Genomic DNA, 46,810 nt, shown 5'->3' with positions numbered 1-46,810 from the left:
TACTGTACATTATTTTCAGTATAGTCCAGCATATCATTGACTAGAGTCATGCTCCGTCGAGATCGCTAAACTAGACTCAGTAGCGCAAAAAGCAAAGCCTTATGCCTTCCTCTTCTGTGGACGTACGTGAGCTACCCCTGTTTCCCCTGCCAGAGGTGGTGTTGTTTCCGGGCCGCCCCCTGCCGCTGCACATTTTCGAGTACCGCTATCGCATGATGATCAACACCATCCTGGAGACGGATCGCCGTTTCGGGGTGCTGATGTTCGATCCCCAGACGGGATCCCCGGTGCGGGTGGGCTGTTGTGCCGAGGTGTTGCAGGTACAGCGGTTGCCGGATGACCGCATGGACATTTTGACCTTGGGGCAGCAGCGCTTCCGGGTGTTGAACTACGTGCGGGAAAAGCCCTTCCGGGTGGGGCTGGTGGAGTGGATTGAGGATGAGCCGACCACTGCGGATTTGCAGGGCTTGGTGCAGCAGGTTTCCACCCTACTTCAGGATGTGGTGCGCCTCTCCGGCAAGCTAATGGAGCGGGAGACGGAGCTGCCGGAGCGACTGCCCACTACCCCGATAGAGTTATCCTACTGGGTTGCCAGCCACTTTCACGGGGCTCCCCGGGAGCAGCAAGCGCTGCTGGAAATGGTCAGCACCGAAAATCGCCTGCGGCGGGAAGCCGAGATCCTCGAGTCCACCCGCAAGCACTTGGCCGCCCGCACTGCCCTCAAGGATTTGTTCTCCGAAATCTCCTAAAATTTCTTGGGATCGCTTGAAAGACGCAGGCCACGGGGGAGTTGTCAGCCGTTCTGGCGCTCGCGTTGCCACCCGTCTCAACGGCGGCTGCAAAAGCCGGCTGAGGTTCAGTGATTGTCCAGGGATCCGATGTCCTACCCTCGCCGTTATCTGCGCTTTGCCTCCCGGGTTCTGGGCCGAGAAATGGAGATGCTCCACTTTGGGCATCGCGGCTACCCGCTCATCTGCCTGCCCACCAGCAATGGGCGTTTTTTCGATCTGGAAGATCGCGGCATTATCGCCAGCCTCGGCCATCACTTGGAGCAGGGCTATTTGCAGGCCTTTTGCGTGGAAACCCTCGATTGGGAGACCTTGTTCAACCGCGAGCTGGACGTGCCCCAGCGGCGGGATCGCTGGCTGTTGTTGGAGCAACACTGGGTAGAAGAGCTGATCCCCTACGCCAAAGCAGAAGCGCAAAATGACTTTCTGGTGGTGGCAGGCTTCTCTCTGGGGGCCACCCACGCCGTCAACCTCACCTGCCGGCACCCTGGCCTGGTGCGCCGTTGTCTGGCGCTGGGGGGGCCCTACGATGTGGCGGCCCTCGGATCCGTCACCGGCTGGGATCCCCAACAGGCGGAACAGGAGCTGTATTTTATCAACCCCTTGGCCTACCTGTCCAACATGAGCCGACAACTCTGGGATCAGCTGGGCGGGCGCAACACCGAGCTAAAACTGCTCACCGCCCACCGCGACCACTGCCTCAACGACAATCTGCGCCTGGCAGAAGTCCTCCGCCGCAACGACATCCCCCATCACCTGGAGGTATGGGAAGGGGATCACGACTGGCCCACCTGGCAAGCGCAAATCCGCGCCTTCGCCTAGGATCCCTTGCAGAGGAGTCAGAGAGCTTTTGATGAGAGAGCCTGGATGATCGAAGACTACTGGGTTGGCAGCCTGCACTTCAGCGAGCCTTTTGGGGACGACACCCTGGCCCGTCTCAACGCCCTTCCCCCCATTCAAGCCCGCAACGGCCAAGCCTACAAGATCCGGGCGGAACATGTCACCATTCACGAGGTGAACCTGGATTACCGCACCAAGTACCGCCTCATCCTAGACCGCTTCAGCTACCTTTACCCCCAGGCCATCGGCCTGTTCATGGGCTTTGCCTTCAGGGGGGTGTACATCATCAACAACCCCTTCAGCTTTTACTACTACCTGCGCAACAAAGATGCCGCCTACATGGTGGTCAAAGAGCTGGGGATCTCCATCCCCAAGACTTACATTCTGCCCCCCAAGGAGGCCCCAGCTTTGAAAGCCGAAGATTTTAAGTATCACAAGTTCTTCGATTGGCAGGGGATGGCAGAAGATCTCGGCTGGCCAATCGTGATCAAGCCGGCAGAGGGACGGGAGGCCATCGGAGTCGAAATCGCCTACAACATGGAGCAGCTTCTCTACTTTTACGACCGCTCCGGATCCCAGGTGATGATGCTCCAGGAGAAGGTTAAAAGTCCTTATCCCTGGCAGATTCGCGCTCTCTGTATTGGCCGAAAGATCATCCCAATTAAATACATCTTTCGCAAGTTCGATGCCAGCGAATATCTGTTCGATCCAGAGTTTCTCACGCCGGAGATGGGCAAAAAAGTTATCGACACCTGCCGGATCATCAATCGGGCGTTGGGCTATGAAATGAACTCGGTGGAGCTGTTTATCGACGAACAAGGGGAGCTACAGGCCATTGACTTTAACAATCCGGTGCCCGATGGCCGCCTCAAGGCTTTGGGAGAAATTTTTTACAACGATTACCAGCAGGCCCTTTGCGATTTGGTCGTAGATATTGTGCGGGAACAGCGTCCTTTCGACTTCTTGCCCCCAGACGTCAACCGCTTTGCCCAGATCGCCCGGCGAGCCGACCTCACCCGTGAGCAGAAGTTTCAGATGGCTCTCGAGCTGGCCAACCGCTACTACGAGCCCAGGGATCCCGAATAAAATAACTTAACAAAAGCACGGTCTAGCGCTGGGAAAGCTTTGGGCTGGGCAAAGAGCAGTTGCCTGGCTTTCGTCTATGGGACCCTTGAGGCGCAGGGATTCCATCCTAGGTTGAGCTTAGAGGGGGGATCCCCTCCCAGCCGCGGCAGGGCAAGTTGGTCTATCCGGACAGGCAAATGTCAACCGGTTTGAAATTGCGCTGGTGCCACGATATTCGCGGGATCCCAGCATCTGCCTGGCAAGCGCTGCAGACGGAGCGCACCTCTCCTTTTTTGGAGTACGAGTGGCTGCACAGCCTAGAAGCCTCCGGCTGTGCCAGCCGCAACACGGGGTGGTTGCCCTGTCACCTGTTGGTGGAGTCGGATGGGCAACTCATCGCCGCTGCCCCCTTGTATTTGAAAAGCCATAGCCAGGGCGAATTTGTCTTCGACCAAGAGTGGGCTGCGGTTGCCAACCAACTGGGAGAACGCTACTACCCCAAGCTGATCGGCATGGCCCCTTTTACGCCGGCCACCGGCTATCGCATTCTCGTCCATCCCGACTACTCGGAAGCAGAGGTGTGGCCGTCGATGCTGGCTGCTATCGATCGCTTCTGCCAGGACAATGATATTTCGCTGTTCAGCCTGCTCTATGTGGACTTAGACTGGCGGGCCCAACTGGAGGCCGATGGATTGACTCCCCGAATTACCCACAACTACCAGTGGCACAATCCCGGCTATCGCTCTTACGAAGACTTTTTGAGCCAGTTCAACGCCAACCAGCGGCGCAACATCAAGCGAGAGCGGGCCGCCATGGAAAAAAGCGGCATAGAACTCAAGATCTACACCGGAGAGGAGATCACGCCGCGCCTTCTCTCTCTCATGTACGACTTTTACAGCAACACCTGCGCCCAATTTTGGAACTGGAGCAAATATCTCAACCGCCGCTTTTTCGAATCTCTCTATCCCAACTACCGGCAGCGGCTGGTGCTGGTGGCCGGGGAACGAAATACAGAAATTGTGGGGATGTCTTTTTGCGTCCGCAAAGGGGATCGCCTCTTTGGGCGCTACTGGGGCTGCCGAGAAGAGGTGAAGTTCTTGCACTTTAATGTGTGCTACTACGAGCCGATTGCCCTAGCCATCCGCGAAGGGATCCGCAACTTTGATCCCGGAGCTGGAGGATCCCACAAGATTCGGCGGGGATTTCCAGCCACTCCCGTGTATAGCTACCACCGTTTCTACCGCCCCAGGCTAAAGCAGGTGCTAATCCCCTATCTGAATCGCGTCAACCCTCTCATGTTGGCTGAGCTGGAGAGGGTAAATCAAAACGAGGTTCCCTTTCGAGAAGATATTCTACCCTCTCTGTCTACTCTTACGCGAGGTTAAATGAACTACCACTGGATAAGCTTTTTCTGAACGGCTGCCATACACATGGCAACGCGAGCGTTGATCTCATCTTCAGAGCCAAAGATATCCAGTTTCTCTTTGAGCCTTTGAATACAGTTTTGTACGGTTTTTTTGCTCGTGTGAATGCGGTCGGCGATGGCCTGGTCGGTGAGGGCCTCTTTGCAGAGCAGGTTCAAGACCTCGATTTCCCGCTCCGTCAGCTTTGTTAAGCCGCGCAACTCTCGCGGCATGCGCAATTCCCCATTGAGGGCACTTTTGGCTCCTTCCAAGAAGACACTGCGCCGCTCCATTTTGTTGACGGCGGCAAATCCGCCCTGGTGCTTGCTGATTAGGCCCACCAGGGGAGTTAGCAGCAGCGGCTCGCTGGAATAAACCATCACGTTCAGGGTGGGGTAGTTCTCGAAAATATGGCGCAAGAACTCTAGGCCCGGCTCGGCAGACTGTTCGCCGCTGGTTTGGCCGTAGAGCAAGTCGGCTACTACCAAGTCCGGCTGTTCCCGCTGCAGGCGCAGGATGGCGTCCATCGGGTTGGAGACTGTGATGCACTGAGCATCGGCTGCAAGCCGTTGCAGCCATTCGCAATTGTTTTGGGCGACCTCGGGATGATCCTCGACAATCAAGAACTTGAGCGGGGCAGTTCGGCTCTCGACCTCAAACATCGATCCACTCCTCCAAATCCAGCGTCGGCTGCGGGGGGACGGCCAAAACCCCTTTGCAGTTTAGGGATCCCACCGACAAACTACCCTAGTGTAGCCCCAAGTTGGGCCTGAGAAGGCGCAGCAGGGTAGGCTAGAGGGTGATGTTAACCGGATCCCGACTGTGGTACCCCTGCAAGATCGCAACCCAACCACCCGCACTGCCTACGTTACCTATGCTTTGGTGCTTATCAACATCCTGGTTTTTGTGTATGAGCTTACCCTATCACCGCAAGAGCTGGCGGCTTTCTTCCGAGAGTGGGCAGTGGTGCCAGCGGAACTGACGGCCAGCTTTCGGGGGGAGGCCACCTCTTCGCTGCGCCCCGAATGGGTAACGCTATTTACCTCGCAATTTTTGCACGGGGGCTTTTTGCATCTTGGCGGCAACATGCTCTTTTTGTGGGTTTTCGGCAACAATGTTGAGGATCGCTTGGGGCATGTGCGCTACCTCATTTTTTACCTGACTTGTGGAGCCTTGGCCGCCCTAACCCAGTGGTTTTTCGATATGGAATCCACCATTCCTTCGCTGGGGGCAAGTGGGGCCATTGCCGGGGTGTTGGGAGCTTATATCTTGCGTTTCCCGCGAGCTGAGATCCTGACTTTGGTACCCCTGGGCATTTTTATCACAACCGTCTACGTTCCCGCCTGGGTGTTTTTGGGTTTTTGGTTTGTACAGCAGGCGTTTTACGGCATCGCCAGCCTGCAGACGCCCACCAACATCGGCATGCAGGGGGGAGGGATCGCCTACTGGGCCCACGCGGGCGGCTTTGTGTTTGGGGCCATCTTGGGGCCGCTGATGGGGTTATTTTCTGGCAAAAGCCCTTATGACCGCCAAGCCGCTTGGCGACAGCCCGACAGGGACCTGTTCTGATTGAACCTCAATCCTTTTTGTGTCAGAGACCAACTTGAGAGGAGGAAATCATGGTTCGTCTGTCTGCCAAGCCCCTAACCCTGGAAGAGTTTCTGCAGCAGCCAGAAGCTCAACCCGCCAGTGAATTCATCGAGGGAGAGATCATCCAGAAGCCCATGCCACAGGGAAAGCACAGCCTACTCCAGGGGGAGCTAACTTCTTTTATCAACGCAAACCTCAAACCCAAACGCCTCGGGTGGGCATTTCCAGAGTTGCGCTGCACTTTTGCCGGCTATGCGATTGTGCCCGATATTTCTGTGATCGCCTGGGATCGGATCCCTGTGGATGAAGATGGCACCATTCAAAATCTCATTCCCTTTTGCCCAGATTGGATGATCGAGATTCTCTCTCCCGATCAAAATCAAATGAAGCTGGTCAAGAAAATTTTGATCGGCTTGGCCCACGGCTGCCAGATGGGGTGGATCGTAGCTCCCGAAGAAAGGCTCGTTTTCGCCTACCCTGCCGGACAGCAGCCAACCGTGCATGAGGATCCGCAAGAGCTGATCCCCGTTCCCGCGTTTGCCCAAGGGATCCAACTGACGGTCGAAACGTTGTTTGGTTGGATGCGGGTTCGAGCTGACGAGAGCGGCAAGCACAGCGGAGATACACAGGCGGGGCACTCGCCTAACCCCAGCCCTTCCGGTGCCCAGTGAGAAAAAAGCCGAGACCGGCTGGACCAGTGGCACGCCTTGCTGACAAGCTGCCCCAGCCTCCCTCGCCTCCATTTCAGTCGGCGCTGTAGAGAGCAGGAGCTTGGGCAACCGTCGCTCCAATAGAGGAGAGTTCTTGGCGCAGCAGCGCCACCAGGGCATTGGTGGACTGGTCGTAGAGGCTAGTGACCAGCTTGGGATAGAGCCCAATGCCGATGATGGGGATCAGCAGGCAGGCGATGATGAACACCTCCCGCGGCTCGGCATCCACCAGTTCCTCGTGTTCGGTCAGCTCTTTGTTTTCCGGGCCAAAGAAGATCTGCCGCAACATCGACAGCAGGTAGATAGGAGTCAGGATCACCCCAACCGCCGCCAGAAAGACCACCACCAGCCGGAAGGGGAGGGAGTAGGCATCGGTGGTGGCCATGCCGATGAACACCATCAGCTCCGCCACAAAGCCGCTCATCCCCGGCAGAGCCAGAGAGGCCAGCGAGCAAGCGGTGAACATGGAGAAAATCTTGGGCATCTTCAGGCCGACGCCGCCCATTTCCTCCAGCTCCAGCGTGTGGGTGCGGTCGTAGGTGGCCCCCACCAAGAAGAACAGGCTGGCCCCGATCAGCCCGTGGGAGATCATCTGCAGCATGGCGCCGCTCATGCCGATTTCGGTCAGGGATCCGATCCCGATGAGGACAAAGCCCATGTGGCTGATGGAAGAGTAGGCGATCTTGCGCTTGAGGTTGCGCTGGGCAAAGGAGGTGAGGGCGGCAAAGATGATGTTCACCACCCCCAGCACGATCAGCACCGGCGCAAAGTAGAGGTGGGCATCCGGCAGCATGCCCACATTCATGCGCATCAGGGCATAGCCCCCCATCTTAAGCAAGATCCCGGCCAGCAACATGTGAACCGGCGCCGTGGCTTCGCCGTGGGCATCGGGCAGCCAGGTGTGCAAAGGGAAGACGGGCAGCTTCACCCCGTAGGCGATGAGGAAGGCCCCATACAGCAGCAATTGGAAGCTCAGCGGATAGGCCTTGTGGGCCAGATCCGTCATGTCAAAGCTGATGGGATCCCCGTAGAAGGCCATGGCCAGGCCCGCCACCAGGATAAACAGGGAGCTGAGGGCGGTGTAGAGAATGAACTTGGTGGCCGCATAGAGGCGGTTGTACCCCCCCCAAATGGAGAGGAGCAAATACACCGGGATCAGCTCCAGCTCCCACATCAGGAAGAAGAGCAACATGTCCTGCACGGCGAACACCCCGATCTGCCCGCCGTACATGGCCAACATCAGAAAATAAAACAGGCGCGGCTTGAGGGTGACCGGCCAGGCGGCCAAGATGGCAAGCGTGGTCACAAAAGCCGTGAGCAGGATCAGCGGCATGGAAAGGCCATCGGCCCCCACCGACCAGCTCAGCCCCACCTGCGGCACCCAGGTGTAGCGCTCCAGCAGTTGTAAGCTTGTCTGGCTGGGGTCATAGCCGACATAGAAGCCAGCCAGCAAAATGAGCAGGTCGGTAACCGCGATGAAGAGGGCAAACCAGCGAACCCGTTCTGCCAACTTTTGCGCGTAGACGCGGGTAGTGGGATCCCCAGCGGGCGCCGGGATCAAGGGGATGAAGAGGGCGGCCACCACCGGATAGACGATGACCGTGGTCAGCCAGGGAAACTCGTGCAAGCTGGGCAGCGCCATGAAGATAACCTCGTTACGCTAAGTTCATACCACACCCTTCCAGGGGGATTGCCGTCGGCTACAGCCAACAGCCTTTTACCAGAATCGCTCCTGAGTATCTCTGCTCAGCAAACCTCCAGAACTATCTTAAGGCTCTTTACCTAGTTTGCCGGGATCCCTGGCCGGGCTCGACCAGGACTCAAGCATTGACCTGGTCATCAAACCTGGCTATTAGAAACCTCATCACCTGGCCCCCGGCTAGCCGACCCTGCGCAATTGCGCCTGGACAGGACTGCCGCTGTTGGATAACAGTAGAAATAGTACTTAACAACCAAGCCAGGTCCGCCCTTGGCGGGCGGTGAGGGGAGCCTCTGGGGGAAGCTTTGAAGTATGGCACTGCATGCGGAGTTACACCGCCACCTAGGCGGTTCGGTCGTTCCTAGGATTTTGTGGCGCTACCTGCATCGCCAGGGATCCCCTCTGGCAGCACGCTTTCCTGACTACGCCGAGTTTGAGGAGTTCTACACCCGCCCGCGCAACACCCTTGAAGATTACTTGGAGCTGCACACGCTAGTGGAACAGGTGCAAACCCTGGAAAGCTTACCTTATTTCATCTACCGTCTGCTGCGGGGGGCCTATGTTTTTGAGGATTTGGCCTATCTAGAGATTCGCTACACCCCCTATCTGCGCACAGATCCCAGCTTGGACGAGGCGGATCGCCTCAAGCAGATGCGCCAAGTTATCGAAACGGTAGGGCAAGCCAGCCAGCAGCGGGAATATCCCATCGTCACCACCCAGATTGTGTGTTTGCACTCCCGCCTGCCCAGCCATATCAACCGCGCCATGGTGGAGGCCGCCGCCGAGTCCGAATACGTGTCTGCCATCGACCTGGCGGGGGGAGATAAGGCCTACGGCGAACGCATGGACGAGTGGATTGAGCTGTTCAAATATGCCCTGGCCCGTGGCCTCAAAACCACTGCCCATCTCTATGAGACTTTGGATGGCTGTTACCCAGAGCTGCTGCCCTATGTCTCGCGGATTGGCCACGGGATCCAGATCCCTCTCCACTACCCAGAGCTGCTGCCAGAGCTGGCGCGGCGCGGCCAATGCCTGGAGGTCTGTCCCACCACTTACCTGAAGACGGGGACGCTGCCCAGCTTGGAGCCCCTCAAAATCGTCTTCGACCGCTGCTTTGACGCGGGGGTAGATATCGCCATCTGCACCGACAACGCCGGCCTGCACAACGTGCGCCTGCCGTTTGAGTACGAAAACTTGCTCACGCACGACATTATCGATTTCGACCAGCTCAAGCGCTGTCAGGAGGCGGCTTTTCGTCACGCTTTTGCCTGGCCCTACAAGGAGCACCCCGCCTCGTTGCTGTCGGAGCTGCAGCAGTCAGCCTCGAAGTCCCTAGTTCCCCTCTGAGAGGGGCAAACAGGACTTTGCTTGACATTTCCGCCGCCAGACTTGGTCGCGCTTGCCCGGCGAGGGCTGGCGCAGGTCAAAACGACATCCCCCTGAGTCGGACAGCGGCCTCCTGTAGGCTGCTCTCGGAGAGGTCAGGCAGCTCAAGGCGAGCGCGGATACGGTTAAAGTGTTGCTGCAGGCCGTGGCGATAGGTGGGATCGTAGTGCTGCTGCAGTAGCTCCCGCACAAATTGCGGCCAGTCTTGGGCGTCGATGAGCTCAAACCAGCGCTGCAAACAGGCCTGGCCGTAGCGGGACTTCAAAGACAGCAATTTTTCCTTTAGCGCCTGGGGGTGGGCTATCCAGTGGGGATAGTGGGCGATCAACCCCTTCACCCGTTCTTCTAGAGGCAACTGCACCTCTACGCAGTCGGCTTGGGTGATGGCCTGCCAAAGAGCAGGGGGCAAATGAAGCTGGCCCACTTTGGCACTTTCCGACTCCACCCAGACCGGCTTGGCGGGATCCCACTGGAGAAAGGCCTGCACCAGTTGACTTTCAAAGCTCTTCTGAGTGGGCTGCGAGGTTCCCCACTCGGCCCCCAGCACCGATCCGCGGTGGCAGGCCAGCTTTTCCAGATCGAGGACTTGGGCTCCCCGCTGCTGCAGATGGCGCAGCAACTGGGTTTTGCCGCTCCCCGTTGGCCCGCAGAGGACGCGGTAGGTAAACTCCTGGGGCAAAGTCTGCAGTTGTCGGCGCACCCAGGCGCGGTAGGTTTTGTACCCCCCTTGCAAGACGGTTACCTGCCAGCCCACCTGGGACAACACCAGCGCCAGACTGGCCGAGCGCTGCCCGCCCCGCCAACAGTAGATGAGGGGGTGGTAGTCCCGGCCCTTGTCGGCAAAGTGGGTCTGCAAATGGCGGGCGATGTTCTGGGCCACCAGGCTGGCCCCCCGCTTGCGGGCTGTAAAGGGATCCACTTGCCTGTAGAGGGTGCCCACCTCTGCCCGTTCTGCATCGTCGAGCACGGGCAAGTTGATGGCCCCCGGCCAATGGTCTTCGGCAAACTCTGCCGGCGAGCGCACATCGATAATTTCGCTGTAGGTGTGCAGCCAGGGCTCTGCAGTGAAGTGAATCGGAGGAGACACAAACCTGTGGATGGAAATGGCAAGCTAGCGCAATCTTGAACAGTTTCTAGCTTAGCCAACGCTGCTGCTCAAGGAAGCCCAGGGCTAACCCTAGCCTATCCCCTCGCAGGTGGACTTCTCGCTTTTCCAGAAGTTTAGGCAAGGTCTCTGGAACATGCAGGATGCCATTTGCCGCTCTCAAAAAAGTTATAGAGGTTTTCAGGCTCTCCAGGTGCCACCTCAGATAGAAAGGTGAGCTCGGACTTTTTCTTCGTCCATTTGGTCAGTCGGCCCCTCCATGATAAGGGATCCATTTTCCATAAGATAAAAGTAATCGGCTAGGCTTTGGGCAAACTCAAAATACTGCTCCACCAGCAACACCGAAACGCCCCGCTCCTTTTGAATGCGGCTGATGGCTTCTTCGATCTCGATAATGATAGAGGGCTGGATCCCTTCTGTGGGCTCATCCAGGAGCAAAAGTTTGGGCTCCGCCACCAAAGCTCTGGCGATGGCCAGTTGCTGCTGCTGCCCACCGCTCAAATCCCCACCCAGCCGTTTAAGAAAAGAACGCAGAATTGGGAATAGGTCATAGACAAACTCAGGTATGATCCGTTCTCTGTCCGGTGCCGCTTCTAGCCCCACCAGCAGGTTTTCCTCAACCGTTAGGCGGGGAAATATCTCTCGACCTTGGGGTACATAGCCAATACCGGCGCGGGCTCGCCAATTGGGAGGGTAATGGTTGATAGGACGGCCCTCAAAAGCAATTTTGCCTGTGCAGTCTTTCAGAAGTCCCATCAGGGCTTTAAGTGTGGTGGTTTTGCCCATACCATTGCGGCCCAGAAGGCAAACCGCTTGGCCGGGAAAGATCTTAAAAGAGAGATCCTTCACAATTAAACTCTGACCATAGTAAACCCTCAAGTTGGAGACCTCCAGGAGAGGCCCGGATCCATCTCGGGATAAGTTTTGTGTTGCGGTCGCGTTTTCCGTATTCATAGGCCTGCGCATGAGTCGATTAGATACAGAACTATAGCCTCTTTGCTTAGTTTTTCCCCTTGTGGGATCCGAGATAGACCTCAATCACTCGCGGGTCGTTTTTCACATCCTCAAAGGTACCTTCGCACAGCACCGAGCCTTGGTGTAAAACGGTAACCTTGCGGGCAATTTGTCGGACAAACACCATGTCATGTTCGATCACCAAAATGGTGTGGCTTTGGGCTAAGGATTGAATTAACTCTCCTGTAGCTTCTGTTTCTTTGTCCGTCATCCCGGCCACGCATTCATCCAGCAGCAGCAAATCCGGATCTTGAGCAATCACCATGCCGATCTCCAGCCATTGCTTTTCTCCGTGGGAAAGCAGCCCTGCCGGAACCCGATCCTTACGGCTGAGGCCAATGGTTGCCAAAAGAGCATCCGTTTTTTCTCGCAGATGCTTTTTGCCCAATAGGGTGGAAAAAACCCTTTTGTCAGGGTTGAGGGATAGCTCCAAGTTTTCTCGCACGCTCAAGTTTTGATAGACCCGCGGCGTCTGAAACTTGCGCCCAACACCCAAAATCGAGATCTCGTGTTCCTTGAGCTTGGCCAGATCCTTTCCTTTGAACAGCACCCGTCCTCGGGTGGGCTTAACCTTGCCCGTCAGCACATCGAGAAACGTAGTCTTACCCGCCCCATTGGGACCGATGACCACCCGCAGCTCCCCTTCCTCCAGAGAGAAGTTCAACCCATCTAAAGCCTTAAAGCCGTCGAAGCTGACGGTGAGATCCTGAGTTTGTAAAATTTGTCGGGTGGCGGTGGGAGCTGCAGTAAGCATGGGGATCACATCCAAGAACGGAAAGGGCAGAGGGCGAACAGGGTTCTCAACCCATCAAATAAATAAGAGAGGACACTTGGCATCGCTGGCTTACCCATCAGATCTGGGATCCTTTTACTCTGAACTTGCACCTTGCGTATGATGCACATCGACAGAAAGCCAGATTTAAGCTGGGGAAGTATCTGCCAAACGCCTGCGCCAAAGCTGGACAGTGACCCAAAGCTGCCTGCCTTGGGTGCGCACCCAACCCACCAGTCCATCCGGCAACACCAGCACCACCAGCAGGAACAATCCCCCTTGGAAAAACAACCAAATTTCGGGAAAATTTTCGCTCAGCAAGCTCTTGGCAAAGTTAACCAACAGAGCCCCCAGCACCGCCCCCACCAAACTGGCCCGACCGCCCACCGCCACCCAGATTACCATCTCAATGGAAAAGGGAACGGCCATCGCATTGGGAGAGATGATCCCAGTTTGCAAGGTAAACAAAGCTCCGGCAACACCCGCCAGGGCAGCAGACACGGCAAACACCAGAACTTTAAAGCCGGTGGGATCGTAGCCGGAAAAACGAACCCGCGGCTCGTCATCTCGAATGGCTACCAGGATCCGACCGAATAGGCCGCTGGTCAGCCAACGACAGAGAAGGTAAGCCAAAACCACCGCCAGAACTGTAGTGACATAGACAGCAAAGCGCATTTCGGACGAGTTGACATCTAGGCCAAACAAAGTCTGGAAGTTGGTCAGGCCGTTGGTGCCGTTAATTAAGCGCTGTTGGCCGTTGAAGAAGTTAAAGAAAATGATCGTGGTGGCCTGAGTTAAAATGGAAAAATAAACCCCTCGGATGCGATTTCTCACCACCAAATACCCCAGGGCTGCCGCCACCAAAGCCGGGATCAAGACCACAGCAACAGCCGTAAACGGAAACGAATAAAAGGGATACCAAAACCAGGGCAATTCCGTTACCCCGTAGAGGCTGAAAAACTCTGGTATCTGACCTTCCGGCAATTGCAATTTCAGGTGCATCCCCAGAGCGTAGCCCCCCAAGGCGAAGAACACCCCATGCCCCAGGCTGAGCATGCCGGTATAGCCCCAGATGAGGTCGATCCCCAAAGCTACAATGCTGAGGGCCAGAAACCGCCCCAACAAGTTGAGCCGAAAGCCAGACAGCACAGTTGGGGCCACAAAGATCAAGGCCAGCACCAAAACGATGAGGATCCCGGCCTCCCACAGAAGCTTGCGAGAAGAATTGGGATCCCCACCCGCGGCGGGAGCAGCCACTTCATGATCAGCACGGGGGGAATGAACCAGTTTCATAGGCTTTGTGAGGGAGTAGAAGATGGAGAGTCTGGTCCTAGAGTTTTCGCCAAGCGAGATCATTCCCTAGGCATCCACCATACGACCTTTTTCGGGGAAAAGGCCCCGAGGTCGCACCTGCAAAAAGGCCACGATCAAAGCAAAGACCATCACCTTGGCCATGCTCGTGGTGGCAAAAAAGTTGAGGGTATCGGTCAGGATGGGCACGTTGGGAAAAATCAAAGCCAGCGTCCCTGAGCCGATGACAAAGTTGGCAATCCCGATCCCAAGCGCCGCCACAATACTGCCTAAGAGCTTACCAACACCCCCCACGACGACCACCATAAAGGTATCCACGATGTAGTTTTGGCCGGTGTTCGGCCCCACGGATCCCAGCAGGCTGACCGCCACGCCGGCTACTCCCGCCAGACCCGAGCCGACGGCAAAGGTAAGGGCATCCACCTTTTGCGTGGGGATCCCTACACAGGCGCTCATGGCCCGATTCTGGGTAACCGCCCGGATGCGCAGCCCCCAGCGGGTGCGTTGCAAGAAGAAGTACAGCCCTAGGATGCAGAAGACAGTGAGGGCGATGATAAACAGGCGGGTATTGGGCAAAAACAGGTTGCCCACCGGGATCCCACCCCCCAGCCACCGGGGAGCCGTCACGTCTTTGTTCTGGGCGCCGAACCAAGGCTGGGTAACCGCCAAAGCATAGGTTTGCGCCAGCACCCGCCCCCCCACCGATGCAATGGCCGTGGAGAGCACCAACAGCAGCGCCAGCGTCCACCCCTTGAGACGCGGCCAATCCGCCCGCCTGGACAAAAGCCACCAGCCGCCGAAAAAGAGCACCGCGAAGGCCCCCAAGCGGAAAGCCAGCACCCAATTGACGCTGCGCACAAACTGCTGCAGGATCAGGCTCACACCCCAAGTGGCCAGAAGGGTTTCCAGCGGTCGGCCATACAAAAAGCGGATCACCCCCCGCTCCAGGGCTAGTCCCACCAGAGCCGTGACGGCAAAGGCAGCTACCAAAGCTGGAAAGATGTACAGATCCCGCCAGGGATCCCCTAGGGGACGAAAGGCATTTTGAACCACAAAAGTGGTGTAGGCCCCCAACATCATCAGCTCCCCATGGGCCATGTTGATGACCCCCATGAGGCCGAAAACAATGGCCAAGCCCAAGGCGGCTATTAGCAAGACGGTGCCAATGCTAATGCCGTTGAACAAGCTGTCCAGGAGCAAGGTCATGGGCAGGGGATCCTCCTTCCAACTAAACTAGGGAGGCTAACCGAGCATCTAGGCGGGATCCCCGACCCTATCCAAACGGCAAGGGATCCCAGCCCTGGCCAGGACTAGCTGACTTTGTAGCGACCGCCCTTGGCCGGATCTGACCAATCGCAGGCAAAGCCCTTGGTCTCTGCCACAAACTGGTTCCAGGGCTGCGGCTCCACGGCATCCGTAGAAAAGATGACATCAAACAAACCGTCAGAGCGCACCTGGCCGATCCGCACATACTTGGTCAGGTGGTGATTGGTGTTCATGGTTACCAAGCCTTCTGGGGCATCAAAGGTCTGGCCATAGGCTGCCTGCCGCACGGCGTCGATTTCCACTGTTCCCGCTTTTTCCACTGCCTGCTTCCAGATGTAAACCATGATGTAGGCGGCTTCCATCGGGTCGTTGGTGACGCGGTTTTGGCCGTATTCTGCCTTGAAAGCCTCCACAAACTTCTTGTTGGCAGGCGTATCCACCGTCATAAAGTAGTTCCAGGCGGCAAAGTGCCCTTCCAAGAATTCGGGGCCGATGGCCTGTACCTCTTCTTCGGCAATGCTGACGGACATGGAAGGATAGCGATCTGGCCCCAGCCCTGCCCCTTCCAGTTGTTTGAAAAAGGCCACGTTGCTGTCGCCGTTCAAGCTGTTGTAGATCACACCGCCATTGGGAAGAGCGGCCCGGATCTTGCTGATGATGGGGGTAACTTCTGTGCTGCCCAAAGGCAGATAGTCTTCACCCACCACTTTGCCCCCCAGGGCTTCCAACTGGGCCTTGATGATGGTGTTGGCCGTGCGGGGGAACACGTAGTCGGATCCCACCAGGAAGAACTCTTTGCCCTTGTTCTTGAGCAGCCATTCCACCGAAGGCTCGATCTGCTGGTTGGGGGCAGCGCCGGTGTAGAAGATGTTTTTGGAGCACTCTTGTCCTTCGTACTGCACGGGATACCAGAGCAGGTGCTGCTTGGATTCAAACACCGGCAACACGGCTTTGCGACTGGCCGAAGTCCAGCATCCAAACACCGTTGCCACCTTGTCCACATCGATCAGTTTGGTGGCTTTCTCCGCAAAGGTTGGCCAATCGGAAGCCCCATCCTCGATAATCGGCTCGATCTGCTTGCCCAAAACCCCACCGGCGGCATTGATCTCTTTGATGGCCAGCTTTTCCGCATCCACCACGCTGGTTTCCGAAATGGCCATGGTGCCGCTAAGGGAGTGCAAAATGCCAACGCGGATGGTCTCTCCCTGGGCGTAGGCGGGCACGGATCGCTTCACCCAGATCTGCGGCCCTAGGGCAGCCCCGGCTCCGGCCAGAGCGCCCATTTTCAGCACTTGACGACGATTAAATGATAGAGCCATCGGTGATCTCCGAAACGAAGTGAGTGCAAAGGGTATTAAGAAGTCCAGTTGTTGCAGCAGCCCGGCCAACCGAGGGAAGCACTTAGCTCATCACCTCGCCCATGTGTTAAATTTGCCCAACTGCAGTCGGCTGAGGCTTTCACCGAATGCCTTCCCAACATCAACAGAGGAAAAGGCTAATCCTGCAGTCGAGAAAGCGTTGTGCATCCCTGTTGCCTTAACGTGTTCCATCAAACCCATTCAGCCCGGAGAGAATTGTATCGCGGGATACCTTTTCCCAGAATCCGAGCCTGTTCTCGGCTCCCTTTCCCCACAGGCTGTAGGCAAAGGCAGGGATCCCTTGCTGCCGGCATAATAGGGGTTCTGGGGTCGAGAATTAGTTGAGAGTTAACAGCTTATGGTGCAACAGGCTGGCTATGGATCTTGGCGATCCCCGATTACCGCTGACCTGGTGGTGACGGGATCCCTGCGCTTGGGACAGATGGTTTGGGATGGAGGGGATCTCTACTGGACGGAGGGCCGCCCGCAAGAAAAAGGGCGCAATGTGTTGATGCGGCGCTCTGCCGACGGGATCCTGGTGGAGCTGACACCGGCACCTTTCAATGTGCGGACACGAGTGCATGAGTATGGGGGTGGAGCTTATTGGGTGTCGGCAGGGGTAGTGTATTTTTGCAACTTCGCTGACCAACGGCTCTACCGCCTGCTGCCGGGTTCAGATCCCCAGCCCCTGACGGAAGCAGGCCCCTATCGCTATGCAGATGGGGTGGTGGATCGGGCGCGTGGACGCATCCTCTGTGTGCGGGAAGATCACAGCCGCCAGGGAGAGCCGGAAAACAGCCTTGTCTCGATTGACTTGGAAAGCGGATCCCAGCGCGTTTTGGCCTCTGGGCACAATTTCTATGCCAACCCTCGCCTCAGCCCCGATGGCCAGACCTTGGTATGGCTGACCTGGGATCACCCCCAAATGCCCTGGGACGGCACAGAGCTGTGGCGGTCTGAGGTGAACCCTGACGGCAGCTTGGGAGAACCTCAAAAGCTGGCCGGTGGCCCTGCCGAGTCGATCTTCCAGCCCCAGTGGTCACCGGAGGGGGATCTCTACTTTGTTTCCGATTGCAGCGGCTGGTGGAACCTCTATCGCTGGGATCCCCAGGGCCCCATTCCCCTCTGCCCTATGGAAGCGGAGTTTGGAGAGCCGCAGTGGGTGTTTGGCCTGAGCACCTACGGCTTTGCTGGGGATGGGCGCATTCTGGCCTGTTATGAACAAGACGGGCTGTCTCATCTGGCTTATCTGGATCCCCATTCAGGACAGTTGGCAGGGATCCCCTTGCCCTACACCCAGATCAGCGGTTTGCAGGTGAGTGGGGAAAAAGCCGCTTTCCTGGCCGGATCCCCGACGGAAGCCACTGCCTTGGTCTGCCTAGACTTACCCTCCAGCCAAGTGGAGGTGGTGGCCCGTTCCAGCAGCGTGGCGGTGGATCCCGACTATCTGTCGATCCCAGAGCCCATTGTTTTTCCCACCGGTGGCGGCAAGGAAGTGGCCTACGCCTTCTTCTATCCCCCCAAAAACCGCGACTTCGTGGCCCCTGCCGGCGAAAAACCGCCCCTGCTCGTGAAAAGCCACGGTGGGCCCACAGGGGCGACGGCAGCCGTGCTCGACCTGGGGATCCAATACTGGACCAGCCGCGGGATTGCCGTTTTGGATGTCAACTACCGCGGCAGCAGCGGCTATGGGCGGGCCTACCGGGAGGCCCTCAAGGGCCGCTGGGGCCTTGTGGACGTGGAAGATTGCATCGCTGGGGCCCAATTCTTGGCAGCCCAGGGCAAGGTGGACGGGGAGCGGCTGCTCATTCGCGGCGGCAGCGCCGGCGGCTACACCACCCTGGCGGCCCTGACGTTTCACACCGTCTTCAAGGCCGGCGCCAGCTACTACGGGGTGAGCGATCTAGAGGCCCTAGCCCAGGAGACCCACAAGTTTGAGTCCCACTACTTGGACAGCTTAATTGGCCCCTACCCGGAGCGGCGGGATCTCTACCGGGAGCGCTCTCCCATCCACCACCTGGAGGGTCTCAACTGCCCCGTTATCTTCTTTCAAGGCCTGGAGGACGCCATCGTCCCTCCCAACCAAGCAGAGAGGATGGTGGCTGCCCTGCAGGCCAAGGGGATCCCGGTGGCCTATGTCCCTTTTGCCGGTGAGCAGCACGGCTTTCGCCAGGCAGCCAACCTCAAACGGGCCCTGGAGGCAGAGCTTTATTTCTACGCCCAGATCCTAGGGTTTCCCTTGGGGGAGCTTATCGAGCCGGTTCCCATTGCCAACTGGCCTCCTCCTCGTTGAGGTTACTTGTCCTGGCTCAGCGCCTCCCCATTGGGTATCCTAGTCAAGGACGCTGGGGAAGGGAGGCATGCAGAGCAGAACAAGCCACCGGCAACTCTGGAGGCGATGGCTTGCCGCGACCTTAGCAGCAGGCGGAGTACTGGGCGGCGTCCTGTGGGGCTTTTACGCCTCCTCCTGGGCAGAACCTGTCGAGATGGCGGCGGCGCCTCCAGCACCCCTGAGCTCGACTTCTGGCGCCGCCTTTTTGCGCGCCTACAAAGCCCTGCAGGCCGGCCAAGCGCAAGCGGCCCTGGAGCACCTGCAGGGCTTGGAAGAAAAGCTGCCAGTTCTCACCGACGAGATCTGGAAGCTCAGGGCTCAGGCTTATGAAAAGCTGGGGGATCGAGAAACAGCCCGCCAGATCTGGTGGCCCAAGATCTTGCAGGAGTATCCCCACAGCCCGGTGGCCGCCTACGCCCTCTGGGGAATGGGCCAGGTGGATCAGTTGCGGCGGCAATTTCCCACCCACCCCCTGACGGCCCGCGCCCTCAAGCACCTGCTGGAGCTGGATCCTGACCGGTATGACCTGCTGCGGGATCTGGCCTTGCACCACCCGCAAACCCCTGGGTTAACGCCGCTGCTGGATCGCTGGCGGCAAGCCCAAGAGGGATCCCTCACGGCCTCCGATTGGCAGATCCTGGCCGATGCCTATTGGGAGCAGCGGGAGTACGGCAAAGCCGCCCGCGCCTACGGGCGTGCCCCCACCACCTCTCGCAATCTCTACCGCCAGGGGCGCAGCCACCAGATCTCGCGGGAGTTGCCCCAGGCGAGAGCGGCTTACCAAGCGCTGCTGGCTCAATTTCCCGACGCCGCCGAAGCCTCCCTCACCCGGCGCCGCCTGGCCGAGCTGAGCGACCTGCCGACGGCAATCGAGCTGCTTCGCCAGGTGGGATCCGGCTCGGATAGAGAAGCTCCAGAAGCGTTGCTCAGCCTCAGCCAACTGTATGACCGCAACGGCAGCCCGCAATCGGCCCAGGCGGTGCGGCAGACCCTTTGGGAGCGCTTCCCAGTCAGCGAAGCCGCGGCCACCGCCGCCTGGACGGTGGCTTGGCGCCAGGCGCAAACGGGCAATCTCAGCCAAGCCATTGCTCTAGCCCAGCAGATTGGCTTGGCCCAGCGGGATACGGAAATGGGGGCGCAACTGCTCTACTGGGCCGGCAAATGGCGGGAACGGCTGGGGAAGGTGGCTGCGGCGCGGCAAACCTATCAGCAGGTGCTGCGGCAGTTTCCCCACACCTACTACGCCTGGCGGGCGGCGGCGCAACTGGGCTGGCCAGTAGGAGATTTCTCCAGCGGCCGCCAAAGGGTTGAGGTGGATTTTCAGCCCGTTCGCCAACCTTTGCCCGCCGTTTCCGAGGCTACCCAGACCCTGCATCTCATTGGCGCTGGCCAACTGGCCTGGGAGCGCTGGCAGGGGGAAATGGCTCTGCTGCAACGGGATCCCGGCCAGATGAGCGTGGCCGAGCGCTTTGCCAGCGGCATTTTGCGCAACAACGCCGGCGAGCACCTGCGGGGCATCAACCAGGTGGCTGCCCTGCGCTTTAGCGCCGAGCCCGACCCGCTGCTGCCGACCCTGAGACAGCGCCAGGATTTCTGGCAGGCCATCTACCCGCTGCACTACTACGCCAGCCCAGAAAACACCTGGGAAAGGGATCCCTACGCCCAGCCCGGCCTGGCCCGCTGGTCGCGGCAATTTAACCTCAATCCCTTGATGGTGGCGGCCCTGATCCGCCAGGAATCCCGCTTTGAGCCAGAGATCGTCTCGGCCTCGGGAGCGCTGGGCCTGATGCAGGTGATGCCTGCCACCGGCCGCTGGATTGCCCAAAAAATCGGCCTAGCCCAGTACAGCCTCACCAACCCCGCCGACAATCTTCACCTGGGATCCTGGTACTTCGACTACACCCACCGCACCTACCAAGACAACACCCTCCTGGCCCTGGCCAGCTACAACGGCGGCCCCGGCAACGTGGCCAGGTGGCTGAGCCGCTTCGGCTTTGAGGATCCCGATGAATTTGTGGAGCAGATCCCCTTCGCCGAAACCCGTGGCTATGTCAAGTCTGTCTTTGGCAACTACTGGAACTACTGGCAGCTCTACACCCAAGAGGGGCGCACCTTGGTCAGCCAGCGCCTGCAACCGCACCTGTCAAATGATTGACGTTCTCCCCAGCCCCAAGGGGCGGGAATTCTTTCTTGCTCATCGCGAGCTACGCAGACGTACCGGTGAGATTGCCACCGCACGCCTCCTTCTTTCCCCCCCGTATACGGAGGGATGAAAGAGGGCGCGGGGCCTGCGCCGCCAAGGTTTTGGTCAAACTAGTGTCCAACCTGAGCGAGAGGCTGGAGGGTAGCCTCCGGCGCGATCTGTTGGCCAGCAGGCTCACAGCTCTTCTAGAGCTAGCGTCGGGAGGAGGTCAGCCTTTCCCCCAGCAACTGCACCGAGTAGGCCGCCAGCCCCAAGCCCACCATGAAAAACATGAAGGCGATCAGGGAAACGGATCCCACCAGCAGGTAGCGCACCAGAATGCTGATCCCCCGCGCCAGGGATCCGCTTTCCAGGTCGATGGGCGGCAACTTGGCCAGCATCGAGAGCAGCAATTGTAGGAACCCATAGCCCAAACTGGCAGCAAAGGCAGCCCCCAAGAGGGCGCTGAGGGGATGGGGGGAGGACGGCATGGGGCAGCACCGGAAAACTCACCCTTATTGTAGGCTCCAGGTACAATATGAGCGTTTGTCCTGAGAACGAAATGATGGGGAGCGGGTCTGAAGCAGTTTCCCACTACGAAGTGTTGGGGGTTTCGGTGCTGGCGACGGCAGCGGAGATCAAGTCTGCCTATCGCCGTTTGGTCAAGTACCACCATCCCGACAGCCTGCTGGCCAAAAAAGACGGGGCTGCTGCTGAACGCATTCGCCAGATCAACGCCGCCTACGCGGTGCTCAAGGATCCGCAAGCCCGCCGCGAGTACGACCGACAACTGCGCGCTAGCTGGGCCTCGCGCCACCCTCAGCCGACGGGCTCCCCCTCGGAGACGGTCAGCCAGGAGGCTATTGCCCGCGAAGCCTGGATTCGGCAGGTCTACACTCCTCTGAACCGAGTTTTGGGGCCTTTACTGTCTTCTCTCAAGCCGCAGTTAAATGCCTTAGCGGCAGATCCTTTTGATCCCGATTTGCTGGAGGCCTTTGGCCTGTATCTGGAGGAGTGTACGCAGAAACTGGCCCAAGCTCAGCAGATCTTTCGCCGCCTTCCCAATCCCAGCAGCCTAGGGGGGGTGGCTTCTCGCCTCTACTATGCCCTCAACCACTTGGAAGATGCCCTGGAGGAGCTGAGCTATTTCCCGCTGAACTTTGACGATCGCCACCTGCACACTGGGCAAGAGCTGTTTCGGCGGGCGGAAGGGTTGCGTCGAGAAGCCATAGACACCTACGCCCAGAGTTCGCCCTAGCGAGACCCGCCGCCGGGTGGAGAGGGGCGGGGATCATAGGGGATGGGGATGTACTGCACGGAAGGACGGCCCATGCTGGCCTGGGGGTACAAGTCCATCAGGGCGTAGATCTGGGGCGGCAACTCGGTGGAGATGGGCAGGCCCAGCTCCCGCGCTTCTTCAGCCGTAATCGGGTAGTCGTGGGTCACCCGCCCGCTGGTCAGGGCCTGGATGAGGGGCTCGATGCGTTCGGGGGCAATTTTGCGCTTGGGCACATCGTCCTTGAGCAGCTCCCGCACAAAGTTCTGCACCTGGTGCATCGCCTTGCGGGCCAGATCTGCCAGGATCAGAGTCTGGTCGTCGATCTCGGCAATGGGCTTTTCCGCCACCACCTGCAGAATACTGGCCGCAGCATAGCCGCCCAACTGGGGATCCACCGGCCCCAGCACCGCATTGGCATCCATGACAATTTCATCGGCGGCCAGGGCCAGCATCGTCCCCCCCGACATGGCGTAGTGGGGCACAAACACCGTCACCTTGGCCGGATGGCGGATCAAGGCGCGGGCAATTTGCTCCGTAGCCAGCACCAGGCCACCGGGGGTATGCAAAATCAAATCAATCGGGGTATTGGGTGGGGTAAGGCGAATCGCCCGCAATACCTGCTCGGAGTCCTCGATGCTGATGTAGCGGGAAACCGGGATCCCCAAAAAACTGATCGACTCCTGGCGGTGGATGAGCAAAATCACCCGGCTGCCCCGCTTCTGCTCCAACTCCCGGATCGCCAACAAACGGCGAAACTCCTGGGCGCGACGGTTCAACAGGGGTTGCAACGAGCTGAAGATCAAAAAAATCCAAAATAGGCTGCCCCAGTCCACTTTCGCGCCTCAAGCGGGATCCCTTTGCCTCCAGCATAGAGGATACGGAACCTCTGGTGATCTGCAGGCCTCACGCGTTGGGTTCAGACGCCGCAAAAAAGCGATCCAAGGCCCGCAGCAAATCCGGTACAGAAGTTTGGTTAATCCAGGAGCGAATGTAAGCCCGCTGCTCCGCCAAGTTTTCAAGACGGCCCAGCTTTTGCATGGCCAAAAGGCGGCTTTCTGCCTCGGCGCGGTTGATTTGTAAGTCCAGCCGCTGCTCCGGGGTGAGGAGATGCTCTGTCTGGGCCAACAGGTGATCGGCCACCATCAGGAACACCAGAGGCCCCGCCAGCTCCACCTGAGACTCGGCTTCCGGCTCAGAATCGGCCCCGGCGAGATCCTGGAGATCTTGAAAGAGATCCTGCCCCAGTTGCAGCAGCTCTTCTGCTGAGGCAGCCCGCAGCGCTGTCTCCGCAGCAGCCCGCAGCGGCTCTGGGGAAACCTTGTGGCGAGCGGCCAATTCTGCCAGGGCCTGTTCCCATTGATCCCGTTGGGCTTGCAACACAGCTTTCTCTTGCGGAGAAAAATCCAGCCGCTCCAGCAACACCTGCAAAGCCACAGCCCCCACCAACAGGGGCGGAAAGCGCAACAGGGTAGAGCCGGATCCCGCCTGCTCCAAAAAGGCTTCCAAATCAGGGCCGGATCCCCTGTCCAACAAATCCTGCAGGTAGGCCAGCACCTGCGGCGGCGAAGTCAGCCTCAGGATCCCTCGGGCCTGCGCCCGCAACTCTGCCGGGATCCCAAGGGTTTGCAATTGGGCTTCCGCCCGCGCTTGCGCTTCCGCAATCACCTCTGGCAAATCCGCCGTCGCCTGACCGGCCTGTAAGAGAACCTGGCTGGTGTCCTGCAGCAAGCTGGCCGCCTCCACAAACAGCAGCAACTGAGGGATCCGCAGCGTCGGCAAGACCATGTTAACTAAGCCTCAGATCCGCAGCGGATCCCGCAGATTCTGGATCGGCTGGCGCAGCGGAACGGGTTGGCCCGTTGGGCTTGTGCCAGTGCAGGCCAATCAGCGCGTCGTACAAAAAGCTCCAAAACTCCCCTCTCTCCCAGATCCCCAGCGTTTGCTGGCAGTTACGCGCGTCCAGCTCAGGTTTGGCCGCCCAGTAGGCCGCCTGATACTTGTACCAGGGAACCGAGGGCCAGAGATGGTGGATCAAGTGATAGTTTTGCCCCAGCAGCAGAATATTGGTCAGCCAGCCAGGGTAAACCCTGGCGTTGTACCACCGCTCTTGGGATTGAAAAGGGCGATGGGGCAGATAGTCGAAAAACAGGCCCAACAAGAAGCCCATAATAAAGGCGGGGGGCAGCCAATAGTTCATGATGTAGTCGGTGTAGCCAAAGTGAATGGCCAGCGCAAACGTTAGGATCACCACCAGCCGACTCAGCCCCCATTGCAGCAGATCCCAGCGACCTTTGCGCCAGAGCTGCCGCTTGAAGAAAAACACCTCATGGTAGAAAAAGCGCGGCGCAATTAGCCACAGCGGCCCGCCTGTAGACACATAGTGATCGGGATCGTCTTCGGGATGGTTGACGTGGGCATGGTGTTGCATGTGCACCCGCTTAAAGACCGGATAGACAAAGCCCTGTAACAGGGCAGAGCCATGGCCCAGCGCCTCGTTTAAAAAGCGGTTGCGGTGGGCCGAGCCGTGCGAGGCATCGTGGATCACTGTGCCCAGAACATACAGGGCGACAAAATTCAGCCAAAACACCAGCCAGCGGGGCCAATGCCAAAAGGCGTACCCGCCAAAGCAAGAGGCCGAAAGCGCCACCGCCGCCAAAAACATCAGCAGGGTGGGATTCCAAAATTCTGGCGGCGGCCCCAACAGCTCACGGGGTAACGCAAAAGGCTTGGGATCCGGTTGCGGAGTCGCAGCAGCAGTCATCGGCAGCCATCCTTGGGTGTGCACAGCGCAGACGGTGAGGATGGATTAAGGCAACAAAGCCAGGTCATCACCTCAAAAGCGGGGGAAGAGAACAATTTGTTAACTTTCGTTAGTATACGGCAGAGAGCTGCTCCCCTCGTTGGCCCAGGCCGGATTTTTCTTGCCAACTCCAGCCCGTCTCGACCGTTCCCGGCGAGGGGTAGATCGGCCATGAGGCCAGAAGAAGCCACAGTGTGAGGTTTTGTTGCGGCCTCTGTTGCAATTCATGTGGGGATCCCTTTGGGAGTTCCGGAATGGGGGTAATCTAGGGGGCGGTTAACCTGAGCTGAGGAGGAAAACCATGCTGCCCATTGTTGCGCCGTTGGCTATGACTGCCCAAACCAGCCCTTGGTCTCCCCTGAGCGCGGTGATTATCCTGCTCTGCACAGGGCTGGCCTACCTAAGCTTCAAGTCCTCTTCGGGTGTGGCTTCAGAAACCGGGCCTGTGTTGGGGATGACCTGGCCGGAAGTGCTGGGGGTCGCCAGCTTCGGCCATCTGCTGGGCGTGGGGGTGATCTTGGGCCTCTCCAATATGGGGGTTCTCTGAGGCATTTTCCGTTTACATTTCTTGACCTTAGCGGGAATCTCCGCCCGGCAATGTTAAACTCTCTATCAATCCTGAAAAAGAGCAGTTTCTCCAGCTCCACTTCCTTCTTGTCGAGGTTTGTTGTCATGCCTGCGATGATGCTCCTGGCGGCTTTGCCAGAAGGCTATGAGTTGTTCGATCCCCTGATCGACATTTTGCCGATTATCCCCGTTTTGTTTTTCCTGCTGGCTTTTGTTTGGCAGGCGGCGGTGGGCTTTAAGTGAAGCCCTCGGAATCTGCGATTGGCAACTACGGACTTTGGGACTGCTTTTGCTTACCCCTCTTGTTCTGGCGGGGGGGTAGTTTTAGTTGGGGCAGGTTTGGGGCAGGCCGCTGCGCCGCAGGCCTGATTCTCTGCCTTGCAAAGCTGAGACTGGCTGGCTGGGGTTCAGGGCTCGCGGTCGAGGGCGCCGGTAATCCAGAGCACCCCTGCCAAGCAGACGAAGTGGGCAAAGGTAACGTTGATATTGGCAGCCAGCAGCAGCACTCCTGCCGTCTGGGTGCTCAGCGTGCGGGTAAACAGCCGCACCAGCAGCTCTCCCACCTGCGCCTCCATAGCGATGAGGGCCAAGAAAGCGCCGGTCAGGCTGACATAGGTAACCCATTGCAACTGCTTGGGCAGATCCAACTGGCTTGGGGTAGCGGCGGATACTGAGCGGCGCTCCGCCTGGAGCAGGTAGCGCCAGTTAAAGAAGAGACCGGCTGCCAGGGTTAGAAGGGTAAACAGGGTAAACCAGAAGGCGATAAAGGCCCCCGTCGAGTCGTCGCGATAGAGGGTATTCTGGCCAACCAAAAATCCCAGCCAGAGCAGCAGAGCTGTTGCCCCCAGAACCGCCTGAAACCAGAACCCGAAGCGGCGCGTCAGGCGCAAGCGAGACTTCATGCGCTCGACAGCCACCCGTACTGACGGCGACATAGGCTCGTTCATCGCTCTCCCCCCGCTCTCTACGGACGAGCACTGACCTCCGCTTCCAGCCTACCGCTATCTTCCGTCCTCCGTCACATCCAGGCCAAAGCGCTGCAGGGGATCCAAGGGGGGTTAGAGTTTGGGGCTAGGGCTCACGCTGGGATCCCCGCTTTGCAGGCGCAGGATTTCGGCTTCGATGCGATGTCGGAGGGTTTTGCCTTCTTCGGAGCGAATCCACAAGGTAATGCGGTTGTATTCGGGCACGGTCATGCCGTGGCGGGTGATGATCTCGGTGGCGGTGCGAATGAACTCCCGCCGGATTTGATCTTTGCTGGCCGGATCCGCGGTGGCCTGGGAGCGCTGCTGGGCCTGTTGTCGGTGGGGCTCCATCTCCAGGACGATGTGGGCGTACTTGGCGACCTGTTCATCGGTCAAAACCAGAGAGGTGGCCGGGGTTTGGGCTACGGCAAGGGAAATGCCCAAGACAGGGATCCAAGTACAGGCCCAGATCAGGCCCACCAGCCCTTTTTGGGCCAAGTTGGGCATGGAGAATGCTGTCCACCGTCTCCGACTTGCTTGACCTGACACCGCTGCTATCTCCCCACCCGATAACTGGTCTTCAACAGGGTTGCTGGCGCTTTTGGGATCCTCCCTACTTTGGTGTAGCTCTCGCCTTTACCCAGCTTCAACCCACTCCGGGTATAGGCTCTGATGCTATCTGTTTTTCCCGGCAAAAGGCCAGGGATCCCAGAGCCTGCTTTTTATTTGACCGAAAAGCGGCCTTGAGGTTCCTGGTGCGGCCTTTCCATCTCTTTCCTGCCCATCTCGACGGCCCAGGGGGAGTGGCCTCTGGGATAATGGGGGTAGATGCTCGTTGTTGCCTCTATGAACTTGGAACGTCGCCCGGTTTTCCCGTTTACCGCCATTGTCGGCCAGGAGGAGATGAAGTTGGCCCTGCTCCTCAACGTCATCGATCCCCGCATCGGCGGGGTGCTGATCATGGGGGATCGCGGCACGGGCAAGTCCACCACCATCCGCGCCTTGGCCGATCTGCTGCCCCAGATCGAGGTTGTCAAGGGGGATCCGTTCAACAGCCACCCGCGGCAGCGGGATCTGATGAGCGACCAGGTGTGGGAGCGCCTGCAGGCGGGGGAAACCCTGGAAACCACCTGGATCCAGGTGCCGATGGTGGATCTGCCCCTGGGAGCCACGGAAGACCGGGTCTGCGGCACTCTCGACATCGAGCGCGCCTTGTCTCAGGGGGTGAAGGCTTTTGAGCCGGGGCTCTTGGCCAAGGCCAACCGCGGCATCCTCTACGTGGACGAGGTCAACCTCCTGGACGACCACCTGGTGGATGTCTTGCTGGATGCGGCGGCCTCTGGCTGGAACACGGTGGAGCGGGAAGGGATTTCCATTCGCCACCCGGCCCGCTTTGTCCTGGTGGGATCCGGCAACCCTGAAGAGGGAGAATTGCGGCCCCAACTCTTGGATCGCTTCGGCATGTTTGTCCGCATCGAGACGGTGCGGGATCCGGCCCTGCGAGTGCAGATCGTGGAGGAGCGCAGCCAGTTCGACGCCGACCCCCAGGCTTTTCTGGCCAAATACGCCGAGGCCCAGCAGCGCCTGCGGGAGCGCATTGAAAAGGCCCAGCACCTCTTGCCGACTGTGATGGTGGATCCTGAGTTGCGCCTGAAGATCTCCGGCGTGTGTGCGGCGCTGGAGGTGGATGGGCTGCGGGGCGATATCGTCACCAACCGGGCAGCCAAGGCGTTGGCAGCTCTGGAGGGGCGCAGCGAGGTCACCGTTGCCGATATTCGCCGGGTCATCAGCTTGTGTTTGCGCCACCGCCTGCGAAAGGATCCGCTGGAAACCATCGACTCCGGCTACAAGGTCGAGAAGGCCTTTAGCGAGGTGTTTCAGGTGAGCCTGGAGAGCGCCGCTTAGCTCTCACCCCCAGCCCCTCTCCCCCTGGGAGAGGGGAGCATGACTCTGGTCAATGATACGCTGGACTATACTGAAAATAATGTACAATATGTTCAGTATGGCTGCTTGGTATGGCTAGATATGTAAAACCGAGAGAAGCGGCGGATTATTTTGGGGTGTGTCTCCACACCTTGAGGCGATGGGAACAGAAGGGCTGGATCCATGCAGTACGTACACCATCCGGTAGGGCGAGAAGGTATGACCTCGACAGCTACATTGGCCTCCGGCCCGCTGACGCGAACAGAGCGCCCAAAAACGACAAACGAGTCGTTTTGTACGCCCGAGTCAGCAGTCGAGGGCAGAAACCAGACTTGGAGAGACAGATTGCAAGACTGGTTAACCTCTATCCTGGAGCCGAAGTGGTCGGAGAGGTTGGCGGCGGTCTCGACTTCAAAAGACCAAAGTTCCTTGCCTTATTGGAACGAGTCCGTGCGGGAGACGTCGGAACGATTGTGGTCGCTCACCGGGATCGACTCTGCCGGTTTGGATTTGAGTTCGTTGAGTGGTACTGCCGTCAATACGGGTGCGAAGTCTTGGTTCTCGATGACGATCACCTTTCTCCCCAACAGGAACTGGTTGAGGACATCCTCACCATCCTGCACTGCTTCAGCAGTCGGCTCTACGGACTCAGAAAATACCGGGCTGCAATCGAGAAAGATACGGATTTATCCGGAGCCAGCGCTGGCTAAAGTTTGGAAGCGGTGGCAAGCGGCGTGCCGGTACTGCTACAACCAAGCGATTGCCTATCAGCGTCAGCATGGTGCCCCAAAAACGGCCAGAAAGCTGCGGGACATCATCCTGCACTCCGACCTGCCCGGGTGGGTGAAGGACGCCCCTTGCCACATCAAGCAGAACGCGGTCGTCGAGGCGTGGTTGGCGTTTCGCCGAAGCAAAGACGCGAGGTTTCGCAGTGTGCGGGACAGGTCGCATACGCTGCAATTCAACGCCGGCAACTTTCGCAATGGGAAGTGGTATCCGAAACTCACCCGAGGTTTGGCGTTCCGTGCATCCGAGGAGATGCCCAGAGAATGGGCACGTGGAACTGAGCTAATGCGGGTGAAAGACAGATGGTATGCCATCTTTCCTGAGCCCGTGAACGAGCAGTGTTCGTTAGCAAAGGGGGTGATCGCACTTGATCCTGGAGTAAGAAGTTTCCTTACAGGGTTTGATGGGGCGGGCTTTGTAGATATCGCCAAGGGAGACTTTGGCAGGATCGTTCGGCTGTGCTACCACCTAGACGATCTGCAATCTAGGCTGAGCAAAGCGCCGAGACTCAAGCGTAGGCGAATGCGGCAAGCGGCGTTTCGTCTGCGGGAGAGAATCAGGAACTTGGTGGACGAGTGCCATCGCAAGGTAGCGGCGTTCCTAACGGATAACACGGATAACTACCGATTGATATTCCTCCCCACTTTCGAGTCAGCCAAGATGGTTGCCAAGGCAGGGAGGAAGTTTGGTAGCAAGACAGCAAGGGCGATGCTCACCTGGGCGCACTATCGGTTCAAGCAGTTCCTGAAGTTTCAAGCCAAGAAGAAAAACGTGGTTGTCGTGGAAGTATCGGAAGCGTACACCAGCAAAACCTGTACCAAGTGCGGGCACATCCACACTAAGTTGGGTGGCGCAAAGGTGTTTAGATGCCCAAAGTGCAACCATAGGCTACCACGAGATTGGCAAGGCGCTCTGGGTGTTATGCTCAGGGCTTTGCGGGATACCGCCTTTCTGTTTGGACTCCGTCCGAGTAGCGCGGTCGCGTCAGCGTCGCGTAGTGACAACGGAAACGGACAGAATGCTATCGCTTCACCGCTGAGCAGTAATGCTCAGCAGTGTTCAGCGTAAATGTATCAGCTAGGCAAATAGGGCTTCCAGTTTGTCGGCGATGGCGGCAACCCAGGCCCGCTCCTGGCGGCTGAAGCTGCGCGGCCTGTCGCTGCCCAAAATGAGGCATCCCCTCTGGCCGATGGGCTGGCAGAGAACTGCCTGGGATCCGGGGGGCAACAGGCCGTCGAACTCGGCGCGGGCGGGGAAAAATCTCAGATCCCCCAGGTAGAGGGGCTGACGTGTCTCCAATACCTGCTGCAGGGTGCCCTGAAGCTGCAGGGAGGGCAAGTGGCCGGGGCTGGCCAGGATCCCCCGCTGCAGCAGGGTGCGCCCCTCCACCCAGATCACCACGGTGCGGGCGGCGGTGGTGCTGAGCAGGGTGTGGGAAGCCCAGGCCAGCTCCAGTTTTTCCCTCTCGGACAGATCCGGGTGCCAGTCGCAACCTGGACTTCCCTGCAGGGGGGCAGCCTGGGGAGGACGCGGCTGGATCTGCTGCCACAGCAGGCCGGTCAAGATCAAAACAGCGCTGAGGAGGATCCCCAAGGCGTCGGAGCGGGACTGGCTGGCCAGCAACTCCGGCGTAAACAGCAGGCGATTGGCCAGCACAAGGACGCTGCCCAGAAAGCCGGTCACCAAAGGCAGCCGCCTCAGCCAGCGATTGGGATCCCGGGAAGCCGGAGTGGATTTAACCCTCAAAGCAGGCAGACGTCTCTCAGAGTGCCCAGTAAACCCAGTCTAGAGCTATCCAAGGCGTCAGAGGCGGCTCCAGATGCCGAGGCGCTCTTGGCGGGCTCTTTTTTGCAGGCCACCGAAGTAGCTGTCGTATTTGATGTTGTGGCTGTAGGGAGCGATGCGGGCCAGGCCGTTGCGCACCAGCATAGCGTTCATCTGCTGGCCCTCCAGCCAGACGTAGGCCTCCACCAAGCCGGTGGCATCCACATTGCGCAGCAGCTTATCCCCTTCCAGCTTGACGGTGCGGTGCAGGATGCGCTCCCGCATCAGCTCAATTGCTTGCTGGTAAAAGGGATCCTCCTCCGGGCTAAGACCTTGGATCCCGGCCAGGCGGATGAGGCGCAATTTCTGTTCCCCTTCGACCTGCACCACCAGCGTGTCACCGTTGACCACGCTCACCACCACTGCATCCGGGTAGCGATCAAAGTAGTGGTTGTCGAAGTAGAAGGGGGTATCGGGCACGACCCGCCGCTCCCCAAAGCCGTGGCCGGGCAGGGCCAAGAGCCATCCCAACACCGCAGAGCCAACAGCAATACGCCGGAACATGTCTTTCCCCCTTGCGGATAGCGGCTCCCCTCCCCCAGGGAGCGTTTGTCGGCAACACCTAAGGCGTAATGGTAGCGGCAACTGCCTGGAAGACAACCCCTTGCCAGGGATCCGATGGCCGGTTTGGGAGATGGGGATTCCTACTATGGGTGGGGGTTCTGGGCGAGAAACTCCCGATCCAAGGATAGGGGAGCAACCGGCTGGGTGAGCGTAAACTGACCGCTTACAATCCATTGTTTGAGGATCTCAGCAACTTGCATCGAGCGGCGCAGGCTGGCCAGGGGAGCGGTGCGCACCTTGCGGCCGTTGAGGGTGATGTGGCCGGATTTGAGCTGGGCATAGCTCACCAGGCCAAAGGTGGGGCGCACCCGCCGGGGGATGGAAAAGTCGATCACCGGCGCCACCAGCTCCTCATCCCGGATGGCGATGGGCTCCAGATCGGCGGGGGAAAGGATGGGGATGGGGATCCCAACCCCCAACATCAAGCTGGGGCCGTAGTTGCGGAAGTAGCAGCCCCGCACCCATTCGGCTTGCATCTGTTTGGCGTCGCCAATGAGGGCCAAGGTGGCGGCAGGGCCGATGGGGGTTTGGTTGGGCAGCCGTTTTTGCCGCGGGAAGTGTTGGGTGCCTTCCCAGGCGATGTAGCCGATGCCGCCCCCCAGAAAGATGCGGCTGCCGATCCCCACCCGGCGCAGGAGGGGGTCGTTGAGGAGGGGGGAGAGCTCACCTGGATTGGAATAGACGGCATTGCCCAGGTGCGGCTCCAGCAGGCCCAAATAGGTGTACAGGGGCCGATCCCCGCCGTTGACGCCGACAATGAAGTTTTGGTAGGCGTTGCGGGGGTTGAACAGGTAGAACTGGTTGAGCTGATCCCGCGTCAGGGTGGTCTCGTAGTCAGCGCGGGGATAGCAGTCGGTTACCTGGCCAACAGCCCGCAGGTGCACCCGCTTGCCGGCCACCAGATCGGCGATAACGTGGCCGCCCCCGTAGGGGTGATCGGCTTGCTCGCTGGGCTGGGCTGCCCCTAGGTAAAGATCCACGGCGCCAAAGCCGGCATAGGCGGGCACCCCATTTAGCCAAGCCTGGCGAATCTTGATCGGCGGATCCGTATGGCCCAGGTTGAGGATGGCCCCCGACGACTCCATCGGCTCAAAGGTGCCCGTGGTTACCACATCCACTTGCTCAAAGGCCTCCTCAAGGCTGAGGGTGGCCAGCTTGGCCTTGGCTTCCAGGGCCGTCCACACCCGCACCTGGCCTTTGGCAATGCGCCGGTTAATTTCTTCTAGAGTTCTTTCCATCGCCTTCAAAAGATGGCAAGGGTCTGGGCAGATCTCCCTCCCAGAGGGGCCACAGCGCCAATCAATATCAATAGCTTAGAGAGCCCAAAGGCGCTCGAGGGGGGAGGGTTGCCGTCGGCTGAGAGGGGGATCTTTCAGTACCCTTTCAGAGCTAGGTTGGGCATTTGCAGGGCGGCTTCCACCCGTTGCACCTGGGTTTTGAAGCTGCCATCCTGCTCCAGCCATATCTGCCTCAGGGCCGGGGGGATCACGTCCAGGCTAAACCGAGAGCTTTTGGGGCGAAATTGCACACAGGTGGAGGGACAGGCAAAGTAATCGACCCCCTGCCGGCGGCGGTGCAGGTCTTGGTGGATGTGGCCGAAGATCACCAGGCGAATGTGGTCGAACTCGTCCAAAACCTGAAACAGCCGCTCCGGCTGCTGCAGGGCACTCTGATCCAGCCAGTCGGAATCCACCGAGAAGGGGGGGTGATGCAGGGCCAAGAGAACATGGTTCTGGGCAGCCTGGCTGCGCTGCAGCTCCTGGCGGAGCCACAGCAAGGCGCCATCCGTTAGGTAGCCGCTGTCTTTGCCCGGCACCAGAGAGTTCAACAAAATAAAGCTCCAGTTCTCTCGGCTGAAGCTTTTCTCCCGGTGTACTCGCTCGGCGCAGAGCTCTGAGTTCATGTTATGAAGGCGATCGTGGTTTCCCGCCAGCCAATAGGTGTCGATGGGAAGAGCTCGCAGATGCTCCCGCAAACGGGCATAGGCGGCGGCGCTGCCATCCTGGGCGAGATCCCCGGTGAGCAGCAGCAGATCGGGCAAGGGATCCAAGGCGGCAATGGCCTTTTGCACCTGCAGGAAAGAGGTCTCCGTGTCCACCCCCAACAGCCGCTGGTGCGGCTTGGCAAACAGATGCAGGTCGCTGATCTGAACCACGTATACGGTCATAGACCAGACTGAAGGGGGATAGAAGCCCATCTCTGCAGATTTAAAACATTACCGTTTTAGCAGCAGATGTCTCGCCTGGGATCTGAAGAGCCAAATCGATCTCAATTGGTACAACCTTTATATGGATTGGGCATTGATGCAATTTCTGCAATCAGGCCTGCCTTGGCTGAGGCTTCCTAGAGCAGCTAAGATTCTCAAAAAATCTTGGAGAAAAGTCTTAAGAGACATTCAAAGAATGGCCCACATTCCTGAAGGCAGCCTGCACCTGCGGCCAGCGGGATTCTTGGGTGGAGGCAGTCAGAGTATAGAGGCGATGGTGGCGCACGGTTACCGTCACTACCTCGTGGCGGAGCTGGGATCCGATATCGGTTTGGTACTCAAACAGGTAGTAGGGCCGGCCTTGCCGCTCAAAAGCTTCGGCGGCCAACAGCTTGGTCGAGCGACCAGAGCCTTCCGGGGCGATGATCTTCTCCGCCACCAATTCCCCCACCTCGTCCGGGCCACCCAGATCGGCAATCGTCTCTCCCTTATCAAAGGGGGCAATCATCAGGCTGACGTTCTCCGTCTCGTAGACCAAGTCGCGCAGAAGCACCGCTGGCCCTTTCCCTGGCCCCAAGTTCACTGCCACCATGCCGTTGGGATAGGCAAAGGCAAAGGCTCCGCTAGGATCCCTGTAGGCGCGCAAGTTAGAGCCTGCGGAGCAGGCACCGGTGAGCAAGCTGAGGCAAACACAGAGCAGTAACAACACCCCAGAGAGCCGCTGTCCGAATCGGGCAAGATGCCCACCTTGTGCTGCTGACATGCCGGGATCCTCCGCTCAGATTGGTTACCCATCTCAATCATCCTAATATGGGCGCCTCCTCTCGAACCAGCGAAAAAAAGACCCTAGAAGTTCTTCAGCGGGATCCGTTCTGGTAGTGGCGGGAGCGCAACACCAGCACATCCGAGAGCTGGCGCAATTGACTCTGAACTTGGTCGAGCTGTTTTTTGTCCCGCACATCAATACAGAGATCGATCAGAGCCGTACGGTTGGCAAAGGTCTGCACCCTGGCATTGCGCACATTAATGCTCTGATCCGAAAGACGGGAAAGGATGTCCCGCAGCACGCCAACGCGGTCAATGACCTCCAGGCGCAGTTCCACAGGGTAGATCTGGGTGCTCTGCCGTAATTGCTCCTCGTTCCAGCGCACCGGCACCAGCCGCTCGCCCGGAACCTGAGCCACCCGCGGACAATCGCGATGATGAATGGTGATACCCTTGAAGCGGGTAACCACGCCCAGGATGGGATCCCCTGGCAGCGGGTTGCAACATTTGGCCAACTGGTGTTTCAGACCCTCCACCCCCAGGATGGGAGATTGGGATCGGCTGGAACCTCGGCTCCCATCGGCCCGCGGCAGCAGCAGCTTGGCTTCCTCAAGGGATCCCTCCTCTGGCGGGGGAGAGACTGCCGGCTTGCTCACCTCCTGCAGCCGATGGAGCACCTGCGTGGGGGTGACCTCTCCATAGCCCAGCGCCGCCAGCAGGTCGTCCACGCTGGTGTAGTTGAGCTTCTCGGCCACCTTTTGCATCCGCTCCGACTTGAGCAGCGCATCGAACCCCGTTTTGCCCAGCTCCCCGCTCCAGCAAGTCCCGGCCCCGGGGGATGTTTTGCTCGCGATTGCAGCGCTTAATGCATTGGCGAATGCGGTTGCGGGCCGAGCTGGTGGCTACAAAATTGATCCAGTCCAGGCTGGGGTGGGCGTTCTTGTGGGTGATGATTTGGACAATGTCGCCATTGCGCAGGCGGGTATTCAAGGGCACGATCTTGTTGTTCACCCGCGCCCCGGCACAGTGATCCCCAATTTCAGAGTGAATGCGATAGGCAAAGTCCACCGGGCAGGATCCCTGGGGCAGGGCCAGCAAGTCTCCTTTGGGCGTAAAGACGTAAACCTCGCTCTCAAATAGGTTCTCGCGAATGGTGTCCAGGTATTCTTTGTCGTCCTTGAGGTCGTTTTGCCACTCCAACAGTTGCCGCAGCCAGGTAAAGCGCTCTTCCTCGGGCTTTACGGGGGTGCTGCCGGCTTCTTTGTACTTCCAGTGGGCGGCAATGCCGTATTCGGCCACGCGGTGCATCTCTTCGGTGCGGATCTGCACCTCCACCGGTCGGCCCTGTAGGCCGATCACAGCCGTATGCAAAGATTGGTAGCGGTTGGCCTTGGGCAAGCCAATGTAGTCTTTGAAACGACCCGGAATGGGGCGAAAACAGTTGTGAACGACCGCCAGCACCCGGTAGCATTCGCTCACGGTTTGCACGATAACCCGCACGGCCAGGAGATCGTAGATCTCGTGAAATTCTTTGCGCTGCTGCTGCATCTTGCGGTAGATGCCGTACAGGTGCTTGGGCCGCCCGCTAATCTCAAAGTGCTCTAGCCCCCCTTGAATGAGGTGCTTCCGCAGCTCTTCAATAAACGCTTGGATCTCTGCCTCTCGCTCGCTACGCTTGGCGTTGACCAGCTCTTGAATCTGGCGATAGGCTTCGTAGTCCAGGTACTTAAAGGCCAAGTCTTCCAGTTCCCACTTGAAATGCCAGATCCCCAGCCGGTTGGCCAAGGGGGCGAAGATCTCCATAGTTTCGGCTGCAATCTGTTTTTGCTTGTGGGGGGGCAGATATTGCAGCGTGCGCATGTTGTGCAAGCGATCCGCCAACTTGACCACAATGACCCGGATATCCTTGGCCATGGCCACAAACATGCGGCGGAAGTTTTCTGCTTGCTGCTCCGTTTTGCTGGAGAAATTAAACTGAGAAAGCTTGGTTACCCCCTCCACCAGCAGGCGAACCTCAGGGCCAAATTCGGCCTCTAGGGCCTCCAGGGTAACTTCCGTATCTTCGACAACATCGTGCAGAAGGCCAGCAGCTACGGTAACGGCGTCACCCCCCAACTCCCGCAACAGGCTGGCCACGGCCACCGGATGGGCGATGTAGGGATCCCCTGATTTCCGCTTTTGGCCCTTGTGCAAACAGTAGGCAAACTCGAAGGCCCGGCGCAGCAAATCTGCCTCTTCCGCCGTGTAGGATCGCAGCCCATCGCCGAGATCTTCAGCGCCTGAAAGCAAAGCCCGCAGCCATCCCGGCACCTCAAAATCCAGGCTATTTAGGTCAAAGCCTCCTTCTAAGCTGGTGGCAACAGCAGGCTGACCCATGGGAGTCCGCAAAAAGGATGGTTTAACTGCTACCTCTAGTATCGATCACTGGAGTTCCTTACAGCTTATCCTTGATTCAAGCCGCCTGCAGGCAGGTTGAAGAAAAAAGCTGCGCAATAAACCTGCCCCTAAGTGCAGGGAAAAGCTTAACGCTCTGCGCCTATCCTATCCCTCACTTTGCAGCATTCCGGAGCAAGATATACCAAAATCTAGTGGACTAGCCTCTTGCTGGAGGGCTAGCAGCTAGGGGGAGTTGCAAAGCTAGAGGCCCTAGCCATCCCTTGCGATAGTCGTTGAGAATTTGCCTTGCCGCTCGTTCGGCATCCCCTCGATACCGCCGCTCTGCGAGATCTTGCACTGCCACGCTGCCAGGGGGGATCGGGTCGGGCCAGCCGTAGCGCTGTTGCAGCAGGGCTTGGGCCTGGGGCTGCACCTGCAGCAGTTGATCCACGAAGTAGGCGGCCACCTGCTCAGGATCGTAGGCTGCGGCGCCGATGTCATCACAGATGGCCAGCAGGGAGGCTGCTTGTTGATCCGGCAGCGAAGGCGGGAGGATGCCCGGCGAGTCCAGCAAGTCCAACTCCCCTCCCAGCCGTACCCACTGCAGTTGCCGGGTTACCCCAGGGCGCGCGGCGCTCTCGACGGCTCGCCGTCCCAAAAGTCGATTCAACAAGGCAGACTTGCCCACATTGGGAAAGCCCACCACCACGGCCCGGACAGCCCGCGGCCGCATGCCCCGCCGTTGCCGCCGCTCGTTTACCGCTTGCCCCATCTGTAAGATGGCTTGCTTGAGGCGGGGCACCCCTTCTCCCGATTGGCCGTTGGTGGGATAGACCGGGATCCCTTGCTGCGAAAAATGCTCCTGCCACGCTTTGAGATCCCTTGCCGCAATGGAATCGGCTCGGTTAAGCGCCAAGAGGCGAGGTTTTTCCCCCAGCCACTTGTCCAGCTCAGGGTGACGGCTGGCCAGCGGGATCCGCGCGTCCACCACTTCAATTGCCACGTCCACCAGCCGCAATTGTTCCCGCAACTGGCCAATGGCCTTGGCCACATGGCCGGGATACCACTCGATGGGCGGAGAGCTCATGCCGCCAAAACCTTGGAAAAGCTCGACGGCTACGCAAACAAGGACAGGATCTACTTTAGCCTGCCCAGCCCGCTCCTTCCCAATCCCAGGGCGAGTAAAAAATAATACAGTATAGGTGTGACTAGGATCCCTTGCCAGGACAAGCTAACGTTAAGGGATGTAACAACGAAGGAGAGACAATGGTCAAGCGGGTGCGGTTGGATCCCATTGCTCAGGTGTCGGAAGTGGCCACCAACAGCAACTTGCTCTCGGTGCTGTTGCGGGAAGAGCTGAATGTCTTGAAAGAGTGCGGCGGGCGCGGCCTCTGCGCCACCTGTCATGTGTATGTAAAAGAGGGGATGGAATCGCTCTCGGCCATGACCCCCCGGGAGCAGCGCACCTTGGAGGTGATCACCACTCGTAAGACCAATTCCCGCCTAGCTTGTCAAGCGCGGGTTCTGGGGGAAGGGGTGGTGGTGGAGTTGCCGGTGGGGATGTACATCAACGCTTTTAAGGATATCGAGGTGTTGATTGGGCGGCGGGCGGAGCAGCCCCTTTTGCACCCAGTAACTGGCGCCGTTTTGGTGCAAGCGGGCAAGCTGATTACGCGCTCGGTGCTGGAGTCGGTGAAGAATTTGGATCTGGATATCCAAGAGGCCTTGGCCCTCAGCAGCCGAGATTTTTACCCATTTGAGGGAAGCTCTTCGCGCTAGTTCAGCTAGAAACCGCAGCAGCCCCGCACCGTACCCCCCTCAATCCCCCCGCCTCCCGTATACGGGGGGTTGGGGGGAAGGGGGGCGGTCGGAGCCGGGTAGTTTACTCTGCTAGCAAGTCCTTATGAACCCTGTGTTTCTTGGGATCGACCTGGGTACTTCGGGGATGCGGGTGGTGGCCCTCTCGGAGGCAGGCGAGATAGTGGGCAAAAGCGAGCGCTCCTGGGATCCACCGGAAACCAACCCGGGCCGCTGGCTGCGCACCCTGAAGACGCTGCTGGCACACCTGAAGACCCAACTGGGGGATCGCTACGCCATCGTTGCCCTCAGTGCCTGTAGCACCTCTGGCACGGTTTTGCCGGTAGACGGGCGGGGCATGCCGCTGGATCAGGCCTGGCTGTATTCCGACCTGCGGGGACAGGCCCAGGCCCGGCGCTTGGGGATCCCGGCCAGTTGGGGGCTCAGCCGCTGGCTGTGGTGGGCAGAAGCCCATCCTGATCAATACCGGGACAGCTACCTGGCCCACCCGGCGGACTTTCTCCTGAGCCAACTGGGAGGCCGCCGGCGGGTAACCGATCACACCCATGCCCTAAAAAGCGGCTTCGACCTGGAAACCTACACGTGGCCGCGGGAGTGGCTGTCTCGCCATGGCCTCGACCCCAAGCGCTTTCCTGAGGTGGTGGCGCCAGGAACGGTTCTGGGAACGGTGCGGGCGGAGTGGGAGCTGGGGCCAGAGGTGCTGATTGCTGCCGGGATCACCGATGGCTGCGCCGGACAGTTGGCCGCAGGGGCTACTCGCTTGGGGCAGGTTGCCACCAGCCTGGGCACAACCCTCATCTTCAAGGCCAACAGTGCTGTTCGCGTGAGCGGGACGGAGTCCTATCCCGTGCAAACGCAAAGCCTCTACTCCCATCTGCACCCCGACCGAACCAGTTGGTGGCCAGGAGCAGCCTCCTTCTGCGGCGGCGGGGTCTTGCCCCACTTCTTCCCCGGCGGCAACTTTGCTGCCCTGGATCGGCAGGCGGAAGCCCATCTGCCCACGGGCTTGGTCAGCTATCCCCTCTGCCGACCCGGCGAGCGTTTTCCCATCCTGGATAGTGAATTTGCCGGCTTCTTGCCCCAGGCGGAAGTGGGATCCCCTCGCTTCTATGCAGCTCTCTTGGAAGGGGTGGCAATGGTGGAGCGGCTGGGGCTGGAGACCTTGGCCGCCCACGGGATCCCCATAGAGGGAACGCTGTTGACCACCGGCGGCGGCTGCAAAAGCCCTCTGTGGCTGCGCCTGCGCGCCAGCCTCCTTGCCCGCCCCTTAGCAGTGGTCAAGCACCCCGAGGCCGCCGTAGGGGCAGCTGTCCTGGCCGCCTCGGCCTATTGGTGCTGCTCGGTGCAGCAGGCTGCCGATCGGCTGGTGCAGGTGGAACGCCTCATCCAGCCCGATCCCGAGTGGGTCAAGGCCTATACCGAGATCTACTCGGAGTTCCTTAGCCGCCTTCCTAATTTCTGGAGATTCCCTGAAGGGAGAGCCACTAACCCGCTACTCACTGGGTAGCAGGTTTTCTTTTGTTTCCAATTTCTAGGGATCCTCCCGAAGGGGGAACCTGAAAGTGTTCGTGGGCTGCCCCGTTCAGTTTCGCCTGAAGTTTCCAATTTCTAGGGATCCCCCCGAAGGGGGAACGCAGTCAGCCGTACGCTTACGATACCAAAGGTACAATGTTTCCAATTTCTAGGGATCCCCCCGAAGGGGGAACTCTACCCTTATTAAACCCAAGCGGGGCAAGGAATGCAAGGCCTATTTGCGAGGGGGTCGGTCGAAGAGGGCAAAAAAAGGCCTTGCAGAGGAGGGGTGAGAGGCCTGAAAGCCTTGTGGCGCAAGGCATCGAGCGGGTCAACGAAAAAATCGGCTTTTGCGGGTTTTGGCGAGGCGCTCGCAGAAGCGTTGATACCGTTTTTATGTGCTTTTGGCAACATGGCTAGGATCGGGATCCCTGGCAAGTCCGAGCTAGGGGCTAATTGCGCAGGCGACCGGAGCGGAGGATGCTGAGGATGAGCCACAGTCCCAAGAGGCTGGCGGCGCCAAAAAGCAGCTCGCTCAGCCAGAAGACCTGGAAGCGCTGGGTTTGCGCCGAGATGATGGCGGCGCCGATAATCAGGGATCCGACCAGGATGCTGTAGGAGAGGCGGTTGGCCGACTGATCCAGGCTGATGCGGAGGTCTTCCAGCTCTTGGATGGTGAGGTTCCAGCGTTGGGTTTCCGAGGTGATGCGGCTAAGCAGCACTTCCAATTGCCGCGGCGACTGCAGCGAGAGGTTTTTCAGGTCCAAGGCTGTGCGCAGCAGCGAGGGTAGGGGAGCTTCCCCCAGCAACTGCTGCCGAAACACGTCCGCCATCAGGGGGCGAATTTGCTCCGGCAGATTGTAGTCTGGGGTGAGCTGGCGGGCGATCCCTTCCAGATTGGCCAGGGCCTTGGCGCACAGCCCCAGGTTGCCGGGGATGCGGATCTGGTTGCGCCGCGCTGCTTGCAGGATCTCGGAGAAAAGCTGGCTAAAATCCAGCTCGGCCACAGTTAGGGTGTAGTACTGCCGCAAAAGACGCTCGTATTCCCGCTGCAACTGGGCCAGGCTGACGGCGGGATCCCGCAAGCGGCCCCTGGGGCTTTCCGGCAGGGCCAGCTCCAGGGTGAGTTCGGCACAGCGCTGGGCATCCAGGCTGACGATGGCCAAAATCAGCTCCAGCACAATCTGCTGCGTGCGCGGATCCAGCCGCCCAATCATGCCGCAGTCCAAGAGGGCTACGCGACCGGATCCCAAATAGAACAAGTTGCCGGGGTGGGGATCGGCGTGGAAGTAGCCGTCGATGCAGATCTGCTGGAAAAAGGCGCGGGTGAGCAGGCGGGCAAGCTGCTGCGGCTCGGCGTCGCTGCGATCCGCCTCCAGGAGTGGCTTTCCTTCGATCCACTCCAGGGTCAGCACCTTGGGGGTGGTAAGAGCCCAATAGACGCGCGGCACCACCAGTTGGTTGGGATCAAACCAACGGCCAGCCTGCAGGCGTTGCCGCAGCTGCTCCGTGTGGCGGGCTTCCTGGGTAAAGTCCAGCTCCGCCTGAATGGCCCGGCAAAACTCATCCGCCAAGACCACCACGTCTGCCAGCCGGCCAAATTCTGTTTGCGCCACCAATTCAGCAATGCTGCGGATGAGCCTTGTATCCCGCTCTACTATTGCCTCCACGCCGGGCCGCTGGATCTTGAGGGCCACCGCTTCGCCGCTGACGAGATGGGCGCGATGGACCTGGGCAATGGATCCCGCCGCCACCGCTTCCGTGTCGAGGCTGCTGAATACCTGTTCCAGCGGCTTTCGCAACTGCTGGCGCAGCAGGATCTCCACCGCGTTCCAGGGCACGGGGGGCACATTGCTCTGCAGGGTGCTGAGGGCCTCGATATACTCCCGCGGCAGCAGGTCGGGGCGGGTGCTCAGCAACTGGCCCAGCTTCACATAGACCGGCCCCAGATCCACCAGGATGTTGCGCAGCACCAGGGGTGGTGGCAGTTGCGGCTCTTCCGCCTTGCCCAAAGAGAGCAAGCGCCGCATGTAGTCCCAGCCGTGGCGCAGGACTACTTCTAGGATCTCCGCCTGACGGGCGCTATTCTGGGCCAGCCGCGCAAAGACCACCTCTTTCCTCTCCTCTTCCGGGCTTGCCTAGGAAGGCTTAGAAAAAGGGCACGGGAGCCACCCGGCGGGTTCCATCCCAGCCGCTGGCTAGCCCTTCTCGCAAGACCCGCAGCACCTCGTCGGTGCTGGCGTTGGGCTCGGCAAAGGAGAAGAGGTGCTTATAGCGCAGCCTCCCTTCGCGATCCACGATGAACTGGCCTGGCAGGGGCGCCCCCAGGGCTTGGCCGACGCCGTAGAGCCGAAAGGTTTTGCACTCCGGATCCACCAGCAGCGGATAGGGCAGTTCCAGGTCGGCTTGGATCTGTTGGCTTTGCACCGGGTCGGTGCTGGTAACCATCAGCAGCTCTGCTCCCAGAGCCCGGATCTCCTCGTAGCGGGCCTTCAGCTCCTGGATGTGGGGGTAGCAGAAGGGGCAGAAGAGCTTTTCTGTAAAGATGCGGGTAAAGGCCAGAACCACCGGCTTTTGGCCGCGGTAGTCCGACAGGCGCACGGGATCCCCGTGCACATTGGGCAGCTCAAAGTCAGGGGCCAGCTCGCCAATCTGCAGAGGGCTGTTGGCCGGCTGGGGGATGAAGTTGTCGAAAAAGCGACGGTTGAACAGGCTGCTGTTGCTGGTCATTGCCATTTTTTACGTTTCTTTACTACCTGCCACCAGCCTAACCCAAAGCCTCGGCCACTGCCTTTAGCCGTCGCAGTTGTGCCCGCATGTCGTGCCGGGTCAGCTCCGCTGCCACCAGATAGAACCCTGCCGCCACCCAAGGGTTGGGGATGCAAAACTCAAAGCGGTTTACCAATAGCGTTCCCAGCGGCTGGGGGCAACATTCCCAGCGGTCGGTGCCCTGAAAAAAACCCTCAAACTGCCACTGCACCAGGCCCTCGGCCCGCTCGGCGATCACGCAGTCTAGGCTGGGGGAAACCAGCGGCAGGCGCAGGAAAAAGCGGTAGCGGCTGCCCAGTTGCCCAGTGGGGGATCCCAGCGCCTCACAGCCCAACAGGGGGTTGAGCCAGCGCCGCATCAGCGCTGGATCGATTAGACAGCGCTCCACCTGGGCCACGCCAGCGGCAATTTCAATCGCTTGAGTATAGACGGGCATGCTCTAGGGAGCGGCTGCAGCGGCAGGCTGCGCTTCGCCGCCAGGGACGACGGTACTCAGCAAAATCAGGATATCGCGATACTCCACCTGATCCGGCCCGCGGCGGGGGGATCCCACTTGGATGACCGCCTGCTGGGGCGGCCTGTCGGGGCGAGGGGGAGACTCGAACACCAGCGTGCGGATGCCGCCGGCCTGCTCGAGATCGGAGAGGAGATCCCAGCCCCGGCCCCAGAGGGTGCGGCGGTAGTAGGCGGCGATCTCCGAGAGAGGTTGAGAGGTCTGCAAAATCAGGGAGGCAAGCCCTCCTTCCTGATCCCAAATTTGCCCCGAAGAGATGACGGTGGCGTCGGGCAAGCGCAACTGGTGCGGGAAGTGGGGAGGGAGAGCGCGGGTATCGCCCACGGAAGCCTCAAAATGGGTGCCATCTTCGCCGATGTGGCGCAGCACCGGATCCGGGGGGGCAGCTTCGGAAGGAGATGCGTCTGGCCAAGGGCGACAGGCAGCCAACAACGCTAGCGACAGCCAAGCCAGAAGTTGCACCTGACCTGGGCAAAAATGTCCTCTCATCGCATAGCCAGGGATCCCTCAGTGGGTTATAGCGGATCCCCATTCCTCCCCACAACCCGTTAGCAGGGATAGCAGGACCCCTCGAGCTGCACAAGCGGCAACTGCACAGCCTAAGATAGGTTCTGGAGAGGTGTCCGAGTGGTTTAAGGAAGCAGTCTTGAAAACTGTCGTGGCGCAAGCCACCGTGGGTTCGAATCCCACCCTCTCCGTCAAATCAAGTTTGCCGCAGGGAGACCATCCAGACCTAGCTGGATTCCCTTGTCTCAGTTCCCAGAGGTTTGTTTTCAGAGGCAGCCGGCCAGAGGCCGCGGCAGCTAGGATCCACTCTCAGCAGGATGAGGATCCTCTTTTTTTGGGGGTTCTCGAGGAGAAGATTTTTGGCTCCACTGGAGTTGTCGCAGGATCCCGCGTAACAGGGCCACCTCGGACACGGTCAGGCCGGCGCGGTGAAAGAGGGCGCGCAGCTTGAGCATCTTGCGGCGAGCGGTGTGGGGGTGCAGGTAGCCAATTTGCAGCAACAGCGCCTCCAGGTGGCCGAAAAAACCCTCCAGCAGCTCGAAGGGAGCCGGCTTTGAGATCCCAGAGCTGGTCACTGGCGGGGGAAGATTCTGGCAGAGGAGGGTGCGCAGCTCGTAGCAACAGATGCCCACTGCCTGGGCCAAGTTCAGGGAAGGGTAGGCCGGATCGGTGGGGATCTGGATCTGGCGATGGCAGAGGGCCAGCTCTTCGTTGCTCAAGCCCCGATCTTCAGGGCCAAACACCAGAGCGGCAGGGCCGGCAGCCAGCAGCTCCGGGAAAGCCTGGCGGGGAGACTGAATTTGCCATTCGGGCGGGTAGGGCTCGCGGCGGCCTGCTGTCCCGAATACCTGCACACATCCCTGAAGGGCCTCGGCTAAGGTTGGCACCTGCCGGGCTTGGCGGAGCAAGTCCGTCGCATGCACGGCCATGGTGACTGCTTCTGCGTCGAGGGGATCGCATTGGGGATCCACCAACACCCACTGCCGCAGGCCCATGTTTTTCATCACGCGGGCAATGGCCCCGAGATTGCGCGGCCCTGCCGGCCGCACTAACACAAGGCGTACCTGCGCCAATCGCTCCTGAGCCCAGTTGGACGATGCCGGCATTGCTCAGAAATCGCAGATAGGGATCCCCTAAAGTAGAGGAGTTAGATCTTGTCATAGATTGCGCCGATGGGATCCGCCTACCGCCGTTGGCTGAGTTGGATGTGCCTATTGCTGCTGGGGTGCTGCTGGGGATCCCCAGCCTTGGCTGCCCATTCGTCGCTCTCCCCAGCAGCAGAGCCGACTCAGGTGTCGCCCCAGCTCGTTCGCGATAGCGGTGCGGAGCACTTTTCTCTGGCCGAGGCGCGACAGCGGCTGGAAGCCATTGCCGAGGCCATGCGCTCGATCCGCCTGTGCAGCCGCCCCAACTGCCGTTACCGCGATATCTCCGTCGAGGTTCGACCCATAGCAGGAGCCGAGCCGCCGGAGTACGAGGGCCGCATCGACGCCGCCATCGACCGCCCCTCCGGTAGCTTGGACAGGGCCCACTACCGGCTGCGATTTCGGGGGGGGCGTTGGCAGTTGTTGGGGGGGGAAGAGGTTTCCGATGTCTCCTCGTTTTTCTTTGAGGGAGATACTTACGAGGTGTTCAGCGCCTACGGCAGTCGCAAAGGCAAATTGGCAGACGCCAGCAGCAGCCTGCGCGTTGGCTATCGGGAACTCTACTATCGCGTTTTCGACCGGGGCCAAGAGCGTTGGCCATAGAGACCTATGAGAGAACAACAACACACCTTGGCCAGCTCTATTTCCCTAGAGGGGGTGGGCCTGCACACCGGCCTGCCGGTTCGCTGTAGCCTGCATCCGGCCCCTGCCAGCAGCGGTCGAGTCTTTGTGCGGGTGGATCAGCCGGGCTCCCCTCCCATCCCCGCTCGGTTGGGATCCCTGGCCCCTGCCGCTCTCTGCACCCGTCTACAGCAGGGATCCCCCCCTGTCCAGGTGCAGACGGTGGAACACTTGTTGGCCGCTCTTTACGTGCTGGGCATCGACAACTGCCGCATCGAGGTGGAGGGGCCGGAGCTGCCGATTCTGGATGGCTCCGCCCTGCCCTTTGTGGAGGCCGTTGCCCAAGCCGGGATCCTGGCCCAGGAGCAGCCGGCCCTGCTGGGGGTGATCCAGGAGCCGGTCACGGTCTGGGCAGGGGAAGCCTTTGTCAGCGCCGTGCCCTACCCCGGGTTTCGCTTTACCTATGGCATCGATTTTGCCGACTGCCCTATCGGCCAACAGTGGCTGAGCTGGCGGGAGAACAGGGCGGACTTTGTCCAATCCATTGCCCCGGCCCGCACCTTCGCCCGCCAACAGGATGCGGAGCTGGCCCGCCAACAGGGGCTGATTCAGGGGGGCAGCTTGGAAAATGCTATCGTCTGCAGCAAAACCGAGTGGTTGGGGCCGTTGCGCTTCCCGGATGAGCCGGTGCGCCATAAGCTGATAGATTTACTAGGAGATCTCAGCTTGTTGGGCTGCCGCTTGCAGGGGCACATTGTGGCCTACAAGGCGGGCCACGCCCTCCACCACCGTTTGGCTGAGCAGTTGCTCAAGAGTGGATCCCTGCAGGTGGAGCCAGCTCAAGAGCAAGCAAGGGATCCCCTTTGCCTCGGTGGGGTGGAATCTCGCTCTTCGTTTTGAGGGGGATCCCGGCTGCTGGGATGGGTGAAAAGTTCCTGGCCTGCTGCAATTTCTCTGTGCGGCCTTGCTTTGGGTTCAATGCCCGCCCATGCGGGCTTTAGCTAATCCGCCGTTCGCGCTAGCGGGACGTAGTCCTGGAAGCCCCGCT

At 59.4% G+C, this 46,810-nt stretch carries 44 protein-coding genes, 1 tRNA gene and 1 pseudogene; 20 read left to right on the top strand and 26 right to left on the bottom strand.

Annotation, left to right across the window (positions count from 1 at the left end; all coding sequences use genetic code 11):
- The first annotated feature begins 101 nt into the window (after nt 1-101).
- The 4 genes from NW846_RS08680 to NW846_RS08665 all read left to right on the top strand — a co-directional run bounded on the left by NW846_RS08680 (nt 102) and on the right by NW846_RS08665 (nt 4,078).
- Complete coding sequence (locus tag NW846_RS08680) at nt 102-749, top strand: LON peptidase substrate-binding domain-containing protein (RefSeq protein ID WP_011430728.1); 648 nt, start codon at nt 102-104, stop codon at nt 747-749.
- A gap of 129 nt (nt 750-878) precedes the next feature.
- Entirely contained in the window at nt 879-1,610 is a 732-nt protein-coding gene (locus NW846_RS08675; protein WP_011430729.1) for an alpha/beta hydrolase-fold protein, read from the top strand.
- 45 nt (nt 1,611-1,655) lie between these two features.
- Nucleotides 1,656-2,714: an ATP-grasp domain-containing protein gene (locus tag NW846_RS08670; protein WP_011430730.1), complete on the top strand. Its 1,059-nt coding sequence runs from the start codon at nt 1,656-1,658 to the stop codon at nt 2,712-2,714.
- A gap of 176 nt (nt 2,715-2,890) precedes the next feature.
- Nucleotides 2,891-4,078, top strand: coding sequence for a GNAT family N-acetyltransferase (locus NW846_RS08665; RefSeq protein ID WP_011430731.1), 1,188 nt, complete (start codon nt 2,891-2,893; stop codon nt 4,076-4,078).
- 5 nt (nt 4,079-4,083) lie between these two features.
- Here the strand turns inward: NW846_RS08665 and NW846_RS08660 are convergent, their stop codons facing one another.
- Nucleotides 4,084-4,758 carry a response regulator transcription factor gene (locus tag NW846_RS08660; protein WP_011430732.1) on the bottom strand — a complete coding sequence of 225 codons (675 nt, stop codon included), beginning with the start codon at nt 4,756-4,758 and terminating at the stop codon, nt 4,084-4,086.
- A gap of 160 nt (nt 4,759-4,918) precedes the next feature.
- On the opposite strand from NW846_RS08660, the gene NW846_RS08655 reads away from it, so the two are divergent.
- Both NW846_RS08655 and NW846_RS08650 read left to right on the top strand, forming a co-directional pair.
- A complete protein-coding gene (locus tag NW846_RS08655) occupies nt 4,919-5,665 on the top strand; it encodes a rhomboid family intramembrane serine protease (protein ID WP_011430733.1) in 747 nt (248 codons plus the stop codon).
- Between the two features lie 50 nt (nt 5,666-5,715).
- A complete protein-coding gene (locus tag NW846_RS08650; protein WP_099813059.1) occupies nt 5,716-6,357 on the top strand; it encodes a Uma2 family endonuclease in 642 nt (213 codons plus the stop codon).
- A 73-nt stretch (nt 6,358-6,430) separates the two neighbouring features.
- Here the strand turns inward: NW846_RS08650 and NW846_RS08645 are convergent, their stop codons facing one another.
- Nucleotides 6,431-8,038, bottom strand: a complete 1,608-nt coding sequence (locus tag NW846_RS08645; protein WP_011430735.1) for an NAD(P)H-quinone oxidoreductase subunit 4 — start codon at nt 8,036-8,038, stop codon at nt 6,431-6,433.
- Between the two features lie 369 nt (nt 8,039-8,407).
- On the opposite strand from NW846_RS08645, the gene NW846_RS08640 reads away from it, so the two are divergent.
- Nucleotides 8,408-9,442, top strand: a complete 1,035-nt coding sequence (locus NW846_RS08640; protein WP_011430736.1) for an adenosine deaminase — start codon at nt 8,408-8,410, stop codon at nt 9,440-9,442.
- Between the two features lie 76 nt (nt 9,443-9,518).
- On the opposite strand, the gene mnmH is transcribed toward NW846_RS08640, so the two are convergent.
- From mnmH to urtA, 6 genes are all read right to left on the bottom strand, one after another.
- Nucleotides 9,519-10,568, bottom strand: a complete 1,050-nt coding sequence (mnmH, locus tag NW846_RS08635; protein ID WP_414515763.1) for a tRNA 2-selenouridine(34) synthase MnmH — start codon at nt 10,566-10,568, stop codon at nt 9,519-9,521.
- Between the two features lie 219 nt (nt 10,569-10,787).
- Nucleotides 10,788-11,552, bottom strand: coding sequence for an urea ABC transporter ATP-binding subunit UrtE (urtE, locus tag NW846_RS08630; RefSeq protein WP_414331328.1), 765 nt, complete (start codon nt 11,550-11,552; stop codon nt 10,788-10,790).
- A gap of 34 nt (nt 11,553-11,586) precedes the next feature.
- Nucleotides 11,587-12,354 (bottom strand): urea ABC transporter ATP-binding protein UrtD, encoded by a 768-nt coding sequence (urtD, locus tag NW846_RS08625; protein WP_414515761.1) that lies wholly within the window; start codon nt 12,352-12,354, stop codon nt 11,587-11,589.
- 165 nt (nt 12,355-12,519) lie between these two features.
- Nucleotides 12,520-13,728 (bottom strand): urea ABC transporter permease subunit UrtC, encoded by a 1,209-nt coding sequence (urtC, locus tag NW846_RS08620; protein WP_414406554.1) that lies wholly within the window; start codon nt 13,726-13,728, stop codon nt 12,520-12,522.
- Between the two features lie 3 nt (nt 13,729-13,731).
- Nucleotides 13,732-14,889, bottom strand: a complete 1,158-nt coding sequence (urtB, locus tag NW846_RS08615) for an urea ABC transporter permease subunit UrtB (RefSeq protein WP_414515758.1) — start codon at nt 14,887-14,889, stop codon at nt 13,732-13,734.
- A gap of 104 nt (nt 14,890-14,993) precedes the next feature.
- Nucleotides 14,994-16,268 carry an urea ABC transporter substrate-binding protein gene (urtA, locus tag NW846_RS08610; protein WP_011430744.1) on the bottom strand — a complete coding sequence of 425 codons (1,275 nt, stop codon included), beginning with the start codon at nt 16,266-16,268 and terminating at the stop codon, nt 14,994-14,996.
- A gap of 397 nt (nt 16,269-16,665) precedes the next feature.
- On the opposite strand from urtA, the gene NW846_RS08605 reads away from it, so the two are divergent.
- Nucleotides 16,666-18,600 (top strand): S9 family peptidase, encoded by a 1,935-nt coding sequence (locus NW846_RS08605; protein WP_414515756.1) that lies wholly within the window; start codon nt 16,666-16,668, stop codon nt 18,598-18,600.
- A 67-nt stretch (nt 18,601-18,667) separates the two neighbouring features.
- The gene (locus NW846_RS08600) at nt 18,668-20,794 is read left to right on the top strand and encodes a transglycosylase SLT domain-containing protein (protein WP_414515754.1); all 2,127 of its coding nucleotides are present in this window, start codon (nt 18,668-18,670) and stop codon (nt 20,792-20,794) included.
- A gap of 239 nt (nt 20,795-21,033) precedes the next feature.
- On the opposite strand, the gene NW846_RS08595 is transcribed toward NW846_RS08600, so the two are convergent.
- Nucleotides 21,034-21,312 carry a DUF3082 domain-containing protein gene (locus tag NW846_RS08595; RefSeq protein WP_011430747.1) on the bottom strand — a complete coding sequence of 93 codons (279 nt, stop codon included), beginning with the start codon at nt 21,310-21,312 and terminating at the stop codon, nt 21,034-21,036.
- Between the two features lie 47 nt (nt 21,313-21,359).
- Here NW846_RS08595 and NW846_RS08590 point away from each other — a divergent pair, with 47 nt between their 5' ends.
- The gene (locus NW846_RS08590) at nt 21,360-22,079 is read left to right on the top strand and encodes a J domain-containing protein (RefSeq protein WP_240527848.1); all 720 of its coding nucleotides are present in this window, start codon (nt 21,360-21,362) and stop codon (nt 22,077-22,079) included.
- On the opposite strand, the gene NW846_RS08585 is transcribed toward NW846_RS08590, so the two are convergent.
- From NW846_RS08585 to NW846_RS08575, 3 genes are all read right to left on the bottom strand, one after another.
- Nucleotides 22,076-22,933 (bottom strand): SDH family Clp fold serine proteinase, encoded by an 858-nt coding sequence (locus NW846_RS08585; RefSeq protein WP_414347362.1) that lies wholly within the window; start codon nt 22,931-22,933, stop codon nt 22,076-22,078. The genes NW846_RS08590 and NW846_RS08585 overlap by 4 nt on opposite strands.
- 70 nt (nt 22,934-23,003) lie before the next feature.
- A complete protein-coding gene (locus NW846_RS08580; protein ID WP_414347360.1) occupies nt 23,004-23,885 on the bottom strand; it encodes a hypothetical protein in 882 nt (293 codons plus the stop codon).
- 1 nt (nt 23,886) lies between these two features.
- Nucleotides 23,887-24,861 carry a fatty acid desaturase gene (locus NW846_RS08575; RefSeq protein ID WP_011430751.1) on the bottom strand — a complete coding sequence of 325 codons (975 nt, stop codon included), beginning with the start codon at nt 24,859-24,861 and terminating at the stop codon, nt 23,887-23,889.
- Between the two features lie 340 nt (nt 24,862-25,201).
- On the opposite strand from NW846_RS08575, the gene psaK reads away from it, so the two are divergent.
- Together psaK and NW846_RS08565 are read left to right on the top strand one after the other, a co-directional pair.
- Nucleotides 25,202-25,447 carry a photosystem I reaction center subunit PsaK gene (gene psaK, locus NW846_RS08570; RefSeq protein ID WP_011430752.1) on the top strand — a complete coding sequence of 82 codons (246 nt, stop codon included), beginning with the start codon at nt 25,202-25,204 and terminating at the stop codon, nt 25,445-25,447.
- A 125-nt stretch (nt 25,448-25,572) separates the two neighbouring features.
- Nucleotides 25,573-25,710, top strand: coding sequence for a photosystem II reaction center protein K (locus NW846_RS08565; RefSeq protein ID WP_011430753.1), 138 nt, complete (start codon nt 25,573-25,575; stop codon nt 25,708-25,710).
- 164 nt (nt 25,711-25,874) lie between these two features.
- Here the strand turns inward: NW846_RS08565 and NW846_RS08560 are convergent, their stop codons facing one another.
- Both NW846_RS08560 and NW846_RS08555 read right to left on the bottom strand, forming a co-directional pair.
- Complete coding sequence (locus NW846_RS08560) at nt 25,875-26,414, bottom strand: DUF3611 family protein (protein ID WP_099813050.1); 540 nt, start codon at nt 26,412-26,414, stop codon at nt 25,875-25,877.
- Nucleotides 26,415-26,525: 111 nt separating this feature from the next.
- A complete protein-coding gene (locus tag NW846_RS08555; protein WP_414347355.1) occupies nt 26,526-26,939 on the bottom strand; it encodes a DUF4168 domain-containing protein in 414 nt (137 codons plus the stop codon).
- Between the two features lie 339 nt (nt 26,940-27,278).
- Between NW846_RS08555 and bchI the strand changes: the two genes are divergently transcribed.
- The 3 genes from bchI (at nt 27,279) to NW846_RS08540 (ending at nt 30,209) form a co-directional block, all read left to right on the top strand.
- On the top strand, nt 27,279-28,337 hold the full coding sequence (gene bchI / locus NW846_RS08550) for a magnesium chelatase ATPase subunit I (RefSeq protein WP_011430756.1): 1,059 nt from the start codon (nt 27,279-27,281) through the stop codon (nt 28,335-28,337).
- Nucleotides 28,338-28,447: 110 nt separating this feature from the next.
- Entirely contained in the window at nt 28,448-29,065 is a 618-nt protein-coding gene (locus tag NW846_RS08545; RefSeq protein ID WP_414515751.1) for an IS607-like element ISSoc2 family transposase, read from the top strand.
- Nucleotides 28,953-30,209 (top strand): RNA-guided endonuclease InsQ/TnpB family protein, encoded by a 1,257-nt coding sequence (locus NW846_RS08540; protein ID WP_414515744.1) that lies wholly within the window; start codon nt 28,953-28,955, stop codon nt 30,207-30,209. Before NW846_RS08545 ends, NW846_RS08540 begins: the two co-directional genes overlap by 113 nt.
- A 9-nt stretch (nt 30,210-30,218) precedes the next feature.
- Here the strand turns inward: NW846_RS08540 and NW846_RS08535 are convergent, their stop codons facing one another.
- The 7 genes and pseudogenes from NW846_RS08535 to ylqF all read right to left on the bottom strand — a co-directional run bounded on the left by NW846_RS08535 (nt 30,219) and on the right by ylqF (nt 37,963).
- Nucleotides 30,219-30,887 (bottom strand): cofactor assembly of complex C subunit B, encoded by a 669-nt coding sequence (locus NW846_RS08535; protein WP_414515749.1) that lies wholly within the window; start codon nt 30,885-30,887, stop codon nt 30,219-30,221.
- A 57-nt stretch (nt 30,888-30,944) separates the two neighbouring features.
- Nucleotides 30,945-31,469 (bottom strand): thermonuclease family protein, encoded by a 525-nt coding sequence (locus tag NW846_RS08530; RefSeq protein WP_011430760.1) that lies wholly within the window; start codon nt 31,467-31,469, stop codon nt 30,945-30,947.
- Between the two features lie 143 nt (nt 31,470-31,612).
- A complete protein-coding gene (locus NW846_RS08525) occupies nt 31,613-32,767 on the bottom strand; it encodes a homocysteine biosynthesis protein (protein WP_011430761.1) in 1,155 nt (384 codons plus the stop codon).
- Nucleotides 32,768-32,901: 134 nt separating this feature from the next.
- A complete protein-coding gene (gene cpdA, locus NW846_RS08520; protein WP_041438436.1) occupies nt 32,902-33,696 on the bottom strand; it encodes a 3',5'-cyclic-AMP phosphodiesterase in 795 nt (264 codons plus the stop codon).
- 217 nt (nt 33,697-33,913) lie between these two features.
- Complete coding sequence (gene psbP, locus NW846_RS08515; RefSeq protein ID WP_414346964.1) at nt 33,914-34,498, bottom strand: photosystem II reaction center PsbP; 585 nt, start codon at nt 34,496-34,498, stop codon at nt 33,914-33,916.
- A gap of 94 nt (nt 34,499-34,592) precedes the next feature.
- Nucleotides 34,593-36,876 (bottom strand): annotated as a pseudogene (locus NW846_RS08510) (RelA/SpoT family protein).
- Between the two features lie 217 nt (nt 36,877-37,093).
- The gene (gene ylqF / locus NW846_RS08505; protein WP_414346965.1) at nt 37,094-37,963 is read right to left on the bottom strand and encodes a ribosome biogenesis GTPase YlqF; all 870 of its coding nucleotides are present in this window, start codon (nt 37,961-37,963) and stop codon (nt 37,094-37,096) included.
- Nucleotides 37,964-38,142: 179 nt separating this feature from the next.
- On the opposite strand from ylqF, the gene NW846_RS08500 reads away from it, so the two are divergent.
- Nucleotides 38,143-38,655, top strand: coding sequence for a 2Fe-2S iron-sulfur cluster-binding protein (locus tag NW846_RS08500; protein ID WP_414346966.1), 513 nt, complete (start codon nt 38,143-38,145; stop codon nt 38,653-38,655).
- A gap of 124 nt (nt 38,656-38,779) precedes the next feature.
- A complete protein-coding gene (locus NW846_RS08495; protein ID WP_099813045.1) occupies nt 38,780-40,201 on the top strand; it encodes an FGGY-family carbohydrate kinase in 1,422 nt (473 codons plus the stop codon).
- Nucleotides 40,202-40,658: 457 nt separating this feature from the next.
- On the opposite strand, the gene NW846_RS08490 is transcribed toward NW846_RS08495, so the two are convergent.
- Genes NW846_RS08490 through NW846_RS08475 form a run of 4 tightly spaced genes read right to left on the bottom strand, consistent with a single transcriptional unit; the run spans nt 40,659 to nt 43,978 of the window.
- Nucleotides 40,659-42,317: an ABC1 kinase family protein gene (locus NW846_RS08490; RefSeq protein WP_414346967.1), complete on the bottom strand. Its 1,659-nt coding sequence runs from the start codon at nt 42,315-42,317 to the stop codon at nt 40,659-40,661.
- A 37-nt stretch (nt 42,318-42,354) separates the two neighbouring features.
- Nucleotides 42,355-42,942, bottom strand: coding sequence for a peroxiredoxin family protein (locus tag NW846_RS08485; protein WP_346426058.1), 588 nt, complete (start codon nt 42,940-42,942; stop codon nt 42,355-42,357).
- Nucleotides 42,943-42,973: 31 nt separating this feature from the next.
- A complete protein-coding gene (locus NW846_RS08480) occupies nt 42,974-43,411 on the bottom strand; it encodes an SRPBCC family protein (RefSeq protein ID WP_099813044.1) in 438 nt (145 codons plus the stop codon).
- A 3-nt stretch (nt 43,412-43,414) separates the two neighbouring features.
- The gene (locus NW846_RS08475; RefSeq protein ID WP_011430771.1) at nt 43,415-43,978 is read right to left on the bottom strand and encodes a hypothetical protein; all 564 of its coding nucleotides are present in this window, start codon (nt 43,976-43,978) and stop codon (nt 43,415-43,417) included.
- Nucleotides 43,979-44,102: 124 nt separating this feature from the next.
- Here NW846_RS08475 and NW846_RS08470 point away from each other — a divergent pair.
- A tRNA-Ser gene (locus tag NW846_RS08470) sits at nt 44,103-44,187 on the top strand.
- 105 nt (nt 44,188-44,292) lie between these two features.
- On the opposite strand, the gene NW846_RS08465 is transcribed toward NW846_RS08470, so the two are convergent.
- Nucleotides 44,293-45,102, bottom strand: a complete 810-nt coding sequence (locus NW846_RS08465; protein WP_099813043.1) for an RNA methyltransferase — start codon at nt 45,100-45,102, stop codon at nt 44,293-44,295.
- 66 nt (nt 45,103-45,168) lie between these two features.
- Here NW846_RS08465 and NW846_RS08460 point away from each other — a divergent pair, with 66 nt between their 5' ends.
- Together NW846_RS08460 and lpxC are read left to right on the top strand one after the other, a co-directional pair.
- Nucleotides 45,169-45,744, top strand: a complete 576-nt coding sequence (locus tag NW846_RS08460; protein WP_011430773.1) for a hypothetical protein — start codon at nt 45,169-45,171, stop codon at nt 45,742-45,744.
- Between the two features lie 6 nt (nt 45,745-45,750).
- The gene (gene lpxC / locus NW846_RS08455; RefSeq protein WP_414346968.1) at nt 45,751-46,662 is read left to right on the top strand and encodes a UDP-3-O-acyl-N-acetylglucosamine deacetylase; all 912 of its coding nucleotides are present in this window, start codon (nt 45,751-45,753) and stop codon (nt 46,660-46,662) included.
- The last annotated feature ends 148 nt before the right edge of the window (nt 46,663-46,810 follow it).

This window comes from Synechococcus sp. W60.3 (assembly GCF_047502615.1).
Taxonomy (GTDB): domain Bacteria; phylum Cyanobacteriota; class Cyanobacteriia; order Thermostichales; family Thermostichaceae; genus Thermostichus.
This window is presented reverse-complemented; position numbering and strand designations above follow the sequence as displayed.

Coding starts and splice junctions, on each gene's coding strand:
- NW846_RS08680 (WP_011430728.1), top strand. CDS start 102: ATGCCTTCCTCTTCTGTGGACGTACGTGAGCTACCCCTGTTTCCCCTG.
- NW846_RS08675 (WP_011430729.1), top strand. CDS start 879: ATGTCCTACCCTCGCCGTTATCTGCGCTTTGCCTCCCGGGTTCTGGGC.
- NW846_RS08670 (WP_011430730.1), top strand. CDS start 1,656: ATGATCGAAGACTACTGGGTTGGCAGCCTGCACTTCAGCGAGCCTTTT.
- NW846_RS08665 (WP_011430731.1), top strand. CDS start 2,891: ATGTCAACCGGTTTGAAATTGCGCTGGTGCCACGATATTCGCGGGATC.
- NW846_RS08660 (WP_011430732.1), bottom strand. CDS start 4,758: ATGTTTGAGGTCGAGAGCCGAACTGCCCCGCTCAAGTTCTTGATTGTC.
- NW846_RS08650 (WP_099813059.1), top strand. CDS start 5,716: ATGGTTCGTCTGTCTGCCAAGCCCCTAACCCTGGAAGAGTTTCTGCAG.
- NW846_RS08645 (WP_011430735.1), bottom strand. CDS start 8,038: ATGGCGCTGCCCAGCTTGCACGAGTTTCCCTGGCTGACCACGGTCATC.
- NW846_RS08640 (WP_011430736.1), top strand. CDS start 8,408: ATGGCACTGCATGCGGAGTTACACCGCCACCTAGGCGGTTCGGTCGTT.
- urtE (WP_414331328.1), bottom strand. CDS start 11,552: ATGCGCAGGCCTATGAATACGGAAAACGCGACCGCAACACAAAACTTA.
- urtD (WP_414515761.1), bottom strand. CDS start 12,354: ATGCTTACTGCAGCTCCCACCGCCACCCGACAAATTTTACAAACTCAG.
- urtC (WP_414406554.1), bottom strand. CDS start 13,728: ATGATCTCGCTTGGCGAAAACTCTAGGACCAGACTCTCCATCTTCTAC.
- urtB (WP_414515758.1), bottom strand. CDS start 14,889: ATGACCTTGCTCCTGGACAGCTTGTTCAACGGCATTAGCATTGGCACC.
- urtA (WP_011430744.1), bottom strand. CDS start 16,268: ATGGCTCTATCATTTAATCGTCGTCAAGTGCTGAAAATGGGCGCTCTG.
- NW846_RS08605 (WP_414515756.1), top strand. CDS start 16,666: ATGGTGCAACAGGCTGGCTATGGATCTTGGCGATCCCCGATTACCGCT.
- NW846_RS08600 (WP_414515754.1), top strand. CDS start 18,668: ATGCAGAGCAGAACAAGCCACCGGCAACTCTGGAGGCGATGGCTTGCC.
- NW846_RS08595 (WP_011430747.1), bottom strand. CDS start 21,312: ATGCCGTCCTCCCCCCATCCCCTCAGCGCCCTCTTGGGGGCTGCCTTT.
- NW846_RS08590 (WP_240527848.1), top strand. CDS start 21,360: ATGAGCGTTTGTCCTGAGAACGAAATGATGGGGAGCGGGTCTGAAGCA.
- NW846_RS08580 (WP_414347360.1), bottom strand. CDS start 23,885: ATGGTCTTGCCGACGCTGCGGATCCCTCAGTTGCTGCTGTTTGTGGAG.
- NW846_RS08575 (WP_011430751.1), bottom strand. CDS start 24,861: ATGACTGCTGCTGCGACTCCGCAACCGGATCCCAAGCCTTTTGCGTTA.
- psaK (WP_011430752.1), top strand. CDS start 25,202: ATGCTGCCCATTGTTGCGCCGTTGGCTATGACTGCCCAAACCAGCCCT.
- NW846_RS08565 (WP_011430753.1), top strand. CDS start 25,573: ATGCCTGCGATGATGCTCCTGGCGGCTTTGCCAGAAGGCTATGAGTTG.
- NW846_RS08560 (WP_099813050.1), bottom strand. CDS start 26,414: ATGAACGAGCCTATGTCGCCGTCAGTACGGGTGGCTGTCGAGCGCATG.
- NW846_RS08555 (WP_414347355.1), bottom strand. CDS start 26,939: ATGCCCAACTTGGCCCAAAAAGGGCTGGTGGGCCTGATCTGGGCCTGT.
- bchI (WP_011430756.1), top strand. CDS start 27,279: ATGAACTTGGAACGTCGCCCGGTTTTCCCGTTTACCGCCATTGTCGGC.
- NW846_RS08545 (WP_414515751.1), top strand. CDS start 28,448: ATGGCTAGATATGTAAAACCGAGAGAAGCGGCGGATTATTTTGGGGTG.
- NW846_RS08530 (WP_011430760.1), bottom strand. CDS start 31,469: ATGTTCCGGCGTATTGCTGTTGGCTCTGCGGTGTTGGGATGGCTCTTG.
- NW846_RS08525 (WP_011430761.1), bottom strand. CDS start 32,767: ATGGAAAGAACTCTAGAAGAAATTAACCGGCGCATTGCCAAAGGCCAG.
- cpdA (WP_041438436.1), bottom strand. CDS start 33,696: ATGACCGTATACGTGGTTCAGATCAGCGACCTGCATCTGTTTGCCAAG.
- psbP (WP_414346964.1), bottom strand. CDS start 34,498: ATGTCAGCAGCACAAGGTGGGCATCTTGCCCGATTCGGACAGCGGCTC.
- ylqF (WP_414346965.1), bottom strand. CDS start 37,963: ATGAGCTCTCCGCCCATCGAGTGGTATCCCGGCCATGTGGCCAAGGCC.
- NW846_RS08500 (WP_414346966.1), top strand. CDS start 38,143: ATGGTCAAGCGGGTGCGGTTGGATCCCATTGCTCAGGTGTCGGAAGTG.
- NW846_RS08495 (WP_099813045.1), top strand. CDS start 38,780: ATGAACCCTGTGTTTCTTGGGATCGACCTGGGTACTTCGGGGATGCGG.
- NW846_RS08485 (WP_346426058.1), bottom strand. CDS start 42,942: ATGGCAATGACCAGCAACAGCAGCCTGTTCAACCGTCGCTTTTTCGAC.
- NW846_RS08480 (WP_099813044.1), bottom strand. CDS start 43,411: ATGCCCGTCTATACTCAAGCGATTGAAATTGCCGCTGGCGTGGCCCAG.
- NW846_RS08475 (WP_011430771.1), bottom strand. CDS start 43,978: ATGAGAGGACATTTTTGCCCAGGTCAGGTGCAACTTCTGGCTTGGCTG.
- NW846_RS08465 (WP_099813043.1), bottom strand. CDS start 45,102: ATGCCGGCATCGTCCAACTGGGCTCAGGAGCGATTGGCGCAGGTACGC.
- NW846_RS08460 (WP_011430773.1), top strand. CDS start 45,169: ATGGGATCCGCCTACCGCCGTTGGCTGAGTTGGATGTGCCTATTGCTG.
- lpxC (WP_414346968.1), top strand. CDS start 45,751: ATGAGAGAACAACAACACACCTTGGCCAGCTCTATTTCCCTAGAGGGG.